This window comes from Sphingobium fontiphilum, from assembly GCF_014196635.1.
Taxonomy (GTDB): Bacteria; Pseudomonadota; Alphaproteobacteria; order Sphingomonadales; family Sphingomonadaceae; genus Sphingobium; species Sphingobium fontiphilum.
The window spans coordinates 798,895-853,222 of record NZ_JACIEB010000001.1; the positions used below are offsets into that span (position 1 = coordinate 798,895).

58 protein-coding genes, 1 tRNA gene, 1 other RNA gene and 2 pseudogenes (2 of these 62 running past the window's edge) are annotated in these 54,328 nt (G+C 63.8%); 27 read left to right on the plus strand and 35 right to left on the minus strand.

The genetic code is table 11. The features are described from left to right. The 4 genes in view from gspF to GGR44_RS03670 are tightly spaced (at most 4 nt apart) and all read right to left on the minus strand, a layout consistent with a single transcriptional unit that may run on beyond the window. Positions 1–159 carry the start of a type II secretion system inner membrane protein GspF gene (gene gspF, locus GGR44_RS03655; RefSeq protein ID WP_183954053.1) on the minus strand. 1,059 nt of this gene lie to the left of the window's left edge, so the window shows 159 of its 1,218 coding nt (coding positions 1–159); the start codon lies at positions 157–159; the stop codon falls past the left edge of the window. Further along, the gene (gspE, locus tag GGR44_RS03660) at positions 152–1,705 is read right to left on the minus strand and encodes a type II secretion system ATPase GspE (protein WP_183954054.1); all 1,554 of its coding nucleotides are present in this window, start codon (positions 1,703–1,705) and stop codon (positions 152–154) included. Before gspE ends, gspF begins: the two co-directional genes overlap by 8 nt. Beyond that, positions 1,702–3,876: a type II secretion system secretin GspD gene (gspD, locus tag GGR44_RS03665; RefSeq protein ID WP_183954055.1), complete on the minus strand. Its 2,175-nt coding sequence runs from the start codon at positions 3,874–3,876 to the stop codon at positions 1,702–1,704. Before gspD ends, gspE begins: the two co-directional genes overlap by 4 nt. Positions 3,877–3,880: 4 nt before the next feature. Next, positions 3,881–4,714, minus strand: coding sequence for a type II secretion system protein N (locus GGR44_RS03670; protein ID WP_183954056.1), 834 nt, complete (start codon positions 4,712–4,714; stop codon positions 3,881–3,883). A 143-nt stretch (positions 4,715–4,857) separates the two neighbouring features. On the opposite strand from GGR44_RS03670, the gene GGR44_RS03675 reads away from it, so the two are divergent. Further along, positions 4,858–5,505, plus strand: coding sequence for a prolyl hydroxylase family protein (locus GGR44_RS03675; protein WP_183954057.1), 648 nt, complete (start codon positions 4,858–4,860; stop codon positions 5,503–5,505). Between the two features lie 51 nt (positions 5,506–5,556). Here GGR44_RS03675 and GGR44_RS03680 read toward each other — a convergent pair whose 3' ends face one another. The 5 genes from GGR44_RS03680 to dnaE all read right to left on the minus strand — a co-directional run bounded on the left by GGR44_RS03680 (position 5,557) and on the right by dnaE (position 14,774). Next, on the minus strand, positions 5,557–8,238 hold the full coding sequence (locus tag GGR44_RS03680; protein WP_183954058.1) for a TonB-dependent receptor domain-containing protein: 2,682 nt from the start codon (positions 8,236–8,238) through the stop codon (positions 5,557–5,559). A gap of 89 nt (positions 8,239–8,327) precedes the next feature. Beyond that, a complete protein-coding gene (locus tag GGR44_RS03685) occupies positions 8,328–9,923 on the minus strand; it encodes a C2 domain-containing protein (protein ID WP_183954238.1) in 1,596 nt (531 codons plus the stop codon). A 283-nt stretch (positions 9,924–10,206) separates the two neighbouring features. Further along, positions 10,207–10,587 (minus strand): tetratricopeptide repeat protein, encoded by a 381-nt coding sequence (locus tag GGR44_RS03690; RefSeq protein WP_183954059.1) that lies wholly within the window; start codon positions 10,585–10,587, stop codon positions 10,207–10,209. 281 nt (positions 10,588–10,868) lie between these two features. Further along, positions 10,869–11,224, minus strand: a transfer-messenger RNA (tmRNA) gene (gene ssrA / locus GGR44_RS03695). Between the two features lie 13 nt (positions 11,225–11,237). Beyond that, on the minus strand, positions 11,238–14,774 hold the full coding sequence (gene dnaE, locus GGR44_RS03700) for a DNA polymerase III subunit alpha (RefSeq protein ID WP_183954060.1): 3,537 nt from the start codon (positions 14,772–14,774) through the stop codon (positions 11,238–11,240). A gap of 133 nt (positions 14,775–14,907) precedes the next feature. Between dnaE and GGR44_RS03705 the strand changes: the two genes are divergently transcribed. Continuing rightward, positions 14,908–16,080 (plus strand): Yip1 family protein, encoded by a 1,173-nt coding sequence (locus GGR44_RS03705; RefSeq protein ID WP_183954061.1) that lies wholly within the window; start codon positions 14,908–14,910, stop codon positions 16,078–16,080. A 42-nt stretch (positions 16,081–16,122) separates the two neighbouring features. Here GGR44_RS03705 and GGR44_RS03710 read toward each other — a convergent pair whose 3' ends face one another. Further along, entirely contained in the window at positions 16,123–16,800 is a 678-nt protein-coding gene (locus GGR44_RS03710; RefSeq protein ID WP_183954062.1) for an ABC transporter ATP-binding protein, read from the minus strand. Continuing rightward, positions 16,793–18,043, minus strand: a complete 1,251-nt coding sequence (locus tag GGR44_RS03715) for a lipoprotein-releasing ABC transporter permease subunit (protein ID WP_183954063.1) — start codon at positions 18,041–18,043, stop codon at positions 16,793–16,795. The genes GGR44_RS03710 and GGR44_RS03715 overlap by 8 nt, the downstream gene beginning before the upstream one ends. Positions 18,044–18,472: 429 nt before the next feature. Here GGR44_RS03715 and GGR44_RS03720 point away from each other — a divergent pair, with 429 nt between their 5' ends. Next, positions 18,473–18,793 (plus strand): hypothetical protein, encoded by a 321-nt coding sequence (locus GGR44_RS03720; protein ID WP_183954064.1) that lies wholly within the window; start codon positions 18,473–18,475, stop codon positions 18,791–18,793. A gap of 29 nt (positions 18,794–18,822) precedes the next feature. Here the strand turns inward: GGR44_RS03720 and GGR44_RS03725 are convergent, their stop codons facing one another. From GGR44_RS03725 to GGR44_RS03740, 4 genes are read right to left on the minus strand one after another with little or no spacing between them, the layout of a single operon-like run. Further along, on the minus strand, positions 18,823–19,593 hold the full coding sequence (locus GGR44_RS03725) for an ABC transporter permease (RefSeq protein WP_183954065.1): 771 nt from the start codon (positions 19,591–19,593) through the stop codon (positions 18,823–18,825). Then, the gene (locus GGR44_RS03730; protein ID WP_183954066.1) at positions 19,590–20,522 is read right to left on the minus strand and encodes an ATP-binding cassette domain-containing protein; all 933 of its coding nucleotides are present in this window, start codon (positions 20,520–20,522) and stop codon (positions 19,590–19,592) included. Before GGR44_RS03730 ends, GGR44_RS03725 begins: the two co-directional genes overlap by 4 nt. A 52-nt stretch (positions 20,523–20,574) precedes the next feature. After that, positions 20,575–21,216 carry a class I SAM-dependent methyltransferase gene (locus GGR44_RS03735; RefSeq protein WP_183954067.1) on the minus strand — a complete coding sequence of 214 codons (642 nt, stop codon included), beginning with the start codon at positions 21,214–21,216 and terminating at the stop codon, positions 20,575–20,577. Positions 21,217–21,258: 42 nt separating this feature from the next. Beyond that, complete coding sequence (locus GGR44_RS03740; RefSeq protein WP_183954068.1) at positions 21,259–22,161, minus strand: LysR family transcriptional regulator; 903 nt, start codon at positions 22,159–22,161, stop codon at positions 21,259–21,261. A 110-nt stretch (positions 22,162–22,271) separates the two neighbouring features. On the opposite strand from GGR44_RS03740, the gene GGR44_RS03745 reads away from it, so the two are divergent. From GGR44_RS03745 to GGR44_RS03770, 6 genes are all read left to right on the plus strand, one after another. Further along, the gene (locus GGR44_RS03745) at positions 22,272–22,484 is read left to right on the plus strand and encodes a hypothetical protein (protein WP_183954069.1); all 213 of its coding nucleotides are present in this window, start codon (positions 22,272–22,274) and stop codon (positions 22,482–22,484) included. 90 nt (positions 22,485–22,574) lie between these two features. Next, positions 22,575–23,717 carry an acyl-CoA dehydrogenase family protein gene (locus GGR44_RS03750; RefSeq protein ID WP_183954070.1) on the plus strand — a complete coding sequence of 381 codons (1,143 nt, stop codon included), beginning with the start codon at positions 22,575–22,577 and terminating at the stop codon, positions 23,715–23,717. A 17-nt stretch (positions 23,718–23,734) separates the two neighbouring features. Beyond that, the gene (locus GGR44_RS03755) at positions 23,735–24,802 is read left to right on the plus strand and encodes an enoyl-CoA hydratase/isomerase family protein (RefSeq protein WP_183954071.1); all 1,068 of its coding nucleotides are present in this window, start codon (positions 23,735–23,737) and stop codon (positions 24,800–24,802) included. 21 nt (positions 24,803–24,823) lie between these two features. Beyond that, on the plus strand, positions 24,824–25,708 hold the full coding sequence (gene mmsB / locus GGR44_RS03760; protein WP_183954072.1) for a 3-hydroxyisobutyrate dehydrogenase: 885 nt from the start codon (positions 24,824–24,826) through the stop codon (positions 25,706–25,708). Positions 25,709–25,806: 98 nt separating this feature from the next. Then, positions 25,807–26,793: a right-handed parallel beta-helix repeat-containing protein gene (locus GGR44_RS03765; protein ID WP_183954073.1), complete on the plus strand. Its 987-nt coding sequence runs from the start codon at positions 25,807–25,809 to the stop codon at positions 26,791–26,793. A gap of 100 nt (positions 26,794–26,893) precedes the next feature. Then, the gene (locus tag GGR44_RS03770; protein WP_183954074.1) at positions 26,894–28,120 is read left to right on the plus strand and encodes an NAD(P)/FAD-dependent oxidoreductase; all 1,227 of its coding nucleotides are present in this window, start codon (positions 26,894–26,896) and stop codon (positions 28,118–28,120) included. 18 nt (positions 28,121–28,138) lie between these two features. Here the strand turns inward: GGR44_RS03770 and GGR44_RS03775 are convergent, their stop codons facing one another. Together GGR44_RS03775 and GGR44_RS03780 are read right to left on the minus strand one after the other, a co-directional pair. Then, the gene (locus GGR44_RS03775) at positions 28,139–28,831 is read right to left on the minus strand and encodes a hypothetical protein (RefSeq protein WP_183954239.1); all 693 of its coding nucleotides are present in this window, start codon (positions 28,829–28,831) and stop codon (positions 28,139–28,141) included. Between the two features lie 173 nt (positions 28,832–29,004). Next, a complete protein-coding gene (locus GGR44_RS03780; protein ID WP_183954075.1) occupies positions 29,005–29,391 on the minus strand; it encodes a PH domain-containing protein in 387 nt (128 codons plus the stop codon). A 121-nt stretch (positions 29,392–29,512) separates the two neighbouring features. Between GGR44_RS03780 and GGR44_RS03785 the strand changes: the two genes are divergently transcribed. After that, on the plus strand, positions 29,513–30,061 hold the full coding sequence (locus GGR44_RS03785; RefSeq protein ID WP_183954076.1) for a nuclease: 549 nt from the start codon (positions 29,513–29,515) through the stop codon (positions 30,059–30,061). A 12-nt stretch (positions 30,062–30,073) separates the two neighbouring features. On the opposite strand, the gene GGR44_RS03790 is transcribed toward GGR44_RS03785, so the two are convergent. Genes GGR44_RS03790 through lepA form a run of 3 tightly spaced genes read right to left on the minus strand, consistent with a single transcriptional unit; the run spans position 30,074 to position 32,825 of the window. Continuing rightward, a complete protein-coding gene (locus GGR44_RS03790) occupies positions 30,074–30,379 on the minus strand; it encodes an alkylphosphonate utilization protein (RefSeq protein WP_183954077.1) in 306 nt (101 codons plus the stop codon). A gap of 23 nt (positions 30,380–30,402) precedes the next feature. Then, entirely contained in the window at positions 30,403–30,969 is a 567-nt protein-coding gene (locus GGR44_RS03795) for a LysE family translocator (protein ID WP_221214239.1), read from the minus strand. A gap of 50 nt (positions 30,970–31,019) precedes the next feature. Next, on the minus strand, positions 31,020–32,825 hold the full coding sequence (lepA, locus tag GGR44_RS03800) for a translation elongation factor 4 (RefSeq protein WP_183954078.1): 1,806 nt from the start codon (positions 32,823–32,825) through the stop codon (positions 31,020–31,022). A gap of 187 nt (positions 32,826–33,012) precedes the next feature. Here lepA and GGR44_RS03805 point away from each other — a divergent pair, with 187 nt between their 5' ends. Next, the gene (locus GGR44_RS03805; RefSeq protein WP_183954079.1) at positions 33,013–33,783 is read left to right on the plus strand and encodes a CsgG/HfaB family protein; all 771 of its coding nucleotides are present in this window, start codon (positions 33,013–33,015) and stop codon (positions 33,781–33,783) included. A 71-nt stretch (positions 33,784–33,854) separates the two neighbouring features. Here the strand turns inward: GGR44_RS03805 and GGR44_RS03810 are convergent, their stop codons facing one another. From GGR44_RS03810 to GGR44_RS03820, 4 genes and pseudogenes are all read right to left on the minus strand, one after another. Further along, entirely contained in the window at positions 33,855–34,892 is a 1,038-nt protein-coding gene (locus GGR44_RS03810) for an acyltransferase family protein (protein WP_183954080.1), read from the minus strand. 122 nt (positions 34,893–35,014) lie between these two features. Then, a complete protein-coding gene (locus GGR44_RS03815) occupies positions 35,015–35,191 on the minus strand; it encodes a hypothetical protein (RefSeq protein WP_183954081.1) in 177 nt (58 codons plus the stop codon). 49 nt (positions 35,192–35,240) lie between these two features. Next, positions 35,241–35,315, minus strand: a pseudogene (locus GGR44_RS17240) (hypothetical protein); the annotation flags it as partial. 147 nt (positions 35,316–35,462) lie between these two features. Next, a complete protein-coding gene (locus tag GGR44_RS03820; RefSeq protein ID WP_183954241.1) occupies positions 35,463–36,200 on the minus strand; it encodes a spermine/spermidine synthase domain-containing protein in 738 nt (245 codons plus the stop codon). Positions 36,201–36,600: 400 nt separating this feature from the next. On the opposite strand from GGR44_RS03820, the gene GGR44_RS03825 reads away from it, so the two are divergent. From GGR44_RS03825 to GGR44_RS03850, 6 genes are all read left to right on the plus strand, one after another. Further along, positions 36,601–36,807: a cold-shock protein gene (locus tag GGR44_RS03825; protein WP_183954082.1), complete on the plus strand. Its 207-nt coding sequence runs from the start codon at positions 36,601–36,603 to the stop codon at positions 36,805–36,807. After that, complete coding sequence (locus tag GGR44_RS03830) at positions 36,804–37,148, plus strand: hypothetical protein (RefSeq protein WP_183954083.1); 345 nt, start codon at positions 36,804–36,806, stop codon at positions 37,146–37,148. Before GGR44_RS03825 ends, GGR44_RS03830 begins: the two co-directional genes overlap by 4 nt. Positions 37,149–37,191: 43 nt before the next feature. After that, positions 37,192–37,383 carry a hypothetical protein gene (locus GGR44_RS03835; protein WP_183954084.1) on the plus strand — a complete coding sequence of 64 codons (192 nt, stop codon included), beginning with the start codon at positions 37,192–37,194 and terminating at the stop codon, positions 37,381–37,383. Positions 37,384–37,489: 106 nt separating this feature from the next. Next, entirely contained in the window at positions 37,490–37,630 is a 141-nt protein-coding gene (locus tag GGR44_RS03840) for a hypothetical protein (RefSeq protein WP_183954085.1), read from the plus strand. Between the two features lie 313 nt (positions 37,631–37,943). After that, a complete protein-coding gene (locus GGR44_RS03845; protein ID WP_183954242.1) occupies positions 37,944–38,150 on the plus strand; it encodes a hypothetical protein in 207 nt (68 codons plus the stop codon). Then, complete coding sequence (locus tag GGR44_RS03850; protein WP_183954086.1) at positions 38,147–38,389, plus strand: hypothetical protein; 243 nt, start codon at positions 38,147–38,149, stop codon at positions 38,387–38,389. Before GGR44_RS03845 ends, GGR44_RS03850 begins: the two co-directional genes overlap by 4 nt. A 386-nt stretch (positions 38,390–38,775) precedes the next feature. Here the strand turns inward: GGR44_RS03850 and GGR44_RS17180 are convergent. The 4 genes and pseudogenes from GGR44_RS17180 to GGR44_RS03860 form a co-directional block, all read right to left on the minus strand. Further along, a pseudogene (locus tag GGR44_RS17180) lies at positions 38,776–38,940 on the minus strand (IS3 family transposase); the annotation flags it as partial. After that, complete coding sequence (locus GGR44_RS17185) at positions 38,925–39,188, minus strand: IS3 family transposase (RefSeq protein ID WP_425511292.1); 264 nt, start codon at positions 39,186–39,188, stop codon at positions 38,925–38,927. The pseudogene GGR44_RS17180 and the gene GGR44_RS17185, both read right to left, overlap by 16 nt. Positions 39,189–39,204: 16 nt before the next feature. Beyond that, a complete protein-coding gene (locus GGR44_RS17190; RefSeq protein ID WP_221214241.1) occupies positions 39,205–39,501 on the minus strand; it encodes a hypothetical protein in 297 nt (98 codons plus the stop codon). A gap of 215 nt (positions 39,502–39,716) precedes the next feature. Then, complete coding sequence (locus tag GGR44_RS03860) at positions 39,717–41,210, minus strand: DUF389 domain-containing protein (protein ID WP_183954087.1); 1,494 nt, start codon at positions 41,208–41,210, stop codon at positions 39,717–39,719. A 152-nt stretch (positions 41,211–41,362) separates the two neighbouring features. Here GGR44_RS03860 and GGR44_RS03865 point away from each other — a divergent pair, with 152 nt between their 5' ends. From GGR44_RS03865 to GGR44_RS03885, 5 genes are all read left to right on the plus strand, one after another. Continuing rightward, positions 41,363–41,674 (plus strand): hypothetical protein, encoded by a 312-nt coding sequence (locus tag GGR44_RS03865; RefSeq protein WP_246344285.1) that lies wholly within the window; start codon positions 41,363–41,365, stop codon positions 41,672–41,674. Between the two features lie 40 nt (positions 41,675–41,714). Then, on the plus strand, positions 41,715–42,380 hold the full coding sequence (locus GGR44_RS03870) for a response regulator transcription factor (protein WP_183954089.1): 666 nt from the start codon (positions 41,715–41,717) through the stop codon (positions 42,378–42,380). Between the two features lie 108 nt (positions 42,381–42,488). Beyond that, positions 42,489–43,793 carry an ATP-binding protein gene (locus tag GGR44_RS03875; protein ID WP_183954243.1) on the plus strand — a complete coding sequence of 435 codons (1,305 nt, stop codon included), beginning with the start codon at positions 42,489–42,491 and terminating at the stop codon, positions 43,791–43,793. Beyond that, positions 43,793–44,146 carry a YbaN family protein gene (locus GGR44_RS03880; RefSeq protein WP_183954090.1) on the plus strand — a complete coding sequence of 118 codons (354 nt, stop codon included), beginning with the start codon at positions 43,793–43,795 and terminating at the stop codon, positions 44,144–44,146. The genes GGR44_RS03875 and GGR44_RS03880 overlap by 1 nt, the downstream gene beginning before the upstream one ends. 433 nt (positions 44,147–44,579) lie before the next feature. Continuing rightward, positions 44,580–44,867: a barstar family protein gene (locus tag GGR44_RS03885; RefSeq protein ID WP_183954091.1), complete on the plus strand. Its 288-nt coding sequence runs from the start codon at positions 44,580–44,582 to the stop codon at positions 44,865–44,867. A gap of 65 nt (positions 44,868–44,932) precedes the next feature. Here the strand turns inward: GGR44_RS03885 and GGR44_RS16780 are convergent, their stop codons facing one another. From GGR44_RS16780 to recR, 5 genes are all read right to left on the minus strand, one after another. Beyond that, positions 44,933–45,532: an energy transducer TonB family protein gene (locus GGR44_RS16780; RefSeq protein ID WP_246344287.1), complete on the minus strand. Its 600-nt coding sequence runs from the start codon at positions 45,530–45,532 to the stop codon at positions 44,933–44,935. Positions 45,533–45,642: 110 nt separating this feature from the next. Next, positions 45,643–47,802 (minus strand): TonB-dependent receptor plug domain-containing protein, encoded by a 2,160-nt coding sequence (locus tag GGR44_RS03895; RefSeq protein WP_425511293.1) that lies wholly within the window; start codon positions 47,800–47,802, stop codon positions 45,643–45,645. 86 nt (positions 47,803–47,888) lie between these two features. Beyond that, on the minus strand, positions 47,889–48,311 hold the full coding sequence (locus GGR44_RS03900; RefSeq protein ID WP_183954092.1) for a DUF2946 family protein: 423 nt from the start codon (positions 48,309–48,311) through the stop codon (positions 47,889–47,891). A 142-nt stretch (positions 48,312–48,453) separates the two neighbouring features. Beyond that, positions 48,454–48,843, minus strand: coding sequence for a hypothetical protein (locus tag GGR44_RS03905; RefSeq protein WP_183954093.1), 390 nt, complete (start codon positions 48,841–48,843; stop codon positions 48,454–48,456). A 64-nt stretch (positions 48,844–48,907) separates the two neighbouring features. After that, positions 48,908–49,504, minus strand: a complete 597-nt coding sequence (gene recR / locus GGR44_RS03910) for a recombination mediator RecR (protein ID WP_183954094.1) — start codon at positions 49,502–49,504, stop codon at positions 48,908–48,910. 53 nt (positions 49,505–49,557) lie between these two features. Here recR and fmt point away from each other — a divergent pair, with 53 nt between their 5' ends. The 3 genes from fmt to GGR44_RS03925 are packed head-to-tail and all read left to right on the plus strand — an operon-like array spanning position 49,558 to position 51,528. Then, on the plus strand, positions 49,558–50,466 hold the full coding sequence (gene fmt, locus GGR44_RS03915) for a methionyl-tRNA formyltransferase (protein ID WP_183954095.1): 909 nt from the start codon (positions 49,558–49,560) through the stop codon (positions 50,464–50,466). Positions 50,467–50,470: 4 nt separating this feature from the next. Continuing rightward, positions 50,471–51,211, plus strand: coding sequence for a tRNA pseudouridine(38-40) synthase TruA (gene truA / locus GGR44_RS03920; protein WP_183954096.1), 741 nt, complete (start codon positions 50,471–50,473; stop codon positions 51,209–51,211). A 50-nt stretch (positions 51,212–51,261) separates the two neighbouring features. Next, a complete protein-coding gene (locus GGR44_RS03925; protein WP_183954097.1) occupies positions 51,262–51,528 on the plus strand; it encodes a hypothetical protein in 267 nt (88 codons plus the stop codon). A 15-nt stretch (positions 51,529–51,543) separates the two neighbouring features. On the opposite strand, the gene GGR44_RS03930 is transcribed toward GGR44_RS03925, so the two are convergent. Continuing rightward, positions 51,544–52,263 (minus strand): queuosine precursor transporter, encoded by a 720-nt coding sequence (locus GGR44_RS03930; RefSeq protein ID WP_183954098.1) that lies wholly within the window; start codon positions 52,261–52,263, stop codon positions 51,544–51,546. Positions 52,264–52,360: 97 nt separating this feature from the next. On the opposite strand from GGR44_RS03930, the gene GGR44_RS03935 reads away from it, so the two are divergent. Then, positions 52,361–52,437, plus strand: a tRNA-Arg gene (locus tag GGR44_RS03935). Positions 52,438–52,574: 137 nt separating this feature from the next. Beyond that, positions 52,575–53,444, plus strand: a complete 870-nt coding sequence (locus GGR44_RS03940; RefSeq protein WP_183954099.1) for a WcbI family polysaccharide biosynthesis putative acetyltransferase — start codon at positions 52,575–52,577, stop codon at positions 53,442–53,444. A 262-nt stretch (positions 53,445–53,706) separates the two neighbouring features. Here GGR44_RS03940 and GGR44_RS03945 read toward each other — a convergent pair whose 3' ends face one another. Further along, a protein-coding gene (locus GGR44_RS03945; protein ID WP_183954100.1) for an RcnB family protein crosses the window boundary here: on the minus strand, positions 53,707–54,328 show its 3' portion. 413 nt of this gene lie beyond the right edge of the window; only the last 622 of its 1,035 coding nucleotides appear in the window; its start codon lies beyond the right edge, outside the window — the gene reads right to left on this strand; it ends in the stop codon at positions 53,707–53,709.

The window sequence follows — 54,328 nt, forward strand, 5'->3', positions numbered from 1 at the left end:
GCGGCTGCCCTGCTGGCGCTGCGCCCCCGGCTCCAGTTGCACGACGAACAGGCGGCGGGCGTCCAGCTTCGCGCGCGCAGCCTCGATCCCTTCGGCCCTGACGCTGCCCTTGCGCTCGCGCCCGGCCGGGTCGATTGCCACATAGTTGAAATCAGCCATCGGGGATCATTTCGGCGTCCACCGCGTCGCGGCGCGAAATGCGGATCGCCTCCTCCGCCGTCGTCTGTCCGTCGCGCACCAGCGCCCGCGCCGCCGAGCCCAGATTCGGCGCGTTGAGGAAGGCGTGACGCGCGATCAACGATTCATCGCCGCCATCGTTTATCAGGCGGCGGACGGTGTCATCCACCCGGATCGCCTCGAACACGCCGATGCGGCCCTTGTAACCCGTACCGCTGCATTCGTCGCAACCGCGCGCCCGATAGATGATGGTGCCGGGGTCAAAGCCCAGCAGCGCGCTGGCCGACTTGTCCGCCTGCACCGGCTCGCGGCAGCTCTGGCACAACCGCCGCACCAGCCGCTGGGCGATGACCGCGCGCAGGGTGGAGGCAAGCAGGAACGGTTCGACGCGCATGTCCCGCATCCGGGTGATGGCGCCGACGGCATCGTTGGTGTGGACCGTCGAGAGGACGAGGTGACCAGTCAGCGACGCCTGAACCGCGATCTCGGCGGTTTCCCGGTCGCGGATTTCGCCGACCATCACCACATCGGGGTCCTGCCGCAGGATCGCGCGCAGCCCGGCGGCGAAGGTCAGACCCACCTTGGCGTTCACCTGCGTCTGGCCGACACCCTCGATGGCATATTCGACAGGGTCTTCGACCGTCAGAATGTTGCGGCTGCCGTCATTCAGTTGCCGCAGGCCCGCATAGAGCGTCGTCGTCTTGCCCGATCCGGTCGGCCCGGTGACCAGGATGATGCCATTGGGTTCCTTCAGCGCCTCGCGGAAAATGCGGTCGGGAACCCCGGTCATACCCAGCAGGTCAAGGCCGATACCGGCATTTTCCTTGTCCAGAATGCGCAGCACCACCCGCTCGCCCGCCCGGCTGGGCAGGGTCGACACGCGCACGTCGAGCAGCTTTCCGCCGAGCGTCAGGCCGATACGCCCGTCCTGCGGCACGCGCCGTTCAGCGATGTCGAGCCGCGCCATCACCTTGATGCGGCTGACGACCACGGGCGCGACATGGGGCGGCATACGCAATGTCTCGCGCAGCACCCCGTCGATGCGCATCCGCACGACAAGGCCCGTCTCATAGGGTTCGATGTGGATGTCGGACACGCCCTGCCGCGCGGCTTCAGCGATGATGCCGTTGATCAGGCGGATGGCGGGCGCGTCATCAGCGCTGTCGAGCAGATCGTCGGCGGTCGGAATATCGGCGGCGAGCAGGTCCAGTTCATCCGCGCCGACGTCAAGCGACCCGGCCATCGCCGCCGCGCTGCCGTCCATCGCATAATGCTCCGACAGATGCCGGTCGAACTGCGCCGCATCGACGAAACGCACGTCGAAACTGGCCGCCAGATGCCGCCGCACCTCCAGCAGCACACGCGGATCGCTGCCCTCGCGCACGGCGACCGTCAACCTGTCGCCCTCCACCGCCGCCATCACCACGCCATGTTTGCGAGCAAAGGCATAGGGAATGTCGATGGCGCGCGGCGCGACGTGCGCCGCAATGGCGGAGGGGGCGTCGGACGGGCTGTCGGGTTCGCTCATCGCTGGGCCTCGCTGGGGGGAAGATCGACCGGACGGACGACGCTGCTCGACTGGCTGGCCTGCGGCTCGATGACCTGCGGCGCGGGTTGAACCACGGCGTCGCCCGGCTGCATCGGCACGGGCGGGGTCGCGCCCATATAGTCGCGGACCAGTTCGTCCAGGCTGGGTTCGACATCGGGATTGCGCGCCAGTTGCATGTCGCGGACATAGCCGTAACGCTGCTGCGTCAGGCGGCGCGCATCCTCTTTGCTGTGCAATATGGTCGGACGGATGAAGACCATAAGGTTGGTCTTGGCCCGGCTGCGGCTGCGCGACTTGAACAGCTCGCCCAGCCCCGGAATGTCGCTGAGTAGCGGAATGCGCTCGATGGTGCGGCGCTCATTATCGTCGAGCAGGCCGCCCAGCGCCAGTATCTCGCCATCGTCGACGGTCACCGTCGTCTCGATCTCGCGCTTGTTGATGATAAGGTCGCTGCTGCTATTGCTGACCGGCCCCGCCACGCTCGACACCTCCTGCCGCAGGAACAGCTTGATCGCGCCGCCAGTGTTGATCTGGGGTTTCACCTCCAGCTTGATGCCGACATCCTGCCGCTGAACCGTGCGGAACTGATTGTCGAAATTCTGGGACAGCGCCTCGCCGGTGGTGACCGGCACCTGCTGCCCGACCAGGATCGACGCCTTCTGATTGTCCAGCGTCATCACCGACGGCGTCGACAGCAGGTTGCTTTCGGTATCGGACTTGACCGCGTTGATGATCGCCCCGAACAGGCCGTTCTTGCCAATCTCCCCGCCCAGCCCCGCAATCGCCCCGGTGGCGCTTTGCAGGCTGTTGACCGCGGCCTGCTGCAATGTGCTGGCCAGATCGCTGTTTTCGCGCACTTCGGTCGTCGTGCGGGTGCCGTCGGGCGCGACCACCGTGGTTGTCGTCGTGCCAAGCTGGCTGGCGCCATAGGCCCCCGCCAGCGTCAGCAGATTGGGCGATGCGTTGGAATAGTTGGTCGCGGCAAAGCCGGTCTTGGTGCTGCCGATCAGGAACTGGACGCCCAGTTTCTTGGCGGCGGCGTCGCTGATCTCCACGATGATCGCCTCCACCAGCACCTGTTCGCGGCGCGTATCGATCTGGCGGATGGTTTCGCCCAGCATACGCTGCACGTCGCTGTTGGCCGCAACGATGATGGCGTTGGCGCCCTCATAACGGGTGACGACGGCAGGACCACGCGTGGCGATGCCGGTCCCGCCGCCCGACGACGAAACCGCAGCGGCGGGGGTTGCGGCCGGGGCGGCAGCGCCGCCGGATGCAGCCGGCGCGGCGCTCGTCACCGGCTGGCTGGTCGACTGGCCTACCAGTTGCTGAAGCACCGGCAACAGCTTTTCAGCGTCGGCATGTTCCAGCCAGTATACCCGGATTTCCGTGCCGCTCGCCGCCTGCCGATCAAGGTCGCGGGCCATGGCGGCCAGCCGCGCCACCGTGCCGGGTTCGCCGCGAATGGCGATGGCGTTGGCGCTGTCGATGGGCACGACACTGGCGGGGGCTGCCACGCCGCCATCCCCGCCGCCGGTGCCGACCAGAGCCTGAAGCGACGTCGCGATCTCGCGCGCCCCTGCGTTGGCCAGCGTCACCATCTGGGTTGCGGCATTATCGCGGTCGATGCGCGCGATCACCTGGCGGATGCGGGCGATATTGTCGGCATAATCGGCGACGACGACGCTGTTGCCCGCCTTGTTGGCGGTAACGGAGCCATCCTTGCTGACCAGCGGGCGCAGCGTCTCCAGCGTGCTGGCGGCGTCGATGGAGCGCAGGCGAAAGACTTCGGTGACGAACTGGTTGCGATTGGCCGCCCGCCCCACCGCACTCGGCTGCCCCGCCGCCCCATCGGCGGGCTGGATGCGGTAACTGCCGCCCGGCGCGGGCACGGCGACCAGGCCGTTGGCGCGCAGGGTGGAGAGGAAAATCTCGAAATATTCAGAGCGCGACAAGGGCCGGTCGGTGACGACCGACACTTTCCCCTGCACCCGGTTGTCGATGATGAAGGTGCGACCCGTCACCCGCGCGGCATCCTGAATGAAGGCGCGAATATCGGCATCGCGCACATTCAGCGTCTGTTGCGCGTGCAGCGGCGCCGACAGGGCCAGGGCGATGGCGGCGGACAGTTTGAGTAGCTTTCTGGTCATGGGCCTATGGTGTCAACGCGATCGGAACGACGGCCGCGCCGCGCTCCACCGCAAGGGAAAGGCGCGCGCCGGGCGCGATCTGGTTCTGAAGCGTCGCAAGATCGCCGGCCGACCCGATCGGACGGCCATTGACCTGACGCACAATATCGCCGGGCTGGAACCCGGCCTGGGCGAAACCCGGCCCCTTGGAGGACAGGATCAACCCGGTCACGCGGCCATCCTCCAAGCGCGGGGCAAAGCCGATGTCGCGCTTCAATATGTCGGCGGACGGGGTGACGGGCATGGCGCCCGATGGGGCCGGTTGAGGGGATGCGGCGACTCCGGGTCGACGCTCGTCGCCATTGGCCTCAGGCGCGGGCGCCGACTGGTCGATGAAGACCTGTTCCTCCGCCCCGCCCCGGTCGATGGTGATATGGTCGAACGCCACGGCCTTCAGGACCACGCCAGGCATGATCTCATCACCCACGGCATAGCTGTTCTGGACGCCATCGGGCGTGGCGATGATCGCGGAGCCAAGCCCCGACGCCTCGTTCAGGCGGATGCCGTGGACCGTCAGCGCCAGAGAGGTGACGACAGCGCCGCCATTTTGCTGCGCGCCCTGACGGAAAAAGGGATCGAAACTGGCGAAGAGCGCCTGCCGCGCGGCGGGCGAAGGGATGTCGGCCACGCGCCCCTGCCATCCGCCCATCGGCCCTACCGGCGTCACCACCGCCCAGATCAGCCGCGCCACCTGCACCGCCAACAGCGCCAGCAACAGCCATTCGACCAGCGCCACCCAGGAAAGGGAAGCGCCGCGCCGGGCAATTTGTTTCAGCCTGTTGCCGGTCGGCACACGCATGGTTTGTGAAACTCCTGCTGGTTTCCGGAGCCTGCTAGGCAAATGGCTTTACGTTGGAATGACGTTTTTATGACAAATTAGTGACAGTCCAGCCGTCATATGGCAGCGCTTGATTTTCGGAGAACGGGCGATAGCAGGGGGCCATGGAAACGCCCTCAGCCCCGACCGGACTCGATGCCGATCCGGCTCACATCGCGGCCCAACCGCGCGTCCAGAAAGTGCCGAGCAGCGCGTTGACCCTGTTCATCCGGCGCGACTTCCTGAGCCCGGAGGAGTGCGCGGAACTGATCGCGCGAATCGACCGCGACCGGCGGCCATCAACCATCGCCGACGCCAATGGCGATGGCTATTTCCGCACGAGCGAGACCTGCGATCTCGACACGGCCGATCCCTTCGTCCGCTTGATCGACGCCAAATTGTGCGCCTTTTCAGGCATTGACCCTGCCCATGGCGAACCAATCCAGGGCCAGCGTTACGAGGTGGGGCAGGAATTCAAGGCGCATACCGATTTCTTTGATCCGCGCGGCTCCGATTTCCCGAAATATTGCGCCGTCGCGGGCAACCGCACCTGGACGCTGATGGCCTATCTGAACCAGCCTGCGGCGGGCGGGGCCACCCGATTTCCGAAGATCGGCAAGACCATCCAGCCCGAAACCGGCAAACTGCTGGCGTGGAACAACCGCACCGGGCCGGGCGCCTATAATGACGCGACGCTGCACCACGCCATGAAGGTGCGCTCGGGCGTCAAATATGTGATCACCAAATGGTATCGGGAGCGGCCCTGGGGCTGACGCCTGCCAGAACCGCTCCCGATCAAATACGCCACTGGCGGCTGGCGCCGGTCAGAAAGCGACCGACACCGAACCGGCAATCGTCGTGCCCAGCTTGTACCGGTTATAATAAACGCGGTTGCCGCCCTCTTCCTGGAATTCCTGGAACTTGCGGCCGGTGATGTTGCGCGCCTCCAGCTTGAATTCGGCATTGGTCTTGCCGAACTTCACGCCCTGACGCGCGACGAAGTCCAGCGTCAGGCCCGGACGTTCCTTGATGTCGGGCTGAAGGTTGGGGCCGCGGCTGGTCACGCGGTCGCTGGCATAGGTGAGCAACAGCGTCTGCTGCGACAGCTTGTCAGTGTCTTCCAGGCCGATTTGCAGATTGACCAGATGATCCGACTGGCCGGTCAGCGGGGCGCCATCGCGGAAATAGTCGGTCGCGGCCGGCAGGTCGCCGATCGTATAGGTATAGGGCGTGGTGGTGTCGCCGGCGCCGACCTTCAGCTTCGACTGGGTATAGGTGTAGTTGGCGATCAGCACCGCGCGGCGGCTGGCGAAGAAGGACGTATCCGACAGCGTGTCGAGCGGGAAATATTTCTGTGCTTCGACTTCCAAACCATAGAGCGTCGCCTGCGGCGCGTTGGCGAAGCTGGTGGTCACGTCATATTTGTCGTTGATCGAGGTATAGGTTTCGATCGGACTGTCGATCTTCTTGTAGAAGGCCGCCGCCGTCAGCTTTTCTTCCCGGCTCATATACCATTCGGCGCGGATGTCCGCGTTCCACAACTGGCTGTCCTTCAGGAAGGGGTTGCCGCGATAGAAGCGGTTGGCGTCGACATCGACATAGGGCTGGGCGATAAGTTCGCGGAACTGCGGACGGGCGACCGTCTTGGAACCGCTCAGGCGGAATTGCAGACCCCTGGCTGCTTCCACCGTCAAGGTGACGGCGGGCAACCAATATTCCTTCTTGATCTCGTTGAACGGCGTCGTCCCGGTATTGTAGACGTCGACGCCGGTGACCGACTGCGTGCCCTTTTCATAACGCACGCCCGCGTTAAGGCTGACGCCCGGCACGACTTCCGCCTGCACCTGTCCGTAACCGGCATGGATGCGCAGCGCCGCATCATAGACCGGATAATTGCCCGAGAAGTCGAGCAGGGTCAGATCATAAAGCTGGATCGTGGCATCCGACAGAAGATAGTCGGGGCGCAGTTGCTGCACCGGGACCGGCAGGTTGGTGGCGTCGAAATGCAGTTCGTAACGCGACGATGTGCGCTTCGTGTCGTTATAGGCATAGCCAACGGTCAGGCCGATTTCCGGCGTCACCTTCCACGACAGGTCGGCGCCGGCCGACCAGAGGTCTTCGTTGAGGTCGCTGAAGGTGATCGACGCATCGCCGCGCTGGCGGTTGAGCGCATTGATGAAGCGGTCGCCGACGGGATCGATGTCCAGATCGCGATTGGTGCGGACATAGACGAATTCGCGCTCATAGGGCGCCTCGCGCTGCGAATTGGCATAGCTGCCGCGCAGGTCCAGGCTGACCGCGTCGGTCAGCTTGAATTCGCCGACCAGTTGCGTATCGATCAACTGGCGCTCATACCAGGCGGTGTTCTGGTGCATATAATCGGCGCCGTCGATGGCGCCGATATTCTGGCCCACGGAGAGCGCGCCGCGCTTCAGCGTGTCGCGGATATAAAGATTGGTCCACCGCAGCTTCTGGTCGCCCAGTTCCAGGCCAGCGCCGAACAGGGCGTTGACGGTGATCTGGTTGTCGGTGTTGACCTGACGGAAGCTCTTGCCCGCGCCATCGGCGACTTCCAGCGACGCCTGTTGCAAGTTGTTGCGGGTGCGCCACTTGTTGCTGTAACCGGCGGTGAAGATGAGGCCCAGGCGACCGTCATCGCCCACATCCATCGCCGTGCCCGCGTTGAGCGAGCCGGAGAAATTGAACGGCACGCTGTTGGTCCGTTGCAGGACGGATGTCTTGCTGTTCAGGAACTGCATGGCGATGCCCTGCAGGTCGGCGCGTTCCATATTGGCGAACGGCACGCCGCCGCCCATGGCCTGCTTCAACAGCGGCGGCACATCGCGCGAACTGTCATCAAAACCCGTCCAGTCGGATTTGCTGCCATAATAGGTATAGCCAAGCTGGCCCGAAGTTTCGGTGTTGGCCGAGCTGCCCAGGCCGATTTCCAGATAGGTTTCGGTCGGAATCGCCTTTGTCGTCAGGTTGATGACGCCGCCGCCGAATTCGCCGGGGAAGTTGGCCGAAAAGCTCTTCTGCACCAGGGTCGAAGCGATCACGCTGGTGGGGAACAGGTCGAGGGGGACAACGCGCTTGAGCGGTTCGGGGCTGGGCAGCGGCAATCCGTTGAGCAGCGCCAGCGAATAGCGGTCGCCCAGACCGCGAACATAGACATAACCGCCCGAAGCGACCGACAGGCCGGTCACGCGCTGGAGCGAACCGGCAATGTCGCCTTCGCCCGTGCGCTTGATGTCGGCCGCCGACAGCACGTTCACCACTTCCGGCGCGGACTGCGATACGTTGACGGTGCGGCGGCCGGTGACGATGATGTCGCCGCCCGGCGTCGACACATCGACCGTTTCTTCCTGCGGCGCGGCCTCGGCGGGCACGGCGGCATCGGCGGGCGCAGTGGCGTCGGCGGGCGCGTCCGTCTGCGCGATGGCGGCCGGAGCGACCAGCGCCGTGGAAATCAGGAACAGGCGCGCCAAGGTCAGCGGCTTCGACATCTCAATGTCCCCCAAAAAGGAAATAGTCTGGTGCAAAAGAGACGGGGAAGCGTGCGAACACGCTCCCCCGCCCTTGGATCGTCGGGCGATCAGGTCGTCGGGATAGCGGTGCAGTTGCCGCCAGTGCTGCCGAAGCTGGCGGTCACCGAGTTGCAGGTCCAGCCCGCATACCAGGTGTCCGACGCATCCTTGACCGCGCCGACATAATTGGTGGTGGCGAAGGCGCTGTCGATCGTCTTGGGATCGATCGCGGGCACCGCCGTTTCGGTCGCGCCGTTAATGAACAGGCTGGTCAGCGACGGCGTGTAATTGAACCTGCTGTTCGTGTCGGTCGTGAAGATCGACTGGACGACCGCCACATCGACGCCGCCGGTGCCCTTGAACGGGGTCGCGGCCAGGCACTGCATCACCACCGACTTGTAAACGGGCTTGCCCGCATCTTGCAGCGCGCTGTCGGCGTCACGAACGGTCGCGGCGCTGTTGATGCGCAGGCAGGTCTGATCGGGGCTGACGATGATGCCGTTGACCATGGCAAGGTCTGCGCCGCCACGCAACATCATGGTCGCGCCGTCGTCACCGGTGTTCGACCGCTGGATGTGGGTGAAGTTGGCGACCTTCAGATACTGGCGGGGCAGCGCGTCCTCGCTCTTGTTGTTCTGGGTCGTCGAACCGTTGGAGTCGGTTTCGGTGAACGTGTCGCCGATATTGTTGTTGGCGCGCTGGACCGAAATGACGAACTGGGCGGTGCCGCGGAAGCCGACGTCGCTGTCCAGATTGTCGTCTTCGTTGCCGGTGAACACCAGATTCTTGAGGTGCGCCGAGCCGCCGAAGATTTCGATGCCATCGTCCGAGCTGTTATGGATCTGGATATGATCCAGCACCGTGCCCGTGCCGACGCCCGACGGGGTGAGGCCTTGAAGCTCCTTGCCGTCGGCCAGCACAAAGCCGGAATAACGGATCTGGACATAGCTCATGCGGCCCGAGCTGTCGGCGTCGTTCGCGCCGCCATAAATGGCGCCGCTCGTGCCTTCGGTATCGCGTTCGCAGGCGGTGGTGCCGGGGGCGGCGCCAGGCGCGTCGCAATCGGTGATCTTGGCGCGGCCGAGCAGCACGACGCCGCCCCACTGGCCCGACGACTGGTCGGTCGCGGCGCCGGTGACGTTTTCACGGCTGGTGAAGATGATCGGCTGGGCGGCGGTGCCCACAGCGTTGAGCTTGTTGCCGCGATTGACCGCCAGATAGGCGTTGCCGGTGCTGGCGAACACGACCACGCCCGGATCGATCGACAGGGTGACGTCGGTGTTGGTGCTGGCGGCGCCCTGGTCGGTGCCGACATCGACGCGGCCGGGCAGCGAGTAGATGACGCCTGCGGTCTTGGTGATGGCGGTTGAGCTGGTGAAGCGCGCCGGGAAGGCGCAGTTGCGCCAGGTGTTGCCGCTGGCATCCGAAATGGTGCCAAGGTCGGTCAGCTGCGCGGTGCCCGCGATGTTGGGGCAAGCCGCTGCCGGCGTAACAGCGGTGGGCGTGGGCGTGGGGGTCGGCGTGGGGGTCGGGGTCGGCGTGGGCGCAGGAATCACGATCGTGCCTTCGCCGGGCGACGCGATGTCGTCCGCGCCGCAGGCGCTCAGGCCCACACAGGCGCAGCTCGCCATCAGGATGGTTTGAATATGGTTGAACTTGACCATGTCGTCTCCGCTCCGGCCGTGCCGGGTCATGATGAATGTGCGGAGCGCAAGGGAGGATTATCGAATCGCGCTAGGCCCCTGTCGCCCTCGAAAAGGGCGTCTAGGGAGCCGTCATTACAGCGCTGTTGTCTTTACGAGACAATTTAGCGTCACTTTGATGACGATTTTATGTCTTTAATGACAATGGGATGACACGCCTTCCCGGCGCTTTACCAGAACCCAGGCAAAAAGGCCGCCGCATCGCTGCGACGGCCCCTCCCTGCCCCTGGGCAAGCGCGAAGGGCTATTTCATGGCATAGGCGGCATTCAGCCGACGCAACGCCTTGCGGGCGATCTGGCGGGCCGTCGCCTCGCTGCCGTCAGCCAGCGCCAGCATTTCATCGGGCGCAAAGGCCGCTGCACGATAAGCATCGCGTGCATCGGCCATGCGGCCCAAGCCCGCATAAGCGTTGCCCAGATTGATGAGGCGCGCAGGATCATTGATCGAATCAGGCGTGCGTTGGGACAGACGCTCGGCCGCCGTCTGATACTGACCGGCAATCAGCGATTTGGCAGCCAGCGCCCCACTGGGCACGCCGACAACGGTCATCGTATCGTCTGCCTGCGCCGAAAATGGCAGGGCCGCCGCCGCCAGAGCCAATGTCCCGACCAGCCAAATGCGCATCGCATTCCTCCAAAAAAACTTTTCATTATAAGAAGGATTATTTCATCTTGATGACATTCGAGCAAGGCGCGAAGGAAGCGGCCGAAGCAACTTTTATCATCCGTATTTCAGATGCTTATGAATATTTCATCATAATGTCATAAAAGGTTCATGCAAGTTGGCATCGATTCAACGCGAAAGGCGAATCGATAAACGGCGCCAGGACGCGCCCGCCTGAACCTTTTGCCGCCGACATGCTGGAAAGGTCCGGGGGTTCTGTTGCCCGGCCCCCCGGAGGCCGCTGGAATCCCTTCTGTTGCCCGGTGGGTCCAACCGCGTTCTATTTGGGTAATGTCAGGCCGTGAGGCCATCAATTACGCAGCAAGAGCAAGAGCCTCGTTATCGTTGGCACTTATGAGTTTTAAACAGTTTTACGGCTTACTCAGGCCGGGAGAAAATACCGTCTTTCAACACACGTCGATCCTAGTTCGGCCCCGTCAATGATCCCGTCCGCCCTTTGAGCGGCCGGGGCCAGTGGTGGAACCGCCGGGTACTGCCCCCGGGTCCGCTGCGTCTATTTCACGGCACAATTTATCACCATAGCCGGGCGGACCCGGCACCAGCCTATATGGGGGAAGCCGCCCGCGCGATCAAGGGGCGTCGAATGCGCCTTAACCCGCCACCAGCCGCAGGCCCGAACGGCGCGTGCGCATGCGATACCCCTCCTGCAGGGCAGCCATCGTCTGGAACCGGCGGATGATCAGGCCCGGCACAGCGGCGATCGCCTCCGCCTCCTCCGCGCCCAGCGTATAATCGTCGCCCAGAAACAACGTCACCATCTCGCCTGAAACCCCGGCCGTTCGCAGGAATAATTCGCTGCGTCCGCCGTGCGATTTCGCGAGCAGGCGGGCCAGCGCGTGGACGGCCGCCATATCCGTCGCCTCGACCAGCAATTCCATCCGCGCCGCCATCGCCAACTGGGCAAAGGGCTGGACCCCGCGCACGGTGACGCGCGGGGTTTCCTCTCCCGGCTGCCGGTCCAGTTCGACGCTCAGCAAGGCGCATTCGCCGTTACGGGCCATCTCCTCTATCGCCTTGCAGCCATCCTCTTCGAAGCAGCTGGCCTGGAACTGGCCGCTGCTGTCGGAAAAGGTGGCGGAGGCATAGCGCGCGCCGCGCTTGGTTTCGCGCCAGCGCACATCTTCGACCATCGCCGCCATGATCGCCATCGACCGGCCGCCTTCGGAAACCGGCTGCGCGCAGATCGCGGCATAAGTGCGGGCGCCCTTGGCGTCTGCGATGTGGCGGAACCGGTCGGCCGGGTGGGCGGAGAAATAGAAGCCGAACGCCTCCTTTTCCTGCGCCATGCGGTCGGATGCGGTCCACGCCTGATGCGTCGGAATGCGCACATCCGCATGGGGCGTTTCCGCGTCGCCGAACAGGCCGCCCTGCCCGCTTTCGCGCGCCTGCGCATTGCTGGCGGCGACAGACAGGATCGTCTCGGCCGCGGCATGGACCCCGGCACGGTCGGCCAGCACAGCATCGAAGGCCCCCGCTGCCGCCAGGCTTTCCAGTTGCCGACGGTTCAGCATCCGCGGCTCGATCCGGTCGGCGAAATCGTCCAGACTTCTGAAAGGGCCGCCCTTGTCGCGCTCTGCGACCAGTTGCTCCATCGCCTTCTCGCCCACGCCCTTCAGGCCGCCCAGCGCATAGCGCACGGCAAAGCCCAGACGCGGATCGTCGCCCCGATATTCCACCGGCTCGACCGTGAAGTCCGCCCCGCTGCGGTTGATGTCAGGCGGCAGGCAGGTCAGCCCCATGCGTCGCATATCGTCGACGAACACCGTCAGCTTGTCGGTCAGATGGATGTCGAACGCCATCGACCCGGCGTAAAATTCCGCCGGATAATGCGCCTTCAGCCATGCCGTCTGATAGGCAAGCAGGGCATAGGCTGCGGCGTGCGACTTGTTGAAGCCATAGCCTGCAAACTTGTCGATCAAATCGAACAGTTCGTTCGCCTTGGCCGGACTGATGTCGCTCTTGGCGCACCCTTCCACAAAGCGGGCGCGCTGGGCATCCATTTCCGCCTTGATCTTCTTGCCCATGGCGCGGCGCAGAAGGTCGGCGTCGCCCAGGCTGTAGCCCGCCAATATCTGGGCGGCCTGCATCACCTGTTCCTGATAGACGAAAATGCCATAGGTTTCCTCGAGGATGGGCTTGAGCAGGATATGGGGATATTCAATCTCCTCCTGCCCGTTCTTGCGACGCCCGAACATCGGGATATTGTCCATGGGACCAGGGCGATAGAGCGAGACGAGCGCGATGATGTCGCCGAAATTGGTCGGCCGCACGGCCGCCAGCGTCTTGCGCATCCCTTCCGATTCCAACTGGAACACGCCCACCGTGTCGCCGCGCTGGAGCAGGTCGTAGACCGCGCTGTCGTCCCAGGCGAGACCTTCCAGATCGACCGTCACCCCCCGCGCGGCCAGCAACTGCACCGCCTTTTGCAGCACCGACAGGGTTTTCAGGCCCAGAAAGTCGAATTTCACCAGCCCCGCGCCCTCGACATATTTCATGTCGAACTGCGTCACCGGCATGTCGGATCGCGGATCGCGGTAGAGCGGGACAAGCTGCTGCAAGGGCCGGTCGCCGATCACAACGCCGGCCGCATGGGTCGAACTGTGTCGGGGAAAACCCTCCAGCTTCATGGCGTAATCGATCAGACGTCTGACCTGATTGTCATTGTCATATTCCGCCCTGAACTCGGCGACGCCGTTCAATGATCGTTCCAGCGTCCACGGGTCGGTCGGGTGGTTGGGCACCAGCTTGGCGAGCCGGTCGACCCGGCCATAGCTCATCTGGAGCACACGGCCGGTATCCTTGAGCACGGCGCGCGCCTTCAGCTTACCAAAGGTGATGATCTGCGCCACATGGTCGGCGCCATATTTCTGCTGGACGTAACGGATCACCTCGCCGCGCCGGGTTTCGCAAAAGTCGATATCGAAGTCGGGCATCGACACACGTTCGGGATTTAGGAAGCGTTCGAACAGCAGCCCCAGCTGCAGCGGATCGAGATCGGTGATGGTCAGCGCCCAGGCGACCAGCGACCCCGCGCCCGAACCACGGCCCGGCCCGACCGGAATATCATGCGATTTGGCCCATTGGATGAAGTCGGCAACGATCAGGAAGTAACCGGGGAAACCCATCTGGATGATGATGCCCAGTTCGAACTCCAGCCGGTCGAAATAGGGTTTGCGCGCTTCGTCATTGGCGATACCCAGCTTTTCCAGCCGCGCCCCCAGCCCCGCCGTCGCCTGTTCGCGCAGCATCCGCGCCTCGCCCTCAATATCGCCGGCCAGGCTCGGCAGGATCGGCTTGCGCTTGGGGGCGGCGACCGCGCAACGCTGCGCCACCACCAGCGTATTGGCCAATGCTTCGGGCAGATCGTTGAACAGCCGCCGCATTTCAGCGGCGGGCTTCATCCAGGCGTCGGGCGAGCTGGTGCGGCGGTCGGGCGTTTCGACATAGGCGCTGTCGGCGATACACAGCATCACGTCGTGGGCGTCATGGAAATCCGGTTCGGCAAAACAGGTCGGGTTGGTGGCGACGAGCGGCAGGCCGCGCGCATAGGCGAGGTCGATGAGCGCGGGCTCGGCCTTGCCTTCGACCGGATCGAGGCGGCGGCAAATCTCGATATAAAGCCGGTCGGGGAACAGCGCCATCAGCCGGTCGACATAGGCCATCGCCGCTTCGGGCTGGTCCTCCGCAAACAACCGGGCCAGCGCGCCCTCCCCACCGGCTGTCAGCGCGATCAGGCCATCGGTCCGCCCCTCCAGCGCCTCCATGGTGACATGGGGAGCCTCCTCCACCGGCCGGTCGAGATGCGCCATCGACACCAGAGCGCACAGATTGTCATAACCGGCCTCATCCTGCGCATAGAGGGTCAGCCAGTCATGCACCGACGCCGCACCCTGGGGACGACCGGGTCGCAAAAGCCCTACCATCGCGCCGATGATCGGCTGAACCCCCTCCCCCTTGCAGGCGTCGGAAAAGGCCATGGAGCCGTAAAGCCCATTACGGTCGGTGATCGCCGCCGCCGGAAAGCCCATCGCCTTCGCCTGTTTGGCGATTGTCTTGGGGTCGATCGCGCCTTCCAGCATGGTGAAGGAGGACAATATGCGAAGGGGAACGAAGGCGGCGTGGGACATATCGGCATTTAGGCACCGCCGCCGATTCGACGCCAGCATGAACTTCGCCGACCCTGTGACGGGCGGCACATTGGCCTTGCCACCCTGGCCCTATGCTGGTCCAATCAAGGCTCAAAACAGGGAGAAGCCAGAAATGACCGACACCCCACCCCTTTCCACCACGCCTGGCCTGGTCGATCGCGCCAAGGCGATCCTGTTGAAGCCAAAGGAAGAATGGGCGATTATCGACCGTGAACCCGCCAGCATCGGCGGCATCTTTGTGGGCTATGCCGTCATCCTGGCGGCCATCACGCCCGTCTGCCAGTTCATCGGGGGCCAGATTTTCGGTTTTGGCGCCTTTGGTTTCAGCTATCGCCCGTCGCTGGTGGGGTCGCTGGCCTCGGCCATCGCCCAATATGTGTTTTCGCTGATCGGCCTGTTCGTGCTGGCCTTCATCATCAACTTTCTCGCGCCCAAATTTGGTGGACAACAGGACAAGGTGAAGGCGTTCAAGGTCGCCGCCTATGCCGCGACGGCGGGCTGGCTGTCGGGCGTCTTCGCTTTGGTCCCAGCGCTGTCAGTGCTGGGGCTGCTGGGCCTTTACAGCCTCTACCTTCTCTATCTTGGCCTCCCCGCGCTGATGAAGGCGCCGCAGGATAAGGCGATGCCCTACACAGTCGTGACGATCATCGCCGCCGCAGTGCTGTTCATCATTGCCGGGGCCGTGGCGGCGCCCATAGGCAAGATATTTGCACCAGCGGCCCCCGGAGGATCCCTGCAGGGTGAAATGACGATCCCCGGCGTTGGCAAGGTCGACCTCGACAAGCTGGAAGCGGCTGGCAAGCAGATGGAACAGGCCGCCAGGGATATGGAGGATGCGACCAAGCCCGGCGCCGCCCCGGTCGCCATGGCGCCCGCCCAGCTTCAGGCGCTGTTGCCCGCCAGCATCGGCCGCTTCCAGCGCACGGAGATCGAAAGCGCGGGCATGTCCGGCGGTTCGCGCGCCAGCGCCCGCTATACCGCCGGTGATGACGATATGCAGGTGGAGGTCGTCGACATGGCGGCCATGGGCGCGATTGCCGGGATCGGCGCGGCATTCCAGGTGCAGCAGAGCAAGGAAACCGCAACCGGCTATGAACGCACCCAGACCATCGACGGGCGGCTCGTCAACGAGGAATGGGACAATGAAAGCCGCCATGGCAAGTTCGCGACGACCATCGGCAACCGCTTCATGGTCTCGGCCAGCGGCACGGTGGGCGGCATCGACGAGCTGAAAGCCGCCGTGAACGCCGTTGGCCCGGACAAACTGGCCGCAATGGCGAAATAAGCGGATAAGGAGTGGGCCTCGCCAGCGCGACGGCCCCCTCCCTCACGGGCTGACCAGCCGCCCCTCCTGCAACTGCACCACCCGGTCCATTTTCGCCGCCAGCCGCTCATTATGGGTGGCGACCAGCGCGGCCGATCCTTCCCCGCGCACCAGCCGCAGAAACTCGGCCAGCACCACGTCGGCGGTGCGCTCGTCCAGATTGCCGGTCGGTTCATCCGCCAGCACCAGCGCGGGGCGATTGGCCAGCGCCCGCGCCACCGCCATCCGCTGCTGCTCACCGCCCGACAACTGGCTGGGGCGGTGGTCCAGCCGGTGGCCAAGGCCCAGCGAGCTCAGCAGCAATTGCGCCCGCGCCTGCGCGCTCGCCATGTCGGCGCCGCGAATGACCTGCGGCAGGACGACATTTTCGGTCGCGTTGAAATCGGGCAACAGGTGGTGGAACTGATAGACGAAACCCAGCGCGTCGCGGCGCAGGCGGGTGCGCCCGTCGTTGTCCAGCCTTGCCGCTTCCTCGCCCGCAATGCGGATCGACCCGTCGAACCCGCCCTCCAGCAATCCGACGGCCTGCAAGAGGGTCGACTTCCCCGATCCCGAAGGCCCTAGCAACGCGACAATCTCACCCGGCGCGACGGTCAGGTCGACGCCGCGCAGCACTTCGATCGTTTCGCCGCCCTGGGTGAAACTGCGGGTCAGGCCCGCCACCTTCAATATGTCATTCATAGCGCAGCACCTGGACGGGATCGGTATTGGCGGCCTTGAACGCCGGATAGAGCGTGGCGAGGAAGCTGAACAGCAGCGCCATCACGCAAATGATGGTGATTTCCACCGGATCGGGCTTCGACGGCAATTCGGTGAGGAAACGGATCGATGGATCCCACAGATTTTGCCTCGTCACAAACTGGATCACATTGACCAGACTCTGGCGGAAGAAGAGGAAGGTGAAGCCCAACACGACGCCCGCCATCATGCCGAGCGCGCCGATGGTGACGCCCACCGACATGAAAATGCGGACAAGGCCAGCGCGACTCGCGCCCATGGTCCGCAAGATGGCGATGTCGCGCGTCTTGGCGCGCACCAGCATGATCAGCGAGGACAGGATGTTGAACACCGCCACCAGCACGATGATGGACAGGATGACGAACATCGCCACCCGTTCCACCGCCAGCGCCTCGAACAGGGAAGCGTTCATCTGGCGCCAGTCGGTGATGACCGCGCGCCCGGCGACCCGCGCCGCCAGCGGCTCCAATATCTGCCCGACCCGGTCGGCGTTCACCGTCTCCACCTCGATCATGCCGACGACATCGCCCAGCAGCAGCAATGTCTGTGCGTCCTCCATCGGCATGACGACCATCGCCTTGTCATAATCATAGATGCCGACTTCAAAAATGGCGGCGACCTGATAGGCGACCTGGCGCGGCACCGTGCCAAAGGGGGTGGATCGCCCGGCGGGATTGATGATGGTGATGCTGTCGCCCAACTGGATGCCCAGATTTTCGGCCAGACGCGATCCGATGCCGACCTTGCCGCCATTGGCGACAAGATCGTTGAGGCTGCCCGCCACGACCTTGCCCTTCAAGGTCGCATTTTCGCGGATGTCGGGCACGTTCATGCCGCGCACCAGCACCGCCTCGACCCGGCCCTGGAAGGTCGCGAGCAAAGGCTGTTCGATCAGGGGCGTTGCGCTGGTCACGCCCGGCGTCGCCTTCGCTTCCTTCAGCACCGCGCGCCAGTCGGGCAGGCGACCGCCATAGCCCTGCACCACGGCGTGGCCATTGAGCCCCACGATCTTGTCAAACAGTTCAGCGCGAAAGCCGTTCATCACGCTCATCACGATGATGAGCGCGGCGACGCCCAGCATGACAGCGGCCAGGCTGATCCCCGCGACCAGAAAGATGAACCCCTCCCCCTTGCCGGGGAGCAGGTAGCGCTTGGCGATCATGCGCTCGTAACGCGACAATATCATGGGAATGCGTCGGCCTTTCGTGGTCGGGGCAGGACAAGCGATGTAGCAGGGTGAGCCATAACGACAAGGGCGCAGCGTTGTTGCAATCGCGCCACAGGACAGACATGAAAATCGCACGCCCGCAAGTTTGGCCGTGACTCGGGGCTCGCGGAATCATAGCTAAATAATCGAAACACAGGCAAATGGCCGTGGTTCAGGGACCATCGCATCCCGTCTTGAGCTTAGGGGGCTAAGAGGCGGTCGAGGCGATACCAAGGGGGAGACGAGCAATCGTCCATTAGTGCCCGGGTCGTGAAAGCGCGGCCCGGGCACTTTTCCGTTCAGGCTCCTCGGCGCATGATCGTTCCAAGCCGATTTTCGTCGCATTCCAGCAATGCTGCATCGCACAAGAATATTGTCCAAAGCGGCGCTTTTTGCTAAGGCCGCGACATGCAAGCTCCTACCCCGATCCTAGAGGCGATCGCCCTGCGCAAATGCATGATGGCGACCTATAACAAGATGGTCGTCAAACTGGCGCCGCACATCCTTTACACGCGCCATGACGAAATGTTCATCGACGCCGTCACGGTGGAGCGTGAAGGCCGTCCGCCGCGCGAGCTGAAACTGGGTGTTTTCAAGGTCGCGGGCCTCAACGACGTCAGCGTCGTCGATGAACATTTCGAATATATGGGCGGTCTCTATGACCCGTCGGACGCCAAATATAAGGGCGTTACCCTGTTCGCCGTTGAGCCGGAGAGCGCGGCCGCCTGACACCGGGCAGGCGCGCACCGCCGCGCGCTTCATTTCTTCAGCCGGTATCCAGTCTTGAACATCCAACTGATCACGCCGATGCACACAAGGAGCATCGCGGCGATGAAGGCCATGCTGAACTGGATCGCCACGTCGCCCTTGCCAAAGAAAGTCCAGCGAAAGCCGGAGATGAGGTAGACGATCGGGTTGAACAGCGTGATCGACCGCCAGGGCTCAGGCAACATGTGAATGGAGTAAAAGGCCCCGCCCAGGAAGGTCATCGGCATGATGATCAACATCGGAATGATCTGCAACTGCTCGAAACTCTGCGCCCATATGCCCAGGATGAAGCCGAACAGGCAGAAACTGATGGCGATCAGCAGCATGAAGCCAAACATCATCAGCGGGTGCGCAACCGGCACATCCACGAACAGATGCGCCGTGGCAAAGATGACAAGTCCCACCGAAAGCGACTTGGTCGCCGCCGCGCCGACATAGGCGGCCACCGCCTCAGCCGCCGACACGGGCGCGGATTGCAACTCGTAAATGGTGCCGGTGAATTTGGGCATGTAGATGCCGAAACTGGCGTTGAAGATGCTTTCGGTGAACATCGACAACATGATGAGCCCCGGCACGATGAAGGCGGCATAGGGCGTGCCGTCGACCTCGCTCATCCGACTGCCGATGGCGGAGCCGAAGACAATGAAATAGAGCGTCGTGGTGATAACCGGCACCAGCAGGCCGGTCAGCAATGTGCGGCGGAACCGCGCCAGTTCGAAACGATAAATGGCGGAAATGCCGGTCCAGTTGACGCCGCTCATGCCGCCTTCTCCTGATGCACGAGGCTCACGAAAATGTCCTCCAGCGAACTTTGGCGCGTATCCAGATCCTTGTAAGCGATGCCCAGATCGCCGATCTGGCGCAGCAGGCCGGAAATGCCGGTGCGGTCGGCATGGGTATCGAACACATATTCGATGGCGTGCCCTCCATCCTTCAGCGCAACTGCCGACCCCGCCAGTTCGGCGGGCAGTTGCGCGATCGGCTCTGCGAGCGTCACCGTCAGCGTCTTCTTGCCCAGCTTCTTCATCAGGGCGCGCTTTTCTTCGACCAGCAGCAATTCGCCCCGGTTGATGACCCCTACGCGGTCGGCCATTTCCTCGGCTTCCTCGATATAATGGGTGGTAAGCACGATGGTTACGCCGGTCTGGCGCAGCGCCCCGATGAGTTTCCACATGTCGCGGCGCAATTCGACGTCGACGCCCGCTGTTGGTTCGTCCAGGAACAGCAGACGCGGCTCATGGCTCAGCGCCTTGGCGATCATCACGCGCCGCTTCATCCCGCCGGAAAGCTCGCGGATGCGATTGTCCTTCTTGTCCCACAGACTGAGATCACGCAGGATTTTTTCGACCAGGGCATCGTCGCGCCGCTTGCCGAACAGGCCGCGCGAAAAGCGCACCGTGTCGATCACCTTTTCAAACTGGTCGGTCGCCAGCTCCTGGGGCACCAGCCCGATGGCGGAGCGCGTGTCGCGATAGTCGCGGATGATGTCGCCGCCCGCCACCGTCACGCTGCCGCCCGACGGATTGACGAGCCCGCAGATGATGGAGATCAGCGTTGTCTTGCCCGCGCCATTGGGGCCGAGCAGCGCGAAAATCTCGCCTTCCTCAATGGAGAGGTCGACCCTTTTGAGCGCCTGAAAACCGGAGGCGTAAACCTTGGTCAGGCCCGCAACCGTCAATATGGATGCCACGATCCGATACCCCCATATTATTGGCCGACGCTACATAGGAAACCGATTGCAATTAGCAACCCATCGGGTCGACGCGCCGCACAAATCGAAAGACCGTGGCGGGCGGGAAGTTGCGCACCGTCTGCCCCACCCGACTCACTTCCAGCCCCAGCGCGTCAAGCACCTCGCGATGGACGGGCGGGCGCAGTGAATAGGTGAACTGGATGAAGCTGCCCCCGTGCGCCAGCATCCGGAAAGCCTCCGACAATATGTCGACATGAACCGAGCGATCCATCGCCAGCAGCGGCAGCCCGCTGATGATCGTCTGGTAACTGCCCGGCTCCCCGGCGGCCTGCGTCGACACGATCTGAGCTGGCACTTCCAATATCGAAACACCGGGAAAATGGCGGCGCAGCCCGCGCGCGAAGGCGGCGTTGATCTCCACCACTTCCAGTTTGTCGAGCGGCAGCCCGGTTTGCAGGATGGCGCGGGTGAACACGCCCGTGCCCCCGCCCAGTTCCATCACCCGGCCATCGGCTGGATCGATGTCGCGCACCATCAACCGGGCAAGATAACGGCTCGACGGCACCACCGACGCCGTCTGGCGCGGCTTGGCAACCCAGGCGGCCAGGAAATCCAGATATTCGGTCGCCTTTTCGCGAAATTCGCCACCCGGCAGGGCGATAGCGCGAACGCGCTTTGGCTTATGCTGCATGGGCGAAATGCGACCGCTCCGTTACCTCTATCGATCCCTGTCTTAGCGAGGCGAAACGCCGCCGTCGATTGGCTTTAACGTCGCCACTCTTTCCTGCAACCAATTCGCCACTGCCTCGATCCGCGCCAGATTGCGCAGGTCGCCATGCGTCACCAGCCAGAAGCTGCGCACAATCTCCACCTGTTGAGGCATAAGCGCGACAAGCGATGAGTCGCGTCGGCCAATGAAATCCGGCAAAACCCCGATTCCCACGCCCGCCGCGATCATGCTGTGCTGCATGTTGATGCTGGTCGAACGCAGATGCGCCTCCAGCCCCGCTTCAACCTCGTCCAGATAATCCAGTTCCGGGGAGAAAATGAACTCCGGCACATAGCCGATCAAGGCATGTTCCCGCAGCGCACCGGGGCTGTCGGGCACGCCCGCCTCCGCCAGATAGGACGGCGCGCCGTAAAGATGGAGGCGATAATCGCCCAATCGCCTGACCGACAGACGCCCGCGCTGCGGCCGGGCAAGCATGACCGCCATGTCCGCTTCGCGCTTTGACGGGTTCAGGAAGCCTGACGCAGTGATGAGGTCCAGCCTGATACCCGGATGGCGGGCATGAAAGTCGGCAAGACCCGGCGCCAAAATCCATGTGCCAAACCCCTCCGCCACCGAAAGCCTGACCTGCCCCGCCAGCTTGCGCTCCTCCCCCGTCACCTCTTCGACCGCCGCCAGCGCCGCGCTTTCGACGCTTTCGGCATGGCGCATCAACGCCTGCCCCCGTTCCGTCAGCACCCTTTCGCCGCCCAGAGTCTCAAACAGGCTGGCTTCCAAAGCCTGTTCCAGTCGGGCCAGCCTGCGCCCGATGGTCGTGGCGTCAATGCCAAGAGCGCGCGCGGCCGGAGCAACCTTGCGCGCGCGCGCCACCGCCAGAAAGATGCGCAGGTCGTCCCAGTCGAACATCGCCGGCCCCAATAACTGCAAAATTGCAGCGGGTTCTTGCAAAACTGTCCTCTTGCTTGCAATAGCGCAAGAGTTCAAAGCGCATTCAACCATCAGGAGGATGCCAACCCATGCGTGAGATCAGCCACAAGCTGGCCTTTGCCGATGTGCCCGCAGCAATCCCCTTTGACATTTTCGCCCCCAATGAAGGCGGCGGTCAGGCCCATTTCGCTCTGGGCGACGCCGCCCCGCTCGACCGCGCCGTCGATGCGGTCCAGACCATCACTCCACGCTGGCGCGGCGGCGGCTGCCACAGCGCGTTTGTCATTCCCACCATGGGGTGACAATGGACGGGGGCAGCACGATAAAGACCCCCTCCGTTTCTCATCCCGCCGTCCATTGGCATGGCGCGGCAACAATACAGGCAAGCAAGCATGACCCAATTCGACCTGAACGAAGACCAGCGCGCCATTCAGGAAATGGCGCAGCGCTTTACCGCCGACGCTATCACCCCCCATGCCGGCGAGTGGGATGAAAAGCACATCTTTCCGCGCGACACGATCCGCGCCGCCGCCGAACTGGGCTTTGGCGGCATCTATGTGTCGGAGGAATCGGGCGGCATCGGCCTTGGCCGGCTCGAATCCGCGCTCATCATGGAAGCCATGGCCTATGGCTGTCCTTCGACCAGCGCCTTCATCTCCATCCACAATATGGCCGCCTGGATGATCGATCGCTTCGGTTCGGCGGCGGTGAAGGCCAAATATCTGCCTGCCATGGTGCCGATGGACAAAATGGGCAGCTATTGCCTGACGGAAGCCGGCGCCGGGTCGGACGCTGCGGCGCTCAAAACAAAAGCCGTCCGCGACGGCGATCATTATGTCGTCACGGGGTCCAAGCAGTTCATTTCCGGCGGCGGCGAAAATGAAGTCTATGTCGTCATGTGCCGCACCGGCGACGACGGCGCCAAGGGCATCAGTTGCCTGGTCATCGAAAAGGATATGGATGGCGTCAGCTTCGGCGCGCAGGAACGCAAGCTGGGCTGGCATTCGCAGCCGACGGCGCAGGTCAACTTCGACGGCGTGCGCGTTCCGGTTGAAAATCTCGTCGGCGCGGAGGGCGAAGGCTTCCGCATTGCGATGATGGGCCTTGATGGCGGCCGCCTCAACATCGGCGCCTGCTCGCTGGGCGGCGCGCAGCGCTGCATCGACGAAGCGGTCCAATACACCAAGGATCGCAAACAGTTCGGCCAGTCTATCGCAGACTTTCAAAATACCCAGTTCACGCTGGCCGACATGCAGACGGAATTGGAGGCGGCCCGAACCCTGCTCTATGCTGCGGCGGTCAAGGTTACAGAAAACGCGCCCGACAAGGCTCGTTTTGCCGCCATGGCCAAGCGGTTCGCCACGGACACCGGGTCCTCCGTGGTCGACCGCGCGCTTCAACTGCACGGTGGTTACGGTTATCTGATGGACTATCCCATCGAACGTTTCTGGCGCGACCTGCGCGTTCATTCCATATTGGAAGGCACCAACCAGGTCATGCGCATGATCATCGCGCGCGACATGCTGCGGCAGTGAGGCGAGGGGGATTTGCGATGACCGATCAGGTATTGATTTCGATTGAGAACGGCGTCGGCCGCATCCGGCTGAACCGGCCCAAGGCCATTCACGCGCTGACGCCGGAAATGTGCCAGGCGATCAACGACGCGCTTCTGGCGTGGCGCGAGGACGACAGCGTCGTCGCGGTCATGCTGGATCACAGCGAAGGGCGCGGTTTCTGCGCCGGGGGCGACATCGCCCTGATCGCCAACAGCGCCAAGGCGGATTGCACCGAAGCGGAACATTTCTTCTTCCTCGAATACCGCATGAACCATCTGCTGTTCGTTTATGAAAAGCCGATCGTCGCGTTCATCGACGGCATAGTCATGGGCGGGGGCGTGGGCATATCGCTGCCAACGCGCTACCGCGTTGCGACCGAACGCACAACCTTCGCCATGCCCGAAACAGGCATCGGCCTGTTCCCCGATGTCGGCGGCGGCTGGTTCCTGCCACGCCTGCCCGGCCGCATCGGCGCATGGCTGGCGTCCACCGGATCGCGTATCGACGGGGCCGATTGCGCGGCGGCCGGCATCGCCACCCATTATATGGCGTCGGACAGTCTGGATGCGGTCAAGGCCCGCATCCTTGCCGATCCGGCCGCGCTGGTCGGCATCCTGGACGATGCCGCGCAGGAACCGCCCGCCTCCAAACTCGCCGCCGCCCGCGCTGACATCGACCGGCTGTTCGCGTCCGACAAGGCGGAGGACATTGTTGCGGCGCTGAAGGCCGATGGCGGCGAATGGGCGAAGAAGCAGCTGGCCGTGCTCGCCACCAAATCCCCCCAGACGATCAAGGTCGCCTTGCGCCAGTTGATCGAGGGCGCGGCCAAGACCAGCTTTGCCGACAACATGGTCATGGAATTTGGCCTTGCATGCGCCATCATTCGCCGCCCTGATTTTGTCGAAGGGGTGCGCGCGGTGATTTTCGACAAGGACAATGCGCCGCAATGGAATCCGGCCACGCTGGAGGATGTGAGCGACGCCATGATCGACGCCATTTTCGCGCCGCTGCCGCCCGAAAAGACATGGACCCCGTTGCCGCAAGTCGCCGCAACGCATGGCTGAAGACAAAAGAGGACGCCTGAAATGAACATGACCATCGCCTTCATCGGACTGGGCAATATGGGCGGCGGCATGGCCGCCAACCTGTTGAAGAACGGCTATGCCGTGCGCGCATTCGACCTGTCGGAAGAGGCGCTGGCGCGCGCCGAAGGGGCGGGAGCCGTGCGCGCGACCAGCGCCGCCGACGCGGCCACGGGCGCGGATGCCGTCGTCACCATGCTGCCCGCCGGCAAGCATGTCGAAGCCGTCTACACTGGCGAGATATTCGCCGCCGCCAAGCCGGGCGCGCTGTTCCTCGATTGTTCGACCATTGACGTCGCGACCGCGCGCCGCGTCATCGAAGCGGCTGTGGCGGCCGGTTTCGAAATGGTCGACGCGCCGGTTTCGGGCGGCATCGCGGCGGCCAATGGCGGCACGCTGACCTTCATGGTCGGCGGCGCGGACGAAGCCTTTGCCAAAGCCAGGCCGATCCTGTCGGCCATGGGCAAGGCCGTCATTCATGCTGGTGGCGCCGGCAATGGCCAGGCGGCGAAGATCTGCAACAACATGTTGCTGGGCGCGACGATGGTGGCCACCTGCGAAACCTTCGCCATGGCCGAGAAACTGGGCCTCGACGCCCAGACTTTCTATGATATTTCCAGCGTTTCTTCGGGACAGAGCTGGTCGATGACCAGCTATTGCCCGGTGCCTGGCGTTGGCCCGCAAAGCCCGGCCGACAATGGCTATCAGGGCGGTTTTGCAGTGGGCCTGATGCTCAAGGATCTGAAGCTCGCCACCGAAGCCGCCGCATTGGCGGGGGCCAGCGTGCCGATGGGCAACGCCGCCGAGGCGCTGTACCAGATGCTGGCCAACAAGGGTGAGGCCGGTCGCGACTTCTCGCTGATGATCGAAATGCTGAAGGGCAAGTAACAAGCCGCTCATCGGCGCTTCATCCGGCCCAGTCTATGGCGTTTGGGGAACCGGGGCGGCTTCTGCCCGTTCCGGTTCCGTAACCCTGATGAGGTCCGATGATGCTGTCATTTTTTCTGGCCATGGCCATGGCGACCAGCGAACGCCCCGCTTTACCGGGAGCGGCTCCCTGCCCCGCCGCCACGCGCCAAAAGCTGCTGACTCCGGCAAAGCCGGGCGAAGGCGCCTTCCCTCTCAATTGCAGCATCACGCTGAAGCGCGGCGAAAATATCGCCCGGCCTATCCTGATCGAAGGCGAGCAGGCTTCGGGCGTTCATCTCGACTGCAATGGCGGCAAATTGACGCCGGGCGCGGCACGAATCAACGTGCGGATGCCTACCCTCGCCATCTGGTCGCGCATGGCCGGGCCGGGACGTTGGAGCCGCCCCGAACAAGTGCTGGTCGAGCGCTGCGCCATATTGGGCGCGGTCCATATCTATGGCGTCGGCGCGGGACAGAAGGTCGAACAGCTGGTCGACGCATCGCGCAAGGCCGACTTTACCAAAGTCGCGCAGACCGCGGCTCCCATCAACGTCACCATCCGCGACAGCCGGTTGACGGCGATCAATAATATTCCGCTCTATGTCGGTCCCGGCGTGACTCGTTTCAGCCTGCTCGACTCCCGGATCGACGGCAAGGGCACGCTGGCCATCTATCTCGACCATGAAGGCGGATGGAACCGGATCGAAGGCAATGATATCGATTTTGAGCCGCGCCGCGAGATGATTGCGATCGACGGATCAGCGCACAACAGCATCCGGGGCAACCACATCGTCCTTCGCGGGAAGGCCGCCGCGCAAATCTATCGGAACTGCGGCGAGCGCAGCGTCATCCGCCATCAGGCCCCAACCGACAACATCGTGACCGGCAATGATTTCGACTATATCGGCGCCCAGCCTCGCGTGTTGGTGGGCCAGAACGCGCGCAAGGGCCGCAGCCCGGTGTGCGGCGACGACGCTGGTTATCCCTTCGGCAGCAGCATCGACGACATGGACCATGCCGAACGCAATCAGATCGATGGCAACCGCGTTCGGGCGCGTCGCTGAAAAATCAGCCGGGCCTCAGTATAATCCCGACTTGATACCGGCGCAAAAGCGCGTCAATCACCTCCCACTTCGGAGAGAGTCTAAGGGAAGTTGAGAGCGGATGAGCTATTATGATGTGTTGATCGTCGGGGCCGGCCATGCAGGCGCGCAAGCGGCGATTGCTTTGCGCCAACTGGGTTTTGAAGGTTCGGTCGCCATGATCGGCGACGAGCAATATCCGCCCTATGAGCGCCCGCCGCTGTCGAAGGAATATTTCGCGGGCGAAAAGACGTTCGAACGCATCCTGATCCGTCCGGCTAGCTTCTGGGAAGAGCGCAACATCGACATGTTGTTGGGACGCCGTGTCAAATCCGTCGATCCCGAGGGCAAGTTCGTCACTGCGGGCGATGCGGAAATCGGCTATGGCAAGCTGATCTGGTGCACGGGCGGCAGTCCCCGGATGCTGACCTGCAACGGCGCCGACGCCCCCAATGTCCACGCCGTCCGTCGTCGCGACGATGTCGACGCGATGATGGCGAAGCTCGACACCATCAACCATGTCACCGTCATCGGCGGCGGCTATATCGGGCTGGAGGCGGCCGCCGTGCTGTCCAAATTCGGCAAGAAGGTTGTCCTGCTCGAAGCGCTGGACCGGGTGTTGGCCCGAGTCGCGGGCGAAGATTTGTCGCGTTTCTATGAAGCTGAGCATCGCGCCCATGGCGTCGACCTGCGCACCGGCGCAAAGATGGACTGCATCGAGGTCACCGACGGGGTCGCTACCGCCGTGCTGATGCAGGATGGCGAAAGGATCGAAACCGACATGGTGATCGTCGGCATCGGCATCATCCCTGAAACCGGTCCCCTGGTGGCGGCAGGCGCTGCGGGCGGCAATGGCGTCGACGTCGACGAATTTTGCCGCACGTCGCTGCCCGACATCTATGCCGTGGGCGATTGCGCCGCGCATGAAAACGACTTTGCCCGCGGCGCGCGCATCCGTCTGGAATCCGTGCAGAACGCCAATGATCAGGCAAAGACGGCCGTGACCCACATCCTGGGCAAGGAAGAGCCCTATCATGCGGTGCCGTGGTTCTGGTCCAATCAATATGATCTGAAGCTCCAGACCGTTGGCCTGTCGACCGGGCATGACCAGACCATATTGCGCGGCGATCCGGCGGCGCGCAGCTTTTCGGTTCTCTATCTGCGCGGCGGCAAGCTGATCGCGCTCGATTGCGTCAACGCGGTCAAGGATTATGTGCAGGGTCGCGCCCATGTGGTGTCGGGCGCGGTGCTGGACCAGGCGCAACTGGCCGATCCGGCCGTGCCGCTGAAGGAAGTCGGCCTCGCCTGACGCCGCCGGTCGGGCTGGTTATAATTCCAGCCCGATCAGCGAACCGCTGCCGATGCGGTCGATGTGTCGCTTGCCGTCGATCTCCAGCCAGTCGGGCGTGATTTCGATACGGCGGCCCTTGATGGTCGCGCGGAGATGTTCGACCGCGATCCTGTTGCGCGCGACGATGCGCAGGACGGCCAGCCCATCCCCGCGCGCCGCCATGATGCTGTAGCGATCGCCGCGCAGCAGGAAATGCCAACTGCCGTCGGTCGGCAGCCATTCATTGCCGTCGATGATCTGCACTGGCGTTCCATCCGGCGCGGCCAGCCGCAGACTGATGCGTGTCGCGCCATTGGCCCGGCGCGGCGGCGCGAAGATCAACAGCGGCTCGCCATCCACGGTGACGGGGATGGGCGTGTCGCGCAAAAGGCGCGATCCCCCGACGATCAGGTGCGGCATCTCGCTCGAAAAGGGCAGCCGGTCGCGTGCGAAATGGCGCTGACGCACGACGGGGTTGGCGTGGAAACTGCAAACCTGTGTGGGCGTCAACCGCCCTTCCTCCACCAGCCCATGGCAGGTGGGGCATAATAATGTGGCGCCTTTTTCCCGCGATTCGGCGGGCAGCGCCAGATAACGATAGATTGTCACGCCGCACCGGACACAGGCGAAGCCACAGGACTGTCTTATGTCCTCACGCTCCTGCGGTGTCAGATTTGGCAGTGACGCCATTATACGCATGGCCATGCCCCGAAGACCCCTTCTCGCGCCGGATCGCATGATGCGTTCCGGCGACCGTTTCTGGCATCCTCCTGCACTGGGCCGCTCTGACGTCGGCGCTCGCCGCTATCGTTGAAATAAATGGCGTGAAGTCAAGGGGCCTGTGTCCACCGGGCGCCATCCGGTCATCGCGGCGGCAAGATGTCCACCTGCCGCGCGGCGGCAATTTCGCGGATACGGCCGGGGTCGGGCATCGCGCGCATCGCTATTTCGGCATAGTCGCCGGCGCTGAATAATTCCACGTCGCCGACATTGAAGATGCGCTGGCCCAGAGTCTGCGAAATACGGACGCTACGGACACTGGAAAGCGCGACCTGGACTCGCTGCTTGGAGAGCAGGCCGCGCTCCATCAACACCTCACGCTCGTTGACCGCCAACCGCTCGCCCCTGCAACGTATCCACCATATGCCAAGGCCCACTATCCCCACGATGGAAAGCAATAACAGAACAAACAGGAAGGGATGCGCCCGGAACATCGCCGGATTCTCATCATAGAGCCACAGTTCGGCCATATCCTGCATTCTCCTTGGCGTCGATCGACATGACCATAGGCGAACGATAGTCGTCAAGCCGCAGCAGTTAACGGAATATTTGCCTTCCTTTGCCAAGGTCGCGCGGAGTCAGGAATGGAACATGGCACGCAATCTTTACGATGTTGACGATCGTCAGGCGTCCGGATCGGACGCCTGGCTGCAGGAACGCGAGGATCGCCGGACAGGAATCGTGCCGATGGGCACATTGATTGTCGCGCTGTTGCTCGCGGGCGCCCTGGCCTGGGTTTTGAAAGACCTGCTGCCCGGATCGCGCCAGCCCGGCGCCGACCTTTCCATTCGCGTATCCGAAACCTTCACGCCTTGCGGCGACGACATGTCGACCAGTTGCCTGATTTCAGCGAACGAATTCATGCTCAGTGGCAAATCCTATCGCATCGCCGACATCAGTGTGCCCAGCCTGACCAATCCCCAATGTCCGGCCGAAGCGCGGCTGGCTGACCAGAGCCGTCGGGCGATGTTGTCGATGATGAACGGCGGCGCGTTCGAAGCGCGGAAAGACCCGACCGAGAGCGATTCACGCGCGCGCATCCTGCTGCGCGACAATGTGTCTCTGGGATCGGTGCTGATCGCCAAGGGACTCGCCCGATCCTGGTCACCTGCGCCCGTTGACTGGTGCGAAGGGGCCTGATCTTCCATTCGATCAGCGCTTTTTGACGAATTCCGCGCGCAGCACCAGCCCCTTGATCCCCTCATAACGGCAGTCGATTTCCTGCGGATCGCCCGTCAGGCGAATGGACTTGATCAGCGTGCCCCGCTTGAGCGTCTGCCCGGCCCCCTTGACGACCAGATCCTTGATCAAGGTGACCTGGTCGCCATCCGCCAGGATGTTGCCGACAGCGTCGCGCACTTCAACGACATCGGCCCCGTCGCCCTGGCCCGCCAGTTGCGACGCAGGCACCCACTCGCCTGACGCCTCGTCGAACACATAATCTTCATCTGCGCTCATCTCAAAATCCCGTCGACCAGCACTCAACCCCGGCGAAGCGCCAGCATCAGGGCCAGACCCATCAGCGCGAAGGCGAACAATCTGCGGATGCCTCTATTCCGCTCTGGATCGACAAGCAAGCGGTGCGCCTGCCCTGCCAGGAACACGATACCGATGTGAACGACGGTGGCGACGCCGACATAGGCCATGGTCAGCGCCGCCAGTTGCGGACGCACAGCGGTTGCGCCATGAACGAAACCGGGCAGCACCGTCACGAAAAACAGGGCGGACTTGGCGTTGAGCAGATTGGTCAGCAGTCCCCGCCGAAATCCGGCCGAAATCCGACCAAATGCGAGGGGATCGTCGCCCTCGCGCGGCCATGCGTCCCACGCCATCCATAACAGATAAAGAACCCCCAGAGCGCGCAGAAGTCCAGCAATCCAGGGATGGTCGTTCAGAAGAGCCGACGCGCCCAGCCAGGCAGCCGCACCCAGCAGCGACAGGCCCAGCGCGATGCCGGCCACCGCCGCCAGTCCGGCGCGCCTGCCGGCCGCCGCGCTCAACAGCGCCAGCCAGGTCATGTTGATGCCGGGCGTCAGTTCCAGCGCCAACGCAGTCAGCAGAAAGCCTGCGTCGATCGCGCCGATGCCTGATGCGCCCGTCAGCTCTCGTCACCCATGCGCAGCGCCGCGATGAAGGCTTCCTGCGGAATCTGGACGCTGCCATATTCGCGCATCCGCTTCTTGCCTTCCTTCTGTTTGTCGAGCAGCTTCTTCTTGCGGCTGATGTCGCCGCCATAGCATTTGGCGGTCACGTCCTTGCGCATCGCCGCGATCGTCTCGCGCGCGATCACCTTGCCGCCGATCGCCGCCTGAATCGGGATCTTGAACAGGTGGCGGGGGATCAGATCCTTCAGCCGCTCGCACATATGCCGGCCGCGCGCCTCGGCGGCGCTGCGGTGAACGATCATCGACAGCGCATCGACTGGCTCGTTGTTGACGAGGATGCTCATCTTGACGAGATCGCCCTCGCGCGTGCCGATCTGGTGATAATCGAAGCTGGCATAGCCGCGCGATATCGACTTCAGCCGATCGTAGAAATCGAACACCACTTCGTTGAGCGGCAGTTCATAGGTCACCTGCGCCCGCCCGCCGACATAGGTCAAATTCTTCTGGATGCCGCGCCGGTCCTGACACAGCTTCAGGATCGAGCCCAGATATTCGTCGGGGCAATAGATGATCGCCTCGATCCAGGGTTCCTCGATCATCTCGATATGGTTGGGATCGGGCATGTCGGCCGGGTTGTGCAGATGGCGCACCGTCCCGTCCTTCATATGCATGTCATACACCACCGAAGGCGCGGTGGTGATAAGGTCGAGATCATATTCGCGGGTCAGCCGCTCCTGGATGATTTCCAGATGGAGCAGCCCCAGGAAGCCGCAACGGAAGCCGAAACCGAGCGCGGCGCTGGTCTCCATTTCGAAGGAGAAGCTGGCGTCGTTCAGGCGCAGCTTGCTGATCGAATCGCGCAGCTTCTCAAAATCATTGGCGTCGACCGGGAACAGGCCGCAGAACACCACCGGCTGCACTTCCTTGAAACCCGGCAGCGGCTTGGCGGCCGGATTCTTGACCGTAGTGATGGTGTCGCCGACACGGGTCTGGCTGATGTCCTTGATCTGCGCGGTGATGAAGCCGATTTCGCCGGGGCCAAGCTCTGGCAGTTGCTCGATCTTGGGCCGCATACAGCCAACGCGGTCAATCAGATGCTCGGTGCCGCCGATCATGAACTTGATGTTCTGGCCTTTCTTGATGACGCCGTTCACCACGCGCACCAGAATGACGACGCCCAGATAGGGGTCGTACCAGCTATCGACCAGCATCGCTTCCAGCGGGGCATCGCGGTCGCCCTTGGGCGGCGGGATCTTGGCGACGATGGCTTCCAATATGTCGTCGATGCCGATGCCCGATTTGGCGCTGGCCAGCACCGCTTCTGACGCGTCGAGGCCGATCACCTCTTCAATCTCCGCGCGCACCTTTTCCGGCTCGGCGGCGGGCAGGTCGATCTTGTTCAGCACCGGCACGATTTCATGGTCATGCTCGATCGACTGATAGACGTTGGCCAGCGTCTGCGCCTCCACCCCCTGCGCCGCGTCGACGACCAGCAGCGCGCCCTCGCAGGCCGCCAGCGACCGGCTCACTTCATAGGCGAAATCGACATGGCCAGGCGTGTCCATCAGGTTCAGCTCGTAAACCTGCCCGTCGCGCGCGGTGTAATCCAGGCGCACGGTCTGCGCCTTGATGGTGATGCCGCGCTCCTTTTCGATATCCATATTGTCGAGCACCTGCGCCGACATTTCCCGGTCTGTCAGCCCCCCGGTTCGCTGGATCAGGCGGTCGGCCAGGGTCGATTTGCCATGGTCGATATGGGCGATGATGGAAAAGTTGCGAATGCGCGAAAGGTCGGTCATGGCGCCGCGCACTAGCAGCGTTTCTTCGGCCTGTCAGCCTGTCCCGTAACGGGCGGATGTGGTGACAATCGCCGTCATCCGCGCCCGGTTGCTTGAACCATGGTGCCGTTGTGATAGAGATCACGACAAATGCCGGGTCGCAATGGCAAAAAGCACATCGTCAACGAGCATTACGGGGTTCAATATTATGAAGGGTTTTGCGAAATTTCTGGTGGCGAGCGCCGCCGTTGCGATGACCGTCGCACCCGCTGCCGCCGCCGACAAGGGGTCGTCGGGCCGTCAGGCCCAGGTCAAGAAGCAGATGGAAATTCCCCACTGCACCAAGCGTCTTGGCACCGTCGCCATTGTCGAGCCAGACAATCAGTGGTGGCGCGAGATGAACCTGGGCAGCCCGGAAGCCATCATCAAGCTGTTCGTGCAGCAGTCGGGCTGCTTCGGTCTGGTCAACCGCGGCCGCTCTATGGCCAGCCGCAATCTGGAGCGCGCGATGGCGGATTCGGGCGAATTGCAGGCCGGCAGCAACCTTGGCCGGGGCCAGGTGAAGGCCGCCGACTATTTCCTTCAGCCTGACATCGTCACCGCCAACAACAACAGCGGCGGCAACGCCATTGGCGGCATGTTGGGCGGCATGCTCGGCGGGCGGACGCTGGGCGGCCTGATGGGCGGCATTTCGATCAAGAAGAGCGAGGCGAACGTCACCCTGTCGATCGTCAATGCCCGCACGACCGAGGAAGAAGCGATGACCGAAGGCTATTTCCGCAAGTCGGACCTCAGCTTCGGCGGCGGCGGCGGCGTCGGCTGGATGGGCGGTCTGGCCGCTGTCGGCGGCGGCGGTTATCAGAACACAGCCATCGGCCAGGTGATCGTGCTCGCCTATCTCGACGCCTATACAAAGCTGGTGACGCAGTTGGGCGGCCTGCCCGACAATGCGGCGGCGGCGGCTCCGCAGGCGCAATAAGCGGCGCCCAGCAGGTAAACTGAGATAAGGGCCGGCCCGACTATGGGCCGGCCCTTTTTCATTCAGCCTTATCAGGATGAGAGCGGCGCGATGCGGGCGGATGGCTCGCGGCGACGATTCCACCATGCCAGGATGGCGTCGCCCGCCGGGCGCTCGACCAGCCGGTTGATGATCGTCCCCAGCGCCAGCGCCACCAGAAACGCCGCCGCAAAGCCCAGCCAGGGGCTATAGCCCGCCTCCGTCATCTTCAGCATGACGACAAAGCCGACATGCTGGTGGATCAGGTAGAAACTGTAGCTGATGCCGCCCAGCCAGACGAGCGGTCGCAGGGCGATAAAGCGCATGTTCCCGCGGATCAGCACAGCGAAGCCAAGCAGCAATACTATGCCTGCCAGCGTCACATCCCATGTCTCCCCGACCGCGACCGAAGCCAGCACCGCCAGCGCATAGGGTGCCTGCTGACGCCATGTCCGCTGCCCCCTCCACACCCGGTAGGACAACATGCCGATGATGAAAAAGGGCACATAGCGCAGGACCAGCAGCATGACGATGCGTTCCGGCATATCGGGCCAAAGCTGATAAAGCGTCCGCAGGCCCAGCCACAGCAGCAGCATCGGCTCCAGCCGCCTGACGCCGCCAAATCGCCAAAGCGCGATCATGCAGAAATAGAAGGCGATCTCGACCGTCAACGTCCAATAGGCGCCGTCCACTTCAGGAATGAAGGCGAAGCCCTGTAACATGGTGAAATTGGCCATGATCGCCATCGGACCGATCAGCAGCGCCGTCGCCTGCGCCAGATATTCGATCGACAATGTCGTCAGCATCGCGACGATATAAGCGGGGTAGAGCCGGGCGAAGCGGTTGACCACAAAATCCGCCACCGTCCCGATCCGATCAAGCGTGAAGAAGATCGCAAAGCCGGAAATGGTGAAGAAAAGCAGAACCCGGTAATTGCCGCCGGGGAAGCTGAACGGCACATGCTGGGCCTGCGGGAACAACTCGTGAAACCGCGTGGAATAATGAAAGATCAGCACGCACAGCGCCCCGATGCCGCGAAGCGCATCCAGTTCCGTCAGACGGCCGGTTCGGACATGGGGGGGCGATGCCATGCCCCGCCTTAGCAACAGATCAGCAACAGATCAGTTAATAAGGTGGTTAATTCCGACGCTTAACCATCAATGGCTGCAAAGTGGCAACAAAAACGGGGAAAATACGCGGCCATCGTCCCCAATCAGGTCATTTCCTCGTCCCGAAACGTCTCTATGTCGACCAGCGCCTGCGCGTCCCGCGAACAGCGTGCGCCCTGTGCCGCGTCGACGGGGACAGATGCGGGGCCAGGGCGCATATGCCAACTGGACCGCCGCGACCGGATGGACGGCATGGGCGCGACGGATGATCGGCCTTTCATTGTCGCCAACGCCATAAACCGCCGCCCTATCGAAAAAGGTGACGCCGGCGTCCAGAGCATGAAGCAGCAGCCGTTCGACCGCGCCGGGATCGGGGCGCGAGCACCAGCCATGGCTGAGGTTCACGCAGCCATGGCCAAGCCAACACCAATGGCTGACCCGGCGAAGCGCCGAAGCAGCCCTTCAAATCCGGGTGGCGTCAGCCCACTCCTGCTTGAAGGGGGGGCATAATGTTATGATTGCGTCCGCTGGCGCATAAAATGGCGGCGCATGTCACGCTGCGAGCCCGGCGCGATGATCCGGCCTGGCGGCGAACCAGATAGTGTGCCAAGAATCGATGCTGCCAATATAGGCTGGCAACTTCACCTCATCGACCATGAAGCCGACATTTTCCAGACAGGCGGCGAAATAGTCGTCCGGATAGGCTGACCAGACCGCCATTATGCCACCCGGGCGCAAGGCCGCATAGGCGGATCGCAACCCGGCTTGCGAATAGAGCCGATCATTGGCGGCTGTGATGAAACCGTCCGGGCCGTTGTCCACGTCCATCAATATCGCGTCGAACCGTTCGCTTTCCTCGATTATGACGTCATGCACGTCGATCACCCGCAACGCGACGCGGGGGTCGGACAGGTTGTTGCCGAACAGATGGGCGAGCGGCCCTTTCGCCCATGCGACGACCTGGGGCAGCAATTCAGCAACCATTACCGATGCGCCGGACGACCAAGTGCGCAGCACCGCTCCCAGAGTGAAGCCCATGCCCAATCCCCCGACCAGCACATGCCCACCATCTTTGCCCAGACGCTTGCGCGTCATCGTCGCCAGCGCCATTTCCGAGATATGGTCGCGACTTCCCATCAGTTCATCGGCGCCAAACTGGATGGAAAATTCATTGCCGCATTTCAGCAACAACAATTCGCCGCCGCCGGGCACCATGGCAATATCAACCACCTCTATGGCGTCGATTGCCTGGCCATCGTTGTTGGAAATGGGCGGATCGGCAGCCTCCATCTGTTGTCCGGGGCGATTGTCCGAACCCCTTGCGCTATCCGATCCCGCCTGATGCGCAAGGCAAGCCCCCTCGCCCGCCGAATAAAGCCGATTCATGCCGTTCCTGTCTCAATTCGAGATCAATCGCGACGTAAACCAGCATGGCATCCATTGCGCGGTGACAGGTGCTAATGGCTCGCTTTTAGGGATAAAATCAAGCAAACTATTGCCTCAAAAATGAGGCCCGATATCGTAATTTTCTGGTTGGAATTGACTTTTCCGGATAAATGCTCCATAAAAACTCCGCTATCGTCGCCTGCGACGGATTTTTGCCTTCAAATCGGGCTCTTCTCCTTTTCTCGCGCTATCAGCTTCGCCCGTGCTTTTTTGCGGGCGTTTTATTCTTGAAAAGGACTATGTTATGCCCATTGGCATCGTTAAATTCTTCAACGCCGACAAGGGTTATGGCTTCATCGCCCCCGAAGACGGCGGCAACGACAGCTTCGTTCACATTTCCGCGGTCGAACGCGCCGGCATGGCGACGTTGCGCAAGGATCAGCGGCTCAGCTACGAGGTCGAAACCGACCGTCGCGGCAAACAGTCTGCTGTCAGCCTCGAAGCAGCGTGAAGGCATTTGATGGGAAGATCTCGATCTTCCCATCATCCTCCAGCCTCGGCTGCCCCATGCCCGTCGCAACGATTTCGCGACGGGAAGGCGCACCAGGTTCCGTTCCGGCGGCAACGCCCACGGCGCCATTGGATTTGCGCCACCGTTCGCCCGTTTCTCTTCATTCGCGCGGGCTGCCGCGCCAAGGTTTCATGCGTTACAAATTTACGTCCAAGACTTCCGTTTCTTCTTCCATTGGCCGACTTCGCGGCGCCGCCCCCAGCCATGATCGACGCGCCTTGCCTTCCGGCATCCTGTCGGCGCAAGCCCTGCGGCAGATTGTCGCCGAGATGATCGACTGACCCGGCAGGCCAGAGCGCCCCTAACAGCAGGAGGCAATTCACCATGTCAGCAACCAGCGACTTTTACCGGGCTCGCGTTGCGCAATGCACGCGCGAGGCGGACGAGACCAAATTGACCAATGTGCGCGACCGTTGCCTCCGGGCCGCTGCCGCCTGGCAAGGCATGGCCGACCGCGTGATGAAGAGCGAGGCCGATCGCCTTCAACAGGCGATGGACAAACTGGCCCGTGGCTAGACCATTTCGCAAACCCGCGAACGGCCCGCGGCTGACAACTGGCCAGATGGCTCGCCAGGGTCGCGTCCTTGACCGCGCAATCGAAAAACTGGGCGCAACAGACGCCATGACGTTCCTCAACAATCAGGATGATCAACTGGGCGGCAGGCCCCTCGATCTGGCGATCGCCAGCGTCGACGGGCTCAACGCGGTTGAAGCCAGGCTGGATGGGCTGGCCGACCGCGCGCGACCATCTGTGCCAGACTAACGGGCTTCCTCCCCGCCCTGCCTATATCCTCACCAGCCATTCCGCCGCCCGCGCGCACGGTGAGCGGACGCCGGGAGCGACCAGCAGGAAGAGAGCCCGTGACCAGTGCAACCCGCGGCTGCAACAAGCCGTTAATGCGGCTGCATGTGGCGGTCGAGGGGCATCTAGCCCGCCACTTTTGAAAATCATGGCGACTTTGGAACGGCCTTCTGCTATCAAGCGACTATTGCGCGAACCATGCTGCAAGCATTCGCCGTGACTGAGAGACGATTGCGCTCCCGCTTGCCAGCCGAGGAGCTTCCCATTGGACGATATGAATTACTTGCTCCAACGAGAGCAGGAAGAATTGCTGCATGCGCAGAATGCGCTTTGCCCAGCCGAACGCCGCACGCATTATGGTCTGGCGGAACGCTTTGCCCGTCGCGTCCGCCAGCACCCCCTCCCCTATCGCTCGGTGCGCCAGGATGGCTTCATCGCCTTCAATCCCCATCCTTTCGGCGGCGAGGGGAAACAAATATGAGCCGGGTCATCCATGTCCAGGCGACCGAGCAGCAGATCGAAACCCTGTGCCAGAAGAACGGCTTCAGGCTATCGGTGGTGGAAGCCCTGCTTTCGGGCGGATTTCGCGTCGTCATGCTCGACAGTCGTGACAGCGACGCCTTCCGTGCACTCATGAAGGGCAAGGTGATTGACGGTCCGGTGAAACGGTCGTCCAAACATATCGCCAGACAATTGCCCACCTCCATGCGCCGTCAGTAGGGGCCCCCGCCTCGATCACTGGAAAAGCAGTCCACGTCCACCCCATAGCGACGCCTCGCCTCCCTGGACAAAGTCCCACAAACAAGGCCCCCCTGCCCCAAGCCGAAAGGCGCTTTCCCCTCGATTTCGGTGGGTTCCCTGTTGAAAGGGGTGGCGCCGAAGAAGGGGCTCGCCCCCCGCCGCCCCCCCCGAATAGCCCCTATTTTTCTAGGCGCCTTCCGCTTTCAATATCTGCTGCCGTTTGAACGCGACGGGTGACAGCGCTGCACAAGGCCGGGACGCCGGGCCATCCGGCTTGCGACAGGCGGTGGTCGGAAGCCATGGACGAATAAGCGCGGCTAACGCCACGCCAGCGCTGACAGTGCAGCCCACGACACGCTGATTATGCAGGTCAAGGATGACGGCTAAGGAGAGCCAACCTTCTGATGTCCAGATATAGGCTATGTCGCCCGCCCATTTACGGTTGGCCGCATCGGCGGCTAAATCGACGTCCAGCCAGTTGGCCGCGACACCAGGCGATGATGGCTATCAGTTGTCACCTTTTGCTTGCGCGGGCGGACTGGCTTGATCCCGTTGATGTTGGCTTCGCCGCCCCTCGGGTCATCAGACGCCCGACGCGGCGCTCGCCAACATCGAGCCCAACCTCTTTCAACGCCATCGTCATCCTTGGACGACCATAGCTGCCCAGGCTGAGGCGGTATTGTTCCCGGATATAGGCCAGCACTTTCATATCCGTCCGCTCCCGACGACTGATCGGTCGCGAGCGCCAGGATCGATAGCGGCGCTCGCTGACAAGCATGACACGGCAGAGCAGTTCAATGGGCCAACGATGCCACCAGCGATGCACAAAGGCGAACCTCACGGCCTTTGGCTCGCGAAGAACAGCGTGGCCTTTTTAGCACATCCCTCTCTTGCCGCAGCACGCGGTTCTCAAGGCGAAGACGTTCATTCTTACGCGCCAAATCTGTCTGCGCCGCCGCCACCAGGTCAGGTGGCCGATACTGTGACACCCATTTGCCCAGCAACCCGCTGGCCAGCGCAAAACGCACAGCCGCCTGCCTGAACTCCTCGCTATGCTTCATCATCTCCTCGGCCTCCTTGATCGCGCGCATCGATGAACGCCTCGACCCCCCGAACCGGGCCATCTACCGACAGGTAACCATCAAGCGATGCAGACAGCAGATCGTCTTGCCATCGATCTTCCCCTTGGACCAAACCGCCCATCCCAAAGCCTCCCGAAAGGCGAAAGAACCATACCACATGCCGGCGCTTTTACACAAACCCGGGACTTTGCCGCCGGTCCGACACGGCCTCAGCTAAGGCCCACCTACTCCCCGATCCGCCAGCGGGGCCTCACCTCGCTGGCGCTGCCGCCCGGCACCAGCCGCGCGTCGACCCCGGCGTCGGTCAGCCCCTTGATCAGCGCCTCCGCCGCCTCGCCCGACCCAGCAATGTCGATGGGCAACCCCGTCCGCAGCGCCGCCCACTGGGTCAGCGCCAATGCCTGGGCGTCCGCCTCGCCCTTGTCGTCCAGCGCGATGACGGGCAGCGGCCGGGCGGGCGGCTGCAACTCCACCGTCCATCCCCGCGCCAGATTGGCGACCCGCTGCTCCAGCGCGCTATAGGTGGCCAGGCCCGCGTCGGGCAGCGGACTGGCCCGCACCACCGCGCGTTTGCCCACCGCGTCGATCGTCACCTGATCGGGCGCCACGCCCGCCGCCACCGCCAGCCGGTCGGCCAGTCTCTCACGCTCGCCCTGCGCCTCGCGCCCGCGCAGTTGCGCCGCGAGCAACTGGGCGTTTTCCGTGTCCACGCCATCACTCACCCGGATCTGTTCGATGTCCAGGTGAACCGGGCGGCCCAGCATCACCTCCAGCGCGCGGGTCGCCGATTGGGCCGCATTGGCCTGATAACGGCTGGTCAGCACGCTGGCGGTCACGGCCAGCGGCTCCGACCCGAAATCCAGGTCGATCTGGCTGATCCGCGCATCGCCCTCAAACTGCCGCTCGATCACCGCGCGGGCGTCGCGCGAGGCCCGCGCTTCCCAGGCGATCTGGCGCAGCGACAGCCCCAGCGGGATGCCCAGCACCAGAAATATCGCGATGATGAAGCTCATCTGGAACCATGTCTGCCGGGGCGAGAGCGCCCGGCCAAAGCCATAGAGCCGCGCCATGATCGCGGCGGCGACCGCGATCGTCACGAAATTGGTGAAGAACAGCAGGAACGCGCCCCCCGCCACCGTGCCGTTCCACGTCGCCAGGCCAAAGCCGACCGTGGCAAGCGGCGGCATCAGCGCAGTGGCGATGGCGACGCCCACGATCGTCCCCGCCTTGCCCCGGATCATCGCATAGGCCCCGGCCAGCGCCGAAAACAGCGCCACCATCAGGTCGAACAGATTGGGCCGCGTGCGCGCCGCGATTTCGGGCGTCACCGTTTGCAGCGGCGACAGCAGCACGATGAAGGCGGTAAACAGCACCGCCACCAGCGCACCCAGCGCCAGCGCCGTCAGCGACCGCCTGATCTCGCTGGAATCGACCGTCGCCAGCGCAAAGCCCAGACCGACAATCGGCCCCATCAGCGGCGAGATCAGCATCGCGCCGATGACGACGGCCGGCGACGACAATAACAGCCCCAGAACCGCGATGCCCGCCGACATCAGCAGCATGAAGGCGTATCGCGGCGTCCATCCGTCATCCTCGCGCACCCGCTCCACCACCGCCTGATGGTCGATTTCGCGAATCACATGGGCGCGCCACCAGCGCGGAATGGATCGCCATAGCGGCGGTTCGGTGGAGGCGGGGCTTTGGGTCAGGTCGGTCATGGTCGCGCGGGGCTTTGGGTCAGGTCGGTCATGGTCGCGAGGCTACTGTGTCATCCCCGCCGCCGCCAGCCCCGATGCCCCACAAGCTTGTGAAGCCATGCTGACACTTGCATTCACCACCTGTTCAATAGCCCGTCTCTATGCGATGCAACATGACCATGAACGCTAAACCTCTGCTGGCCGGGCTGATCGCGGCGACCATCGCCCTTGGCCTGGCGCCAGGCGCCAGCGCCGGCAGCCGCGACGAACAGAACGCCGCGCGCCGGGCGATGCTCGACGGGCAAGTCATGCCCTTTGCGCTCATCAAACGCCGGGTGGACGCGGCGATGGGTGGCGCCACTTATCTGGGCAGCGAATTCAACCCCTCGTCAAACCGCTATCGCCTGAAATATATGAAGGATGGCAAGGTGGTCTGGGTCGATGCCGACGGCCGCACCGGTGACATTCGCGGCATGGCGCGCTAAACCCGCGCCTTTCGACAAAGCCTTGGGAGAATGGGTCTGTATGCGTCTGCTGATCGTCGAGGATGAACCGAGCCTGGGGCAGCAGCTTCGCAACACGCTGGAAGGCGCGGGCTATGCCGTCGACCTCGCCGACGATGGCGAGGACGGGCATTTCCTGGGTTCGACCGAGAGCTATGACGCCGTCGTGCTCGATCTTGGCCTGCCGACCATCGACGGGCTGACGGTGCTGGACCGCTGGCGCAAGGAGGGCAAGACCTTCCCCGTGCTGGTCTTGACCGCCCGCGACAGTTGGTCGGACAAGGTGGCGGGCCTCGACGCGGGCGCCGACGATTATCTGGCAAAACCCTTTCAGAGCGAGGAACTCATCGCCCGCCTGCGCGCGCTCATCCGCCGCGCGTCGGGCAATGCGTCGAGCGAACTGACGGCGGGCGACGTGCGGCTGGACACACGGTCGGGCCGGGTGACGCTCAACGGCGAGCCGGTGAAGCTGACCGCGCAGGAATATAAGCTGCTCTCCTACCTGCTCCATCACAAGGGCAAGGTGGTCAGCCGCACGGAACTCATCGAACATATTTACGATCAGGATTTCGACCGCGATTCCAACACGATCGAAGTGTTCGTCACGCGCATCCGCAAGAAACTGGGCGCCGACGTCATCACCACCATCCGCGGCCTTGGCTATAGTCTGGACGAACCGGGGCGGTGATCCATGGGCCGCGCCTGACCCGGCGGGGACAAGGATGATATGAGCGGGCCGCCCGCCCCTGTCCCCGCGCCTGTTCCCGTGCGTTCGACCGGATCCTTGAGCCGCCGGATGATCGGCATCGCCGCGCTGTGGATCAGCGTGCTGTTGCTGGGCGGCGGAATCGCGCTCGACCGCGTGCTGACCAGCGCCATCACCCGCAATTTCGACGACGGCATGAATTATGTACTGACCGCCATGATTGCGGCAGCCGAAATCGGGCCGGAGGGCGAAGTGCTGTTCAACCGCCAGCTTGCCGACCAGCGTTTTCTGGAGCCGGGCAGCGGCATTTATTACCAGATCAGCGCCAAGGGGCATGAGGACTGGCGCTCCCGCTCGCTGTGGGATCGCGCCCTGCGCGTCGACACCGCGCACGCCGACCGCAATTCCCATGTCTATGACAGCAAGCAATTCCCCGGCGAACCGCTGCGCGTGATGGAGCGCACCGTCATCCTGCCCGGATCGGACGTGCGCTGGACATTCATGGTGGCGCAGGCGCGGTCGGGCGTCGACGACCAGATCAAGGCGCTGCGCGCCACCCTTATCAAGAGCTTCGCGTTGCTCGCGCTTGGCCTCATCATCCTCGCCGCGCTTCAGACCGTCTATGGCCTGCGCCCGCTGCGCAAGGTGCGGCGCGCCATCGTGCGGATGCGCAGCGGCATGGAAAGCCGCGTCACCGAACCCATGCCGTCCGAAGTGCTTCCCATGGTCGAGGAACTCAACGCCCTCCTCGCCCATAATGAGCGGCAGGCGGAGGAAGCGCGCACCCATGCGGGCAACCTCGCCCATGCGCTCAAGACGCCGCTGACCGTGATCATGAACGCCGCCACCGCCCAGTCTCCCGATCTCAACGAAACCGTGATCCGCGAAGCGACGACGATGCGGCGGCAGGTCGACCATCACCTCGCCCGCGCCCGCGCCGTCGGTCGCCGGGGCGCGGCGCAGAGCCGGGCCGATGTCTGGCCCAGCCTGCAAGCCGTGGAGCGCGCCGTCCGGCGTCTCTACCCCGACGCCCGCGTCGACATGGATGGCGACAAGGGCGCGGTCGTCCGCGTCGAGCGGCAGGATCTGGACGAACTTCTCGGCAACCTCATCGAAAACGCCGCCAAATATGGCGGCGGCAGCGTGTTCGCCACCGTCGCCCGCGACGGCGACATGGTGGAAATACTGGTCGAGGACGACGGCCTGGGCATACCGGAGGCCGACCGGACCCGCATTTTCGATCGCGGCGCGCGGCTCGATTCGGGGAAGCCCGGCACCGGCCTTGGCCTCGCCATCGTGCGCGACGTGGCGGAAATCTATGGCGGCACGGTCGCGCTCGACGAAAGCGAGGATCTGGGCGGGCTGATGGTGCGGCTGCGGCTGCCGGCGGCCTGATGCGGCGGGCGCTCTACCTTGCCGCCGGGCTGCTGGCGATGGCGCTGGGTGCGCTGGGCGCCTTCCTGCCGCTGCTCCCCACCGTGCCCTTCATGATCCTCGCCGCCTTCTGCTTCGCCCGCTCCAGCCCGGCGCTGGAGGCGCGCCTCACCGGCCACCCGATCTTCGGCCCGCATATCCGCCGCTGGCGCGACCATGGCGCGATCAGCCGCCGGGGCAAGAAAGCCGCCACCGCCGCCTTCCTGTTCAGCGCGCTGCTGGCGCTGGCCCTGATGCGCCCGCCCTGGTCCCTCCTCCCCACCGCCGCCGCGCTGATCGGCGGCGCATGGATCTGGACCCGGCCGGAAAGGTGAGGGTTTTGGGACAGGATAGGAAATGCGGACCGGCTGGATTCGACTGTTTCTGGCCTTGATTCGTGCCAATTGCGTGGGCCAGAAGCGGACGCTAAACTGATGCTATGGCCGCTCTGCTTTTCACGATCATGTGCGAATTTGATGGCGGGACATATATTTCGCAGGTTCGTGCTACCAACGAACAGCAAGCACTCATGGCGTGGAGTGAGGTTCTCCGGCGCGAGAGGCCAATGGGGAGCGATTCTGTCTTAATCGCCGACGAGGCAGTCGCAGGAAACGATGGCTTAACGGGCGTCGAGGGCCTTTCTGGGGTATGGTGTTGGGCTGGAATGGTGGCAAACCGACTGATCCTGAGCAACATAGTGCGCTCAGCATAACTCGTCGGTTTTTTTGACCACTTGCGGTCAGTCCTTCGATAAGGAATCATACCTGGATGCGGACCATCTTCATCGACTGCCACGAAGTTGCATCGGCGTCCGACTTTTGGCAGCGATATTTAGATGCTGCGAACCCTCAATCTGCCAGCTTGCTTGGACGTAACATTGATGCGTTTTGGGATGCGATCGAGCATGGTGGCCCCGGTGGGCCGGGAGAAGCAAAGCTGGTTTTTGCAAATTCAGCGGCGTTAGCCACGGTTGATCTTACTGATGGATCATCGCTCTTGGACGGTCTTCGCCGGATAGCCGAGGACTCGATCCAAACGGAAATCAAACTGCCATAGGGCAATGGCCGCTTTGCATTCGCGTGATCCAAAAAGCCGCCAGTCCGTAATCAACCCCACCCCACTCAATGAAATGAAAAGCCGATAATGAAGACCAGCCTCTCCCGCGCCACGCCATCGGGCGGCGGGGGGAAGGGGTTGGCGCTGCGCACCGTTCGCAGGGCCAGCCGGTCGAGCATGGCGTTGCCGCTGCCCTGCGCCAGATCGAGCGTCGCCAGCCTGCCCGCGCCGTCCAGCGTGAAGCGCAACGTGGCGACCCCCGTCATGTGCAGCCCGGCGGGCCTGCGCGCCGCGATCCGCGCCCGCACCTGCCGCTGATATTCGGCCCATGCCGCATCGCGCTCCGACCCCGCCTCCACCACAGCCGGAGCGACTGGCGGCGGCGGCGCGACCATCGGCGCGGGAGCAGCGAGCATCGGCGCGGCGACAGGCATCGCGCCCGTTGCCGCCCTGCCCGTCGCAACGGGCGGAACCGGGTCGATCCTTCCCGCCGCCGCCTCATCGGCAACCGGCCGACGCTCCGCGCGCGCGGGCGGCTCCGGCGCCGGCGCTGCTTCCGGCGCGGGCGCGGCGGGAACGAACAGCTTGAGGGCGCTCCCCGCATCCTTCGCCGCCACCCGGTCGACACCCGCAAAATGCGCCGCGAACGCCCCGAACAACGCCATGTTGCAGGCGAGGGCGGCAAATCCCGCCGCCCATCGGCGGGACGGGGCCAGCCGCAGGGATGGGGCGAAAGCCCCCTTCCCCGCACCCGCCCCGTCCCACGCGCCCGCCATCAGAAGCTGACGCTGATGCCGGTGTTGATCGACCGGCCGCGCCCCGGCACCGGCCGCAGCACGCCGGTCGCATCCAGATCGCCCAGCGACATGCCGCCCAGCGGCGCATAATAGCCCTTGTCGAACAGGTTTTCCGCGCTCAGCGTCAACCGCACCGACCCGATGCGATAGGCGAACTGGATGTCCAGCAACGCATAGCTGCCCGTGCGCGGCTCGTTGCGGGTGGGGTCGACCCGGTTCTTTTCCGCCACGATGTTGAGGTCGACGCGCGTTTCCAGCCCGCCGATGCTGTGCTCCACCCCGATGGCCGCGTTGAACGGCATCTGGTGATAAAGCGGCGCATGGTCGGTCAGGTTCTGGCCATGCAGCCAGCTTGCCCGCGCCGTGATCCGCGCGCTGCCCGCCCCCTCGCTGGACCAGAGCGGGGCCGAACCCGAAAGGTCCAGGCCGTAAATCTCCGCCTTCTGGTTGACGAACCGCAACTGGTCGAAGGGCGACGGCATCCCCATCATGTCGGTAAAGTCGGCCAGCTTCACCGCGTCGATATAATCGTCGACATGGGTGTAATAGGGCGCGACGCGGACCGACCAGCCATCCTTGCGGCCATCGCCCAGCGACAGCGCCAGGCTCAGCGTATCGGCCTTTTCCGGGTTCAGCGCGATATTGCCGACATAGCCATTGCCGTCGCCGAACCAGCCGATCATCCGGCTGGCCATGCTCCCCCGGCCCCAGCTATAGCGTTCATAGACATTGGGCGAGCGCACCTTGCGCGCATAGCCGCCCTCGATCTCCACCCCCGGCGCCAGCGTATAGCGCGCGATCAGCGATCCGCCCCAGTTGCTGTCATGCCGCTTGCGGTCGGCGGCGTTGAATACGGCGGCGGCCATCATGTCGGCCATCTGCATCATGCCCATGCCATAGGGGGCGACATCGCCCGTGTTCATCCGGACCTGATCGTTGCGGATGCCCGCGATCAGGGTCAGGCCGCTCTCGCTGGTCATCTCCCACTCGATGAAGCTGCCCAGCCGGTCGCGCTTCGCGCCGTTGATATTGATGAAGGCGTTTGGCCCCATCATCATGCTGCCCGCGACCGGCGGCCAGTAATCATTGAGCCACTGATGCTGAAACTCGCTGCCCACCCGCAATGTCCCCGCATCGCCCAGCGCGAAATCAAGCCTGGCCGCGAAACCGGCGGTGTGGACCTCCGTATTCATCGGCATCCCGCCGTTTGCCGTGCCGCCCTTGTCCGCCAGAAAGTTCATGGCGTGGTCGGTGTCCCGCCAGTTTGCGCGCAGGTCGATGCCGCCCCAGTCGAACTGGCCCGCATAATGGCCGTTCAGGAAAACGGACTTGTTGGACGTCATGTCCATATATTGGTTGGGAAAGCCCTCATAGGGCGAGAAATGATAGCCGCCCTTGAGTTCAAAGAGGCCGATGTCGGTCTGCGCCGCAAGGTTCAGGCTATGGTCGGTCTTGGCATATTCGGTGGAGCGCACCACGCCCAGCGATCCGCCGCCCTTGAAATTGTCCGCCTGCGTATAGCCGCCATTATAGGTGAGGCTCAGCCGGTCACTGGCCGCCGTCACCGACAGCGAACCGCCAAAGCCATCGCCATTGCTGCGGTAAAAGGCCGAAGCCTCGCCGGTCAGCAGCGTCTCGCCCGCCTTTGCGAAGCGCGGCGGCGCGGTTTCGACCGCGATGACCCCGCCGATGCTGTCGCCGCCCTTTGAAACCGGCGACACGCCGGTGATGACGTCGATGCTGCTGATCGTCTGCGGGTCGGTATAGGACAGCGGCGGGTTCATATCGTTGGGACAGGCCGACGCAATCGCCGTCCCGTCGACCAGCACGTTCAACCGCTGCGATTCCAGCCCCCGGATCACCGGCAGGGTGGAAAATCCGCCCGCGCCGAAACCGCTGACGCCCGGCACGCTTTGCAGGATTTTGGCCGTGTCGCTCGACCCGGTCCGGAGCGATCGGATGCGTGGCGCGGACAGGCGCTCGCCCGCAATGGCGGGCGCGGCGCTATCGGCCGAATCAATGTCGATGGTGGGCAGCGCCGTGCCATCCTGCGCCAGCGCGGCGGGGGCAAAAGCGGCAAGGGTCAGGGTCAGCGGACAGGCGACGCCGCCCATCAGGCGGCTGTGAAACAAGGTCATGGCAATACTCGCACGAAAAGACAGGCGTCGCCGCGCCGCCCGTCAAGGCGTCGATGCTATGGCGAACGCGAAAAAAGCGTGATTTTTCAGTGCGAGAAAACGGGTGGCGCTTGCGATGGCGGCGGCGGCGCGGCCATGCCCCGGCCGGGCGCCATGCCCCGTGCCGGACCGGCGAGTGGGACGGACAGGAATTGCGGCGACGGCGGGGCGATGCCCAGCGGATCGGGCGCGGGCATCGGCATGGCAGCACTGGCATAGGGGCAGGGCATGCCATGCTGGCTGCGCCCGTCATCCTGATCCTGCCCGCCGCCCGAACCCTTGCCCACGTTGACGCCGGGAATGACCAGAGTCGCGGCAGCGCCGTTGCACATCTGCACGCGCAACACGCCATCGGCCGCCCGCGCCACCATATAGCCCGGCGGCACCAGGATGCTGCTCGCCAACGCCAGCAGGGCCAACAAATGCAACCATGCCCCCCGGCGCGACATCAGGATCGCCCTCCACGTCATGGCCGCGCTCTTAAGGTGCGCCGTGTCAAATCTCAATCGGGGTTTTCACGGGGGATGTGTGGCCCGACGGGCAGCGGATCGTCAGACCGGCGGAAGCCAGCCGCCACCTTGGCAGGGCGATGCGAGGTTTCCCTCCCATGCTCTAAAGACCCAAAAGGCGCTTGAGCCACTCCCACATTGAAGCATGCTTGCGCTCATGCCATGAGCGCCCACCCAGCCGCGCGGCTGGATGATCTGCGAACAGGATATGCAGTATTCCCTTGGTCAGACCTCCCGACAGCGGGATCAACGCTGAACCGGAACTCTGAAGCGCCCCGTCGATAAAAACCTCAACGGTTCGACAGGTCGCCCACAGAACAAAGCGGTCTTCCACCCACTCAATCTCTCCCAGTCCACATCCATCCGACGGATGCAGGCTGATGGTTGATCTGGCCGGAACCTCAAACTCATCCACCCACGGTTCAAGCCACACAAGCAGGGGATCGGGCCCTGGATTGGAGAGGCTACATGCGCCTTGGGTATCCCCTGACATGATTTGCACTCCCAATGGACCACCGCCCACAAACAGCCGATGGGCGTTCTGCCCATACTGCCCGCTACCCCAGCGGCCGCCGCGCCCGCAACGCCTGCGCCAGCGTGCCTTCGTCCAGATAGTCGAGTTCGCCGCCCACCGGCACGCCATGGGCCAGTTGGGTCAGGCGCACGGGGTATCCCTCCAGCCGGTCGGCCAGATAATGGGCAGTCGTCTGCCCCTCCAGCGTCGCGTTCATCGCCAGCACCACCTCGTCGATACCGCCCGCCGCCACCCGCGCGACCAGCAGGTCGATGGACAAGTCCTCCGGCCGCACCCCTTCGAGCGCCGACAATCGCCCGCCCAGCACATGGAAGCGGCCGGGGAACAGCCGCGAACGGTCCAGCGCCCACAGGTCCGCCACATCCTCCACCACGCACAGCGCCCGCGCGTCGCGGCGCGGATCGGCGCACACTCCGCACGGATCGGACGTGTCGACATTGCCGCAGGTGGCGCAGGTCACCAGCCGCTCGTTCACCGCCGCCAGCGCGCGCAGCAACGGATCGAGCGCCGTTTCCCGCTTGCGCAGCAGGTGCAGCACCGCCCGCCGCGCCGATCGCGGGCCCAGCCCCGGCAGCCGGGAAAGCGCCTGCGTCAGCGCGTCGATTTCAGGAGAAGCCATGTTGGCGAGATAAGGGCTTGCAACGGGCCGAGACAAGGGGTTTGAGGGGGTCCATGCGGATCATCTACATGGGAACGCCCGATTTCGCCGTGCCCGCGCTCGACGCGCTGGCCGCCGCCGGGCACGACATCGTCGCCGTCTACAGCCAGCCGCCCCGCCCGGCGGGCCGGGGCAAGGGATTGCGCCCCTCCCCCGTCCATGCCCGCGCGCAGGAAATGGGCGTGGAGGTGCGCACGCCGGTATCGCTGAAAGGGGCGGAGGAACAGGCCGCCTTCGCCGCGCTGAACGCCGACATCGCCGTGGTCGCCGCCTATGGCCTCATCCTGCCGCGCCCGGTGCTGGACGCGCCGCGCCATGGCTGCCTCAATATCCACGCCTCGCTGCTGCCGCGCTGGCGCGGGGCTGCCCCCATTCAGCGCGCCATCCTGGCGGGCGACAATGTCACCGGCGTCACGATCATGGCGATGGAGGCGGGGCTGGACACCGGGCCGATGCTGGCGCGCGAAGTCACGCCGATAGAGGTCAAGACGGCGGGCGCGCTCACAGCCGAACTGGCGCAGGCGGGCGCGGAACTGATGGTCGATGTGCTCGCTGACCTTGCCGCCTGCCCGCCCATGGCCCAGCCGGACGAGGGCGTCACCTACGCCGCCAAGATCGACAAGGCCGAAGCGCGGATCGACTTCACCCGCGACGCCCATGCGGTCGAGCGACAGGTGCGCGCCTTCAACCCAGCGCCCGGCGCCTTCTTCGCCTATGGCGGCGAGCGTTTTCGCGTCCTCGCCGCCCATGTCGAGGAACGCGGCGGCGAACCCGGCGCACTGCTGGACGAGGCGCTGCTGATCGGCTGCGGCGCAGGCTCCATCCGCCCCACCCTCATCCAGCGCGCGGGCAAGGGCGCGATGACCGCGCCCGACCTGCTGCGCGGCTTCCCCATGCCCGCGGGCCGCCGGGTGGACGACTGATCCCGTGCCCCGCTACGCGCTGACCGTGGAGTTTGACGGCCGCCCCTTCATGGGCTGGCAGCGGCAGGCGCATGGCCCCAGCGTGCAGCAGGCGATCGAGGACGCTCTGTTCGGCATCACCGGCGAGCGCGCCGTCATCCACGCCGCCGGGCGCACCGACGCGGGCGTCCATGGCCTCGCGATGCGCGCCCATGCCGACATCGAAAAGCCGATGACGCCCTTCCGCCTGATGGAAGCCTTGAACGCGCGGCTGCGGCCTGATCCGGTCGCCATCCTCGACTGCGCGATTGTCTCCGAGGACTGGCATGCGCGCTTTTCCTGCACCGGCCGCGCCTATGTCTATCGCATCGTCAACCGCCGCGCGCCGCTGACGCACGAAGCGGGCCTCGCCTGGCGCGTCATCCAGCCGCTCGATGCCGACGCCATGGCGCAGGCGGCGGGGGCGCTCATCGGCCAGCACGACTTCACCACCTTCCGCTCCGCCCATTGCCAGGCGCAAAGCCCGGTCAAGACTCTCGACCGGTTGGAGGTGTTGCGCAACGGCGACCGCATCGCCATCCACGCCGCCGCCCGCTCCTTCCTTCATCATCAGGTCCGTTCGATGGTCGGATGCCTCGCGCTGGTCGGCATGGGCCGCTGGAGCCCCGACGACATGCGCGCCGCCCTGAATGCGCGCGACCGCGCCGCCCTCGGCCTCAACGCCCCGCCCGACGGACTCTATTTCGTGCGCGCGGAATATCCCTGACGCGCCCGAGCAACCTTGCTGCGCTGTTCGAAAGTTCATAACCTGCGCCAATGCCGAGGATACAGCAAAGCTTCACCAATGATCGCCCAGAACCGATCAATATATCGGTGGAGCCTTGGCCGGAATGTTTTGAACTGGAACAGGGGGAGCGCCTGACCCTGATCTGGGATACGGCCGAAAGCCAGGAAGCAGCCTGCATCGATTTCATCAACGAGCGTGAATTGGTGATTTGGCCCAATGGCGAAACCCACGAGATGCAATATCTGATCAACGGAGAACCGGCGGAGGAAAGAAGCTGGACCTTCAAACACCGCTAAAGGGCGGCACCCCCCTTAAACGCTCGTCCTGAACGGCGTGAAGTCGGTATGCCCGTCATACACATCCAGCCCCTCGCGCCGCTTCACGAACCCGATGACGACATAGGTCACCGGCGTCAGCACCGCTTCCCAGCCGACCTTCATCGCCCAGTTGGTGGCCATCACGGTCAGCACCTGATCGTTGGTCCAAGTCCCGTAAAAGGCGAGCGGATAGAAAAGCAGGCTGTCAAAACCCTGCCCCACCACGGTCGACCCGATGGTTCGCATCCATAGGAACCGGCCCTGCGTCATCATCTTCATCTTGGCGAGGACGAAGCTGTTGGCGAACTCGCCCGCCCAGAAGGCGATGATGGAGGCGAAAACGATGCGCCATGTGCTGCCGAACACCGCTTCATAGGCTTTCTGGTCGGGCCACCCCTCCGCCGGGGGCAGGTGCACCACCACCCAGCTCATCACCGCCATGAACAGCATCGCGGCAAAGCCCGCCCACACGCATCGCCGCGCGCGGGCATAGCCATAAACCTCGGTCAGCACGTCGCCCAGCACATAGCCGAGCGGAAAGAACAATATGCCCGCGCCGAATGTCACCCCGCCCAGCGTCGCCAGCTTCGCCGCGCCGATCAGGTTGGAGAGCAGCAATATGGCGACGAACGCCGCCATGAAGAAATCGAAATAGCGCAGCCGCGCCCCCGCGATCTCGACCGCATCGACTTTTCTGATACCCGCCTCGCTCATGGCGACAGGCATAACCCTATGACGGCCCGATGCAATGGAGAGATTGCATGGCTGGGCGACGCCCGCTATCGAACGGCCCCGTCAAGCCGACAGGCGCGGCCCCGTAGCTCAACTGGATAGAGCACCCGCCTTCTAAGCGGGATGTTGCGTGTTCGAGTCACGCCGGGGTCGCCAAATGCGCCTCAGGCTGGATAGGGGGGCAGGTCGGTTCGCCGACCTTGCTTCTTCCATGATCTTGTCGCCTGAAGCAGGCGAACCTATCGTGGCGCTTCGTGGTTGGCGTCGCGCGCTGATCTGTCAAAGGAGACGAGATGCGCATTGCCGTTCTGGGCAATTGTCAGTCATTGCCGCTGGTCCAGTGCCTTCGCACGATGTTGCCGGACCATGTGATGGTGCGGCTCAACAGCAATTTGGCCGCGCCGGACATATTGGCCAGCGCAGTCGAACAGGCCGACATCGTCATCGCCCAGACGGACGACATTCCGGGGGTCGACATGACAGGGGTCACCACCTGCCTATATCCCCGTTTCCAGTTCCGTCCGCTTGCCCCCGATCAGGCCCGCGTCGACGCTGACGACGGCCAATTGCTCTCGCCTCTGGGCAAGCCGCATTCGGCGCTGGCCTTTTTTGGCTGGCGCGCGGGACTGGACATCGAAGCGACGGCAGGTCTGTTTCGCGAAGAGATTTTCGATATGCTGGGATATACGGGCCTGCTGGATCAGACCCTGACGCTGGCGGTGGAAGAAGGCACCCGGGTGGGCATGTCCGATCTTGCCGGACTCTATCGCCGCTGGCTTGCCCGCGGTCGCTTCATCCATATCGTCCATCATCCGCGCCTGTTCGTCATGGCGGACATCGCCCGCGCCATTTGCGCGCGTTTGGGCCTGCGCCCGGCCATTCCCAATCCGGAAGATTTCCTGCACGATCCGATGCTGGCGGGGCCGATATGGGCGCTTTATCCCGACATCGCCCGGCTCTATGGGCTGACGGGCGGAGCTGTGTTCAAAACGCCCGATGACCGCGAAAACAAGACAAAGGGGCGGATCATCGACCTGCGCGAATTCATCGCCACGTCCTTCGCAATCTATGACGCCGCGAAAAACCCCCGCTGCCTCGCAACGCAGGAGCCGGAATTTGAGTTGTTGCGCGACAGCCTTGGCCTGACAGGACGGATCGGCTGAAATCTCGGCCATGCACAACAGGGCTGCGCGCGCCCCCAGTTCCCCCTTTTGTCATGCTGAACTTGTTTTCAGCATCCATCGGGCAGCCAGGCGCAGGTTCGTCGAGCAAGCGGCATCCGGCGGCAAGGCGCTATAAGCCGACCTCGCACATGCATGCATATTTCAGGGGAGGACACGCAATGGCTCCTGAAACACGTTCAGGATGACATTGGCGGCGTGGGTTGGGGGCGCACGCCACCCAACGCCTTCGATCAGCCCCGCCTCACTTGCACTTGCAGGTCCGCCGCACCTTCTTGCGCACCACCGGCCGCTTGTAGATCACTTCCTCGGTCACGGTGGTCGTCGTCACCTGCGGCGTCACCGTCACGGTGGTCACGATCGGCGCGGGATAATACCAGCCATTGGCGACATAGCCGCCCGCGACCGGGGCCGGGCCATGGCCCATCCAGTGCGGATGGCCCGCACCCGGATAAGGCGGCGCGTCATAATCGACGCCAGGGCCGCCGCTCACCGATCCTTCGAAACGGCCTTCATATTCGCCCTTCACCTCGCGGCCATTTTCGTCGCGCCATGTGCCGCTCCACCGGCCTTCATAGTCATAGGGCGCGCCGGGGCGATCCGCGCCGCCGCGATAGGTGACGCTGTCGTCGGCATAGCGGTCATAGGGCGCGCCATGGCGGCGCGACGGCGCGTCTTCCGCCCGGTCGATGGCGGCGCCCGCGACGGCTCCTGCGACCGCGCCGATCACCGTGCCCGCCGTGCGGTTGCCCTTGCCCGCGATCACATTGCCAGCGACCCCGCCGACCACGGCGCCGATGGCCGCGCCGCCCAGCCCATCGTCGCGGCGACGCTCATAACGGTCGTCATAGCCATCGCCGTCGCGG

What these genes read in the sequence shown, in the direction of transcription:
- GGR44_RS03865 (WP_246344285.1), top strand. Translation starts at nt 41,363, where the DNA reads ATGACCATGAACGCTAAACCTCTGCTGGCCGGGCTGATCGCGGCGACC.
- GGR44_RS03755 (WP_183954071.1), top strand. Translation starts at nt 23,735, where the DNA reads ATGACCGATCAGGTATTGATTTCGATTGAGAACGGCGTCGGCCGCATC.
- GGR44_RS17190 (WP_221214241.1), bottom strand. Translation starts at nt 39,501, where the DNA reads ATGCGCGCGATCAAGGAGGCCGAGGAGATGATGAAGCATAGCGAGGAG.
- gspE (WP_183954054.1), bottom strand. Translation starts at nt 1,705, where the DNA reads ATGAGCGAACCCGACAGCCCGTCCGACGCCCCCTCCGCCATTGCGGCG.
- GGR44_RS03825 (WP_183954082.1), top strand. Translation starts at nt 36,601, where the DNA reads ATGCCCATTGGCATCGTTAAATTCTTCAACGCCGACAAGGGTTATGGC.
- GGR44_RS03885 (WP_183954091.1), top strand. Translation starts at nt 44,580, where the DNA reads ATGCGGACCATCTTCATCGACTGCCACGAAGTTGCATCGGCGTCCGAC.
- GGR44_RS03675 (WP_183954057.1), top strand. Translation starts at nt 4,858, where the DNA reads ATGGAAACGCCCTCAGCCCCGACCGGACTCGATGCCGATCCGGCTCAC.
- GGR44_RS03805 (WP_183954079.1), top strand. Translation starts at nt 33,013, where the DNA reads ATGAAGGGTTTTGCGAAATTTCTGGTGGCGAGCGCCGCCGTTGCGATG.
- fmt (WP_183954095.1), top strand. Translation starts at nt 49,558, where the DNA reads ATGCGGATCATCTACATGGGAACGCCCGATTTCGCCGTGCCCGCGCTC.
- GGR44_RS03710 (WP_183954062.1), bottom strand. Translation starts at nt 16,800, where the DNA reads ATGAATGACATATTGAAGGTGGCGGGCCTGACCCGCAGTTTCACCCAG.
- GGR44_RS17185 (WP_425511292.1), bottom strand. Translation starts at nt 39,188, where the DNA reads ATGCTTGTCAGCGAGCGCCGCTATCGATCCTGGCGCTCGCGACCGATC.
- GGR44_RS03775 (WP_183954239.1), bottom strand. Translation starts at nt 28,831, where the DNA reads ATGGCGTCACTGCCAAATCTGACACCGCAGGAGCGTGAGGACATAAGA.
- GGR44_RS03835 (WP_183954084.1), top strand. Translation starts at nt 37,192, where the DNA reads ATGTCAGCAACCAGCGACTTTTACCGGGCTCGCGTTGCGCAATGCACG.
- gspD (WP_183954055.1), bottom strand. Translation starts at nt 3,876, where the DNA reads ATGACCAGAAAGCTACTCAAACTGTCCGCCGCCATCGCCCTGGCCCTG.
- GGR44_RS03790 (WP_183954077.1), bottom strand. Translation starts at nt 30,379, where the DNA reads ATGAGCGCAGATGAAGATTATGTGTTCGACGAGGCGTCAGGCGAGTGG.
- GGR44_RS03685 (WP_183954238.1), bottom strand. Translation starts at nt 9,923, where the DNA reads ATGGTCAAGTTCAACCATATTCAAACCATCCTGATGGCGAGCTGCGCC.
- GGR44_RS03810 (WP_183954080.1), bottom strand. Translation starts at nt 34,892, where the DNA reads ATGGCATCGCCCCCCCATGTCCGAACCGGCCGTCTGACGGAACTGGAT.
- GGR44_RS03880 (WP_183954090.1), top strand. Translation starts at nt 43,793, where the DNA reads ATGCGGCGGGCGCTCTACCTTGCCGCCGGGCTGCTGGCGATGGCGCTG.
- mmsB (WP_183954072.1), top strand. Translation starts at nt 24,824, where the DNA reads ATGAACATGACCATCGCCTTCATCGGACTGGGCAATATGGGCGGCGGC.
- GGR44_RS03750 (WP_183954070.1), top strand. Translation starts at nt 22,575, where the DNA reads ATGACCCAATTCGACCTGAACGAAGACCAGCGCGCCATTCAGGAAATG.
- recR (WP_183954094.1), bottom strand. Translation starts at nt 49,504, where the DNA reads ATGGCTTCTCCTGAAATCGACGCGCTGACGCAGGCGCTTTCCCGGCTG.
- GGR44_RS03860 (WP_183954087.1), bottom strand. Translation starts at nt 41,210, where the DNA reads ATGACCGACCTGACCCAAAGCCCCGCCTCCACCGAACCGCCGCTATGG.
- GGR44_RS03770 (WP_183954074.1), top strand. Translation starts at nt 26,894, where the DNA reads ATGAGCTATTATGATGTGTTGATCGTCGGGGCCGGCCATGCAGGCGCG.
- GGR44_RS03785 (WP_183954076.1), top strand. Translation starts at nt 29,513, where the DNA reads ATGGCACGCAATCTTTACGATGTTGACGATCGTCAGGCGTCCGGATCG.
- GGR44_RS03815 (WP_183954081.1), bottom strand. Translation starts at nt 35,191, where the DNA reads ATGAAAGGCCGATCATCCGTCGCGCCCATGCCGTCCATCCGGTCGCGG.
- GGR44_RS03900 (WP_183954092.1), bottom strand. Translation starts at nt 48,311, where the DNA reads ATGACGTGGAGGGCGATCCTGATGTCGCGCCGGGGGGCATGGTTGCAT.
- GGR44_RS03850 (WP_183954086.1), top strand. Translation starts at nt 38,147, where the DNA reads ATGAGCCGGGTCATCCATGTCCAGGCGACCGAGCAGCAGATCGAAACC.
- GGR44_RS03940 (WP_183954099.1), top strand. Translation starts at nt 52,575, where the DNA reads ATGCGCATTGCCGTTCTGGGCAATTGTCAGTCATTGCCGCTGGTCCAG.
- GGR44_RS03925 (WP_183954097.1), top strand. Translation starts at nt 51,262, where the DNA reads ATGCCGAGGATACAGCAAAGCTTCACCAATGATCGCCCAGAACCGATC.
- GGR44_RS16780 (WP_246344287.1), bottom strand. Translation starts at nt 45,532, where the DNA reads ATGGCGTTGTTCGGGGCGTTCGCGGCGCATTTTGCGGGTGTCGACCGG.
- GGR44_RS03690 (WP_183954059.1), bottom strand. Translation starts at nt 10,587, where the DNA reads ATGCGCATTTGGCTGGTCGGGACATTGGCTCTGGCGGCGGCGGCCCTG.
- GGR44_RS03820 (WP_183954241.1), bottom strand. Translation starts at nt 36,200, where the DNA reads ATGGAGGCTGCCGATCCGCCCATTTCCAACAACGATGGCCAGGCAATC.
- lepA (WP_183954078.1), bottom strand. Translation starts at nt 32,825, where the DNA reads ATGACCGACCTTTCGCGCATTCGCAACTTTTCCATCATCGCCCATATC.
- GGR44_RS03930 (WP_183954098.1), bottom strand. Translation starts at nt 52,263, where the DNA reads ATGAGCGAGGCGGGTATCAGAAAAGTCGATGCGGTCGAGATCGCGGGG.
- GGR44_RS03725 (WP_183954065.1), bottom strand. Translation starts at nt 19,593, where the DNA reads ATGAGCGGCGTCAACTGGACCGGCATTTCCGCCATTTATCGTTTCGAA.
- GGR44_RS03875 (WP_183954243.1), top strand. Translation starts at nt 42,489, where the DNA reads ATGATCGGCATCGCCGCGCTGTGGATCAGCGTGCTGTTGCTGGGCGGC.
- GGR44_RS03720 (WP_183954064.1), top strand. Translation starts at nt 18,473, where the DNA reads ATGCAAGCTCCTACCCCGATCCTAGAGGCGATCGCCCTGCGCAAATGC.
- GGR44_RS03745 (WP_183954069.1), top strand. Translation starts at nt 22,272, where the DNA reads ATGCGTGAGATCAGCCACAAGCTGGCCTTTGCCGATGTGCCCGCAGCA.
- GGR44_RS03705 (WP_183954061.1), top strand. Translation starts at nt 14,908, where the DNA reads ATGACCGACACCCCACCCCTTTCCACCACGCCTGGCCTGGTCGATCGC.
- GGR44_RS03870 (WP_183954089.1), top strand. Translation starts at nt 41,715, where the DNA reads ATGCGTCTGCTGATCGTCGAGGATGAACCGAGCCTGGGGCAGCAGCTT.
- GGR44_RS03670 (WP_183954056.1), bottom strand. Translation starts at nt 4,714, where the DNA reads ATGCGTGTGCCGACCGGCAACAGGCTGAAACAAATTGCCCGGCGCGGC.
- GGR44_RS03895 (WP_425511293.1), bottom strand. Translation starts at nt 47,802, where the DNA reads ATGACCTTGTTTCACAGCCGCCTGATGGGCGGCGTCGCCTGTCCGCTG.
- GGR44_RS03765 (WP_183954073.1), top strand. Translation starts at nt 25,807, where the DNA reads ATGATGCTGTCATTTTTTCTGGCCATGGCCATGGCGACCAGCGAACGC.
- GGR44_RS03840 (WP_183954085.1), top strand. Translation starts at nt 37,490, where the DNA reads ATGACGTTCCTCAACAATCAGGATGATCAACTGGGCGGCAGGCCCCTC.
- GGR44_RS03680 (WP_183954058.1), bottom strand. Translation starts at nt 8,238, where the DNA reads ATGTCGAAGCCGCTGACCTTGGCGCGCCTGTTCCTGATTTCCACGGCG.
- dnaE (WP_183954060.1), bottom strand. Translation starts at nt 14,774, where the DNA reads ATGTCCCACGCCGCCTTCGTTCCCCTTCGCATATTGTCCTCCTTCACC.
- GGR44_RS03740 (WP_183954068.1), bottom strand. Translation starts at nt 22,161, where the DNA reads ATGTTCGACTGGGACGACCTGCGCATCTTTCTGGCGGTGGCGCGCGCG.
- GGR44_RS03735 (WP_183954067.1), bottom strand. Translation starts at nt 21,216, where the DNA reads ATGCAGCATAAGCCAAAGCGCGTTCGCGCTATCGCCCTGCCGGGTGGC.
- GGR44_RS03905 (WP_183954093.1), bottom strand. Translation starts at nt 48,843, where the DNA reads ATGTCAGGGGATACCCAAGGCGCATGTAGCCTCTCCAATCCAGGGCCC.
- GGR44_RS03780 (WP_183954075.1), bottom strand. Translation starts at nt 29,391, where the DNA reads ATGGCCGAACTGTGGCTCTATGATGAGAATCCGGCGATGTTCCGGGCG.
- GGR44_RS03715 (WP_183954063.1), bottom strand. Translation starts at nt 18,043, where the DNA reads ATGATATTGTCGCGTTACGAGCGCATGATCGCCAAGCGCTACCTGCTC.
- GGR44_RS03845 (WP_183954242.1), top strand. Translation starts at nt 37,944, where the DNA reads ATGAATTACTTGCTCCAACGAGAGCAGGAAGAATTGCTGCATGCGCAG.